Below are 57,671 nucleotides of genomic sequence, written 5' to 3' on the forward strand. Positions count from 1 at the left end.
CATCATATCGTGACGAAGCACTGATAGAGCTCGATGGGACATGAGTGGCCGGTGGGCTCAGGCAGCGCGCCGCGGGGCTGTGGGACACCTCGTGGGGGAGGGGTGTCGGTCGTCGGTCCCGCCCGCCCGACTCATCGGCTGCCGGGGGCCGGTGCCGTACTTCCGCGCTCGATCAGCCCGGGCAGTGGCACCTGGACGGTGCGGGCCGCGCCGCCGTCGAGCAGTGCGGTCAGTTCCCGTGCGGCGATCCGTCCGAACGCGACCGTGTCCCGGGACAGCGCGGTCAGCCAGGGGACCGTCAGCCGGCACAGCGCGGAGTCCTCCCACGACACGACCGAGACGTCGCCGGGAACGGAGCGGCCGAGCCCCGCGACGACCGTGGCTCCGGCCGCGGCCATCACGTCGTTGTCGTAGATGATCGCGGTCGGCGGCGTCGACTGTTCCAGCACTCTGCGGGTGACGGCCGCGCCCTCCGTGTCGGAGTAGTCCGTGGTCACCGAGTGGGCCTCGGCCAGCCCGCGCCGGTCGGCCTCGATGCGCAGGGAGCGGATGCGCCGGTCGGTGTGGGCGAGGGACGGCAGCCCCGCGATGTGCACGATGCGCCGATGGCCCAGCTCGTGCAGCCGGCCGACGATCGCCGCCATGGCGCCCGCGTCGTCCGCGCGTACCTGTGAGAGTCCCGGGTGCGGACCCGTGTCGCTGCCGGGCAACGCGCCGATCACGACTCCCGGCAGTCCGAGTTCGTCCAGCAGGTCGGGGCGGGGGTCGTCCGTACGGGGGTCGACGACGAGCACCCCGTCGACGCGGTGCTCCGCCCACCAACGCCGGTAGACGGCGCATTCGGCCTCCACATCCTCCACCACCTGGAAGAGCAGCCCGAGTTGACGCTCGGCCAGCACCTCCTGGATGCCGGAGATCAGCTGGAGGAAGAACGAGTCCACGCCCAGGCTCGCCGCCGGGCGGGCCACCACCAGCCCCACGGTGGCCGACCCCTCGCCCGACAGTGCGCGGGCGGCGGTGCTCGGCCGCCAGCCCAGCTGCTCGGCGACGCGCCGGATCCGGTCCCGGGTGATCTCCGAGACGCCGGGACGGTCGTTGAGCGCGAAGGACACGGCGCTCTCCGACACTCCGGCGCGCTGGGCTATGTCCTTCATGGTCGGCCGACGCGCGGGTGTGCGCCTGGCCGGCCGGGTCTCCTCGGCCGGCGGCCCCTTCGGTGTCACCCGGTGCCCCTCTTCCTGCGTTCCCCGTTGCTCCTGGGCGGCGCGGTGCTCGCTCGCCCCCGGTGCATCGTAAGCCTTACCGGCGTATCGGTCGACTGAAGTGATCGGTGACTAATGCGCTTGAGTGATGGCGCTCTAAAGCGCATTAGTCATGCACTCTCAATAGCTCCATATACCCTTCTGACCTGCAAATATGTGGAAAGTTGAAGCTAACTTCAAGCGAATGTATTGACTTTGCGCCGTGTGCATTGGAAGGTCTGCTGGGCGTACGCAGCCGGAGCGTCATCGACCTCGGCCCGCCGTCCGCACGCCTGGTCCGAGCAAAGGAGCCGTTCACCGTGCGTATCTCCCGCAGAGCAGTAGCCGCTGCCGCCGTACTCGCCACCGTCCTGCCGCTGAGCGCATGCGGAGGAGGATCCGGCGACAGCTCGTCCGACGCCTCCGGCAAGGTCGAAGGGAAGATCACCTTCCAGACCTGGAACCTGCAGGCGAACTTCAAGGACTACTTCAACGGGGTGATCGCGGATTTCGAGAAGAAGTACCCCGGGACCGAGGTCAAGTGGGTCGACCGGCCGGCCGAGGGCTACGCGGACAAGATCAGCGCCGACGCGGCCGGCGGCACGCTGCCGGACGTCGTCAATGTCTCGCCCGACCTGGTCGCGCCCCTGGCCAAGGCCGGGCTCGCACTGGACCTCGACAAGGCGGCGGCGAAGTACCGCACGGAGTACCTGCCCGGCGCCTGGCAGAGCCATCAAATACCGGGCATGGAAGGGACCTACGCCTTCCCCTGGTACCTCAACACCGGACCGCTCTTCTACAACAAGTCCCTCTTCAAGGACGCCGGACTCGACCCCGAGAAGCCGCCGACCACCTATGACGAACTCTTCGACGAAGGTCTGGAACTGGCCACGAAGAGCAAGGGCAAGGTCGCCACGCTGGCCAACGTGCCCACCATCGAGGACTTCGGCCGCTACGGCGGACAGCTGATGAACAAGGAAGGCACGGGCTTCGCCTTCAACGACGTCAAGGGTGTCGAACTGCTCACCCACTACAAGGAGCTGTACGACGCCAAGGCGCTCGACCCGCAGGCGCTGACCGCGACCCCCGAGTCGTCCGGCCACAAGTTCCTCACCGGGTCGGTGGCGATGAACCCGGGCAGCGCACTGGACCTGGAGAACTTCAAGAAGCAGGCCCCGAGTCTCTACAAGAACATCGGGATCACCGACCAGATCAGCAGCACCGGCAAGGCCAACATGTACGTCATGGGCGTCATGGTGAACGCGCAGACGAAGCAGAAGCCGGCAGCCGTGGCCTTCGCCCACTACGTGACCGACGCGACGCGGCAGATGGACTTCGCGAAGCAGGTCGCCATCTTCCCGAGTACCGCCGGATCCCTCGACGACCCGTACTTCACCGAGGAGGACGGCACCGACGTGACCCGGGTCCGGATCGCCGCCGCCAAGTCCCTCAAGACGGCGGTCAATTACACGCCGGTGCTCTTCAGCGACCAGATGAAGACCGAGCTGCGCAACCAGGTGGCCAAGGCACTGCAGGGCAAGCAGAGTCCCAAGGAAGCCCTTGACAACGCTGTCAAGGCCTGCGACCGGCTGCTGCAGCAGAGCTGAGCCCACCGTGAAGACCCCCCTCGTGAAACCGGCCACGGCAACTGAGCCGATCCGGGCCACCGGCACAGCGGTACCGGCGGCCCGGGGCGCACGTCCCGGCGGCCGCCGGTCCGGCCGGCTCCCCGGCCACCGGATACGCCGCCATCTGCCCTCCAGCCCGTGGCTGTTCGCGGCCCCAGGCCTGATCGTCGTCGGGACCTTCAGCCTGTTCCCGTTCTTCAGCACCCTGGTCAACGCCTTCACGGACCGCCGGACGCTGATGCCGGGGAGGTTCGTCGGCCTGGCGAACTTCCAGGAGCTGATCCACGACGAGATGTTCTGGATCGGGCTGCGGAACAGCACGCTGTACGTGGTCGGCGTGGTGCCCGCCCTCGTTCTCCTGCCGCTGCTCCTGGCGATGCTCGTCCAGCGGAACATCCCCGGCATCACATTCTTCCGCTCCGCCTTCTACACCCCCGTCGTCGCCTCCATCGTCGTCGTGGGGCTGATCTGGGTGTGGATGCTCGACGACCGGGGACTGGTCAACGCCGTACTGGAGGCGGTGGGGATCGGCAGGGTCGGCTTCCTGAGCGACCAGTGGCTGCTGCTGCTCAGCGCGATGACGGTCACGGTCTGGAAGGGCCTCGGCTACTACATGATCATCTATCTGGCCGCGCTGGCCAACGTCCCCAGGGAACTCCACGAGGCGGCCTCCGTGGACGGCGCCGGCGCCGTCCGCAGGTTCTTCACCGTGACGGTTCCCGCCGTCCGCTCCACCATGGTCCTCGTCGGGGCGCTGGCGTCGGTCGCCGCGTTCAAGGCGTTCTCCGAGGTCTATCTGATGGCCGGTCCATCCGGCGGCCCGGCCGGTGAGGACACCACCCTGGTGATGCTCGTCCAGCGTGTCGGCACCGGACTGACCGGGCGGGTCGGTTATGCCTCCGCGATCTCCGTCGTCATCTTCGTCGTGACGGTCGCCCTGATGCTCCTGGTGCTCCGAGCCGACCGCAAGGAGGACGCATGAGCATCCTGACCCTCACCGACGCCGACGGCCGCCGCATCCCAGTCTGGCAGCTCCTGCTGCGCTACCTCCTGCTGCTCGTCGTACTCGTGCTGACCGTAGGACCGTTCCTGTGGCAGCTCTCGACCTCCCTCAAGGGGCCTGGCGAGGACATCTTCAGCTCCCCGCCGAAGTTCTTCCCCGGCCACCCCACCCTGGACAACTACACGCGCGTCGCCGACACCATCCCGGTCTGGGACTACGCGCTGAACTCCGTCAAGGTGGCGACCACCAATGTGGTCACCAACTGCGTCGGCTCCGCACTGGCCGGCTACGCGCTGGCCAGGATGCGGTACCGGGGGCGCAGGGCCGCGACGCTGGCGTTCATCCTCGCCATGCTCGTACCCGTCGAGGGCATCATCATCGCCCAGTTCACCACCATGCGTGAGCTCGGTCTGAACAACACCCTGATCGGTGTGCTGCTGCCGGGATCCGTCGCCGCGATGAACGTCCTGCTGATGCGCAACGCGTTCCTCAACCTTCCGCACGAGGTGGAGGAGGCGGCGTTCGTCGACGGCGCCAACGTCTGGCAGCGGTTCTTCTGGATCGCCCTTCCCTCGGTCAGGGGAACCCTCGCCGTCGTGGCGATCTTCGCCTTCATGGGGGCCTGGGACGACTTCCTGTGGCCGCTGATCGTACTGAGCGACCCGGCGAACTTCACCCTGACCATCGGGCTGAACTATCTGCACGGCACGTTCGCGAACGACGAACGGCTCGTCGCCGCGGGCACGATCATCGCGGTGCTCCCGCTGATCGTGCTCTTCGCCTGCCTGCAGCGCTTCTTCTTCCGGGGCGTCGGCGAAGGCGCCGTCAAGGGCTGACCGTCCCGCCTTCCCCGCCCTTCGCACCACAGAACCAGGACACCCGTACCTTATGTCTCACTCCCCGCTGCGCTTCGGCGTCAACTACACCCCCAGCCAGGGCTGGTTCCACCACTGGCTGGACTTCGACCTCGACGCCGTGCGCGCCGACCTGGACTCGATCGCCGGCCTCGGCCTCGACCACATCCGGGTGTTCCCGCTCTGGCCGCTCTTCCAGCCCAACCGCACCCTGATCCGGCCGCGCGCCGTCGAGCAGCTCGTCCAGCTCGCCGACGCGGCGGCCGAGCGCAGCCTCGACGTCAACGTGGACGGACTGCAGGGCCACCTGTCGAGCTTCGACTTCCTGCCCGCCTGGACGCAGACCTGGCACCGGCGCAACATCTTCACCGACCCGGACGTGGTGGCGGGCCAGGCCGAATACCTGCGGACCCTCGCCGCGGCCCTCGCCGACCGGCCGAACTTCCTCGGTATGACCCTGGGCAACGAGATCAATCAGTTCTCCGGCCCCCCGCACCCCGACCCGGACCCCATCACCCCCAAGCAGGCGGGCCGTTGGCTGCGCACCCTGCTCGATGCCTGCGAGGAGGGAGCGCCGGGCAGGCTCCATCTGCACGCCGAGTACGACGCCGCCTGGTATCAGGACGACCACGCGTTCACCCCCGCCCACGCGGCCCGGATCGGCGCGGTCACCGCCGTGCACTCCTGGGTCTTCAACGGCACCGCCCAACGGCACGGCCGCACCGGAACCGCCACCGAGCACCACGCCGCGTATCTGATCGAACTGTCCAAGGCGTGGGCCACCGACCCGCGCCGGGCCGTCTGGCTGCAGGAGGTCGGCGCCCCGGCTCCGCTCGTTCCCGCCGAGCACGCGGCCGCTTTCACCGAGGCGACCGTAGCGAACGCACTGGACTGCGAGGACGTATGGGGCGTCACCTGGTGGTGCTCCCACGACGTGTCCCGGTCACTGGCCGACTTCCCCGAACTCGAATACAGCCTCGGCCTGTTGACCAACGACCGGCAGGTCAAGCCGGCCGGCGAGGCCATCGCCGGGATCGTCGCGGACCGGCGGGGCACGGACTACCGACCGGCGCCCCGCACCACTGCACTCGTCGTCGACACCGGAGACGACGACACCGCGCCCCGGCGCTCCACATGCGCCCCCGGCGGCGCGTTCTTCGAGGCGTTCGCCCGGCTCACCGCGGACGGGGCCCGGCCCACCGCCGTCCTCGCGAGCCAGGCCGGGAACCAGGAACACCTGGCCGCCCGCGGGATCACCGATGTCCTCACCCCGGACCAGGTCCGCTGACGCACACCGGCCACGCAACCGGACCCGCACCCCAACCCCACGGAGTCACCCTCATGCATGACGACCGCACTCTGGTCGAAGCCCGCCTCAAGCGCGTTCTCGACGAGCGCATCCGGCCCGCCGTCCACCCGGAGTCCGTACCGCTGGACGTCGCCGTCTGGACCGCGCCGGGTGAGCCCGTCCCCGTCGCCCAGGGCCTCGCGGCCCCGGCCGAATCCATCGCGGTCGGCGACCGGTGGGGCGCGCCCTGGGGCACCAGTTGGTTCCGGGTCTCCGGAACCGTCCCGCAGGCATGGGCCGGCCGCACCGTCGAGGCGCTCCTCGACCTGGGCTTCGACGAGAACATGCCCGGCTTCCAGTGCGAGGGTCTGGTCTACCGGCCCGACGGCACGCCGGTGAAGGGCCTCAACCCGCGCAATCAGTGGGTGCGTATCGGTGCCCCCGTCGTGGGCGGCGAGGACGTGCTGCTGCACATCGAGGCCGCCTCCAACCCGGTCGTACTCGACTACCACCCCTTTCTGCCGACACAGCTCGGTGACAAGGAGACCGCGGGCAGCGAACCGCAGTACACCCTCGCCCGGATGGACCTCGCCGTCTTCGACGAGAACGTGTGGAACCTCGTCCAGGACCTGGAAGTGCTCGGCGAACTCATGGCGGAACTTCCGGTCGAGGGTGCCCGCCGCTGGGACGTCCTGCGTGCCGTCGGCCGCGCTCTCGACAGGGTCGACCTGCAGGACGTGAACGGCACCGCGGCCGCAGCCCGCACCGAGCTCGTCACCGTCCTGGCGGCCCCCGCGGAGCCGTCCGCCCACCGGATCAGCGCCGTCGGTCACGCGCACATCGACTCCGCCTGGCTGTGGCCGCTGCGTGAGACGGTCCGCAAGGTCGCGCGTACGACATCCAACATGACGGCCCTCCTGGAGGACGAGCCCGACTTCGTCTTCGCGATGTCGCAGGCCCAGCAGTTCGCCTGGATCAAGGAGCACCGCCCCGAGGTCTACGCCAAGGTCAAGAAGGCCGTGTCGGAAGGACGGTTCGTGCCGTCCGGCGGCATGTGGGTCGAGTCCGACACGAACATGCCGGGCTCCGAGGCGATGGCCCGTCAGTTCGTGCACGGGAAGCGGTTCTTCCTCGACGAGTTCGGTGTCGAGAACGACGAGGCGTGGCTGCCCGACACCTTCGGCTTCGCCGCGGGTCTGCCGCAGATCATCAAGGCCGCAGGCTCCAAGTGGCTGCTCACCCAGAAGATCTCGTGGAGCCAGACCAACAAGTTCCCGCACCACACCTTCCAGTGGGAAGGCATCGACGGCACCCGGATCTTCACCCACTTCCCGCCCGTCGACACCTACAACTGCTCCATGAAGGGCAGCGAGATCGCCCACGCGGCGAAGAACTTCAAGGACAAGGGCGTCGCCCGGCACTCCCTCGCGCCGACCGGGTGGGGCGACGGAGGCGGCGGCACCACGCGCGAGATGGTCGCGAAGGCGGCCAGGATGCGCAGCCTCGAAGGGTCGGCCACCGTGACCTGGGAGACGCCCGCCGAGTTCTTCACCAAGGCGGAGGCGGAGTACCCGAACGCCCCGGTCTGGGTCGGCGAGCTCTACCTGGAGCTGCACCGCGCCACCCTCACCAGCCAGGCGAAGACCAAGCAGGGCAACCGCCGCAGCGAGCACCTGCTGCGCGAGGCCGAGCTGTGGGCCGCCACCGCTGCGGTGCGTACCGGGTTCCCTTACCCGTACGCGGAGTTGGACCGGATCTGGAAGACGGTGCTGCTGCATCAGTTCCACGACATCCTGCCCGGTTCGTCGATCGCCTGGGTGCACCGCGAGGCCGAGAAGACGTACGCGGCCGTTGCCGGTGAACTGAACGGCATCGTCGCCGCCGCGCAGCGAGCCCTGGCGGGCGATCCCGCATCGCGGGAGCTGCTTGTCTTCAACTCCGCGCCGCACACCCGCAGCGGGGTTCCGGCCGGTGGCGCCGGGGCAGTCACGGTGGGCAGCCCGGGCCGGCTCGCAGCGCGCGGGGGCGGCGGCTACGTACTCGACAACGGCCTGCTCCAGGTGGAGATCGACGGCCGCGGTCTGGTGGTGTCGGCGTACGACATCGGTGCCGAGCGCGAGACCGTGGCGCCCGGGCAGGCCGCGAACCTGCTGCAGATCCACCCCGACTTCCCGAACATGTGGGACGCCTGGGACGTCGACGCGTTCTATCGCAACACCGTCACGGATCTGACGGAGCTCGACGAGCTCACCCCCGTCGAGGACGAGGGTGCGGTCGGCGTCCGTGTCGTCCGCAGCTTCGGCGACTCCCAGGTCACCCAGGTACTGACGCTCGCGCCGGGCGTCAAGCGGCTCGACATCGACACCGAGGTCGACTGGCACGAGACGGAGAAGTTCCTGAAGGCCGCGTTCCCGTTGGACATCCACGCCGAGCGGTACGCCTCCGAGACGCAGTTCGGGCACTTCTACCGGGCGACCCACACCAACACCAGCTGGGAGGCCGCCAAGTTCGAGGCCTGCAACCATCGCTTCGTCCACCTGGAGGAGCCGGGCTGGGGTGTCGCGCTCGTCAACGACTCGACGTACGGCCACGACGTGACCCGTACCGTACGCGACTCGACCGCCGGGACGACCACCACCGTCCGGGTCTCGCTGCTGCGCGCCCCGCGCTTCCCCGACCCGGAGACCGACCAGGGCGTGCACCGCTTCCGCCACGCGCTCGCGCCGGGCGCCGCGATCGGCGACGCGGTCCGTGAGGGCTTCAGGATCAACCTGCCGGAGCGCCGGGTCGCCGGCGACCGTGCGGTGGCGCCGCTGGTGACCGTGGACAACGACGCGGTCGTGGTCAGCGCGGTCAAGCTGGCGGACGACGCGAGCGGCGACGTCGTCGTACGGCTCTACGAGTCGACGGGCGGCCGTGCCAGGGTCCGGCTCGGCATCGACTTCGAATTCTCGGACCCGGAGGTGACCGACCTGTTGGAGCGGCCACTCGCCGAGGGGGACGTGCCGGTGCGGGTGGACGGGGGCGTACAGCTGTCGCTCCGCCCGTTCGAGCTGGTCACGGTGCGTCTGACGCGCTGCTGAGCGGGGACCTGACGGGCCGGCGGAAGTGGCCGGGCGTGGCGGTCCCGAGGCCTTAACAGGGCATCGAGGTCAATCCGCCCGGCCGTTCCGCGCTCGACACCCTTCCGTTATCCGATCGTCAGTGAAAACCGTCCGCTATGTGGGAACCCCTCTTGCCCTGCGGACTGTATGCGAAATACGGTCGGCGATATTCCTTGATCATCCTCTGGCAGGAGGTAGGCCCTCGTGCGCCGAAAAGCGGTTGCCCTGGTGGCAGTTGCATTGGTGTCCCTCACCTCGGGCTGCGCGTCATTGCAGTCCTCGGCGACCGAGGTCGGCGGTGTGCGGAAAACCGATGAACGGTCCGTACGCGACGGCGGGACACTGACTGTTGCTCTCAACTCCGACCCGGACAAACTCGACCCCACCCTGGCCCAGACCCTCGTCGGCCGTACGGTCTTCGCGGGCATGTGCGAGAAGCTCTACGACATCGACGAGGACGGCGCGGTCGTACCGCAGCTCGCCGCCGCGCTGCCCGCCACCTCGGCCGACGGGCGCACCGTCACCGTCCGGCTGCGCCACGACCTGAAGTTCAGCGACGGCACGAGGCTCGATGCCGACGCCGTCGTCACCTCGCTGCTGCGCCACCGCGATCTGCCCGGATCCGCGCGCGGCACCGAACTCGCCCCGGTCAAGTCCGTGCGGGCCACCGGTCCGTACACCGTACGGATGGAACTCGACCACCCGTACGTGCCGCTCACCGGTGTGCTCGCCGACCGGGCCGGGATGGTGATGTCACCGACCGCGCTCAAGAAGTACGGGAAGAACTTCACGAACCACCCGTCCTGCGTCGGCCCGTTCCGGTTCGTCGAGCGGGTCGGCGGCGACCGGATCGTGTTGAAGAAGGACCCCAACTACTACGACGCGGACAAGGTCCACCTCGACGGGGTCGTCTACAAGCCGATCCCCGACGGCAACGTCCGGCTCGCCAACCTGCGCTCCGGCGACCTCCAGGTCGGCGACCAGATGGGCCCCATCGACGTCCAGAGCGCGCTGACGGAGCCCAAGCTCCAGCTCTTCAACTCGCCGTCGCTCGGCTACCAGGGCATCGGACTCAACGTCGGCAATGTGCACGGCCTCGGCAAGAAGCCGGGCAAGCTCGACACCCCGATAGCCCGGGACGTCCGGGTCCGTGAGGCGTTCGAGCTCGCCATCGACCGCGAGACACTCAACAAGGTCGTCTTCCAGGGCATGTACGAGCCGGCCTGCAGCCCGATCTCCCCGCAGTCCGCCATCGCCCCCGGCGTCAAGCCCCAGGACTGTCCGAGGCGTGATGTCGCCAAAGCGAAGAAGCTGCTGAAGGAGGCCGGGGTGAAGACCCCGGTGAAGATCGAGCTGAAGACCTCCACCACCCCCGAACAGGGGCGCGTCGGGCAGGTCCTCCAGGCCATGGTCAAGGAGGCCGGCTTCGATCTCTCCCTGCGGCCCACCGAGTACGCCACCATGCTCTCGGAGACCGACGCCGGGCACTACGACGTCTTCACCAGCGGCTGGTCAGGCCGGCTCGACCCGGACGGCAACGTCTCCAACTTCCTCAGGACAGCGGGCGCCATGAACGCCTACGGCCTCGGCGACCCCGAGATCGACCGGCTGATCGACGAGGGCCGCGCCGTCGCCGACCCGGCGCGACGCACCAAGATCTACAACGAGCTGACCCGGCGCGTTCAGGACGCCCACACGATGATCTACCTCTACCGGCAGAAGAACTACGTCGTCGCCACCAAGTCCGTCGCGGGCATCCGCGTCTACGGCGACGGTCTGGTCCGGGTCAAGACTGCGGGGTACACCCGATGACGAAATACCTGCTGACGCGCCTTCGTCAGTCCCTCATCACGCTCTTCCTCGTCTCCATCGTGGTGTTCGCCGGAATCCGGGCCCTGCCCGGCGACCCGGCGCTCGCCCTCGCCGGCGAGGAACGCAGCCCCGAGGCACTCGCCGCGATCCGCGAGGCGTACGGGCTCAACGACAACATCGTCGTGCAGTACGGACGGTTCATCGGGCACGCCCTCACCGGCGACCTCGGCACCTCCTCCCGTACCGGACTCCCGGTCGCCGACGCCATCGGCCAGGCCCTGCCCGTCACCCTGGAACTGGCGGCGCTCTCCCTGCTGCTCGCCGTCGTCCTCGGTATCGGCGCCGGAGTCGTCGCCGCCGTGCGGCGCGGCAAGCCGGAGGAGTGGCTGGCCAACGTCATCGCGCTGATCGGCCTCTCCGTCCCGACCTTCTGGCTCGGCATCGTGCTGGTTCTCGGATTCGCCATCGCCGTCCCGGTGTTCGCCGCATCCGGCTACGTACCGTTCGGCACCGACCCGGTCGACAACTTGCGCCGCATGGTGCTGCCCGCGATCGTCCTCGGCTCCGGACTCGCCGCGGTCGTGATGCGGCAGACCCGGGCCGCGATGCTCGACTCGCTCTCCGCCGACTACGTCCGTACCGCCCGTGCCAAGGGGCTGTCGAAGCGGTCCGTCGTCGGCGGGCACGCCCTGCGCAACTCGCTCGTCACCGTCGTGACCGTCCTGGGTCTCCAGCTCGGCCATCTGATCTCCGGCGCCGTCGTCACCGAGCAGATCTTCGTCCTGCCCGGCTTCGGCAAGCTCACCATCGACGCCGTCTTCACCCGCGACTACGCGACACTCCAGGCTGTGGTGCTCTGCACCTCCGCCGCGTACATCCTCATCAATCTGCTGGTCGACGTGGTCTATTCGGTCATCGACCCGCGCATCCGGCTCGGAGGTGCCCGGTGACCACCGCGACCACAGCGCTCCCCACCACCCCAGAGGCGACCAGGAAGCGGCCGAGCAGCGGCCGGCTCCGCGCTCTGCGCAAGAACCGGCTCGCCCTCACCGGCGGCATCATCGCCGCCGTCTTCGTCCTCACCGCGCTCCTCGCGCCACTGATCGCTCCGTACGACCCCGCCCAGCCGAACTTCGGGAACGTGCTCGCCGAACCCAGCTGGGCCCACTGGCTCGGCACCGACGACCTCGGACGCGACCAGCTCTCCCGCATCGTGTACGGGGCACGTGCCTCCATGCAGGTCGGCCTCGTCGCCGTCGTACTGGCCTTCGTCATCGGCGTACCCCTCGGCCTGGTCGGCGGCTACTACGGCCGGTTCGCGGACAGCACCATCTCCCGGCTCACCGACACCATGCTGGCGTTCCCGTTCCTGGTGCTCGCCGTCGGCCTGGCCGCGATCCTCGGCCCGTCGCTGAGCAACGCCACCATCGCCATCGGTATCTCGCAGATCCCCGCAGTCATCCGCATCACCCGGGCCGAGACCCTGCGGCTCAAGCACGTCGACTACGTCGGCGCGGCCATCGCCAACGGTGGTGGCGACGGCACCGTGCTCTTCCGGCACATCCTGCCCAACGCGACCTCGGCACTCATCGTGCAGGCGACCGTAGGCATCCCCGCCGCGATCATCGGCGAGGCGCTGCTCAGTTTCCTCGGCCTCGGCGTCCAGCCGCCGGCCCCGTCGCTCGGCGTGATGCTCTCCGGCGCCCAGTCCTTCCTGGCGCCCGCGCCCTGGCTCGCCGTCTTCCCCGGCCTGGCGATCGTCGCGGCGACGCTGGCCTTCAACCTGCTCGGCGACGGATTGCGTGACGTCCTCGACCCCCGCGGAGGCACCCGATGACCGAGACCGTCCTCGAACCCGTACGGGAACCGGTGCGTGAGCCGGTCCTGAGCGTCCGCGACCTGTCGGTGTCGTTCCGCTCCGACACCCGGACCGTGCACGCCGTCGACGGTGTCTCCTACGACCTCGCACCCGGCGAAGTCCTCGCCGTGGTGGGGGAGTCGGGGTGCGGAAAGTCCGTCACCTCCATGGCCGTGATGGGCCTGCTCCCGCCCACCGCGCAGGTGGGCGGTTCCATCAGGCTCGGTGGCCGGGAACTGGTCGGCGCCCACGAGAAGGAGCTCCAGAAGGTTCGCGGCAAGGACATCGCGATGATCTTCCAGGAGCCGATGACCTCGCTCAACCCGGTCCTCACCGTCGGCCGGCAGATCGGCGAGGTCCTGCGCAGGCACCAGGGGCTGGGCAGGAAGGACGCCACGGCGAGGGCCGTCGAACTCCTCGAGCTGGTCGGCATCCCGGCCCCGCAGCGCCGTATCGACGAGTACCCCCACCAGCTCTCCGGCGGCATGCGGCAGCGCGTGATGATCGCGATCGCCGTGGCCTGCGACCCGTCCGTACTCATCGCGGACGAGCCGACCACCGCACTCGACGTCACGGTGCAGGCCGGCATCCTCGAAGTGCTCCAGTCGCTGCGCGAACGGCTCGGCACGGCGATCGTCCTGGTCACCCACGACCTCGGCGTGGTGGCGGACGCCGCCGACCGGGTGCTGGTGATGTACGCCGGACGTTCCGTCGAACAGGCGCCGGTCCACGACCTGTTCGCCTCCGCCCGGCACCCGTACACCCGTGGGCTGCTCGGCGCCGTCCTGCGGCCCGGCGGCGAGGGCAAGCGGCGGCTCCCCGAGATCCCCGGCCTGGTGCCGAGCCTCGACAGCCAGCCGGACGCCTGCACCTTCGCCCCGCGGTGCAGCCGCGCCGACGACACCTGCACCGGTGGCCGGCCCGGCTTCAAGGCCATAGACCCGAAGGCGGGCGCGGACGCCCTCCACCGGGCGGCCTGCTGGCACCCCTACGGCGCCGACGCCGCCGTGGACACCACCCCCGCACCCGACACGACCGACACACTCGACCAGGAGGCCGGAGAGTGACCACCGCGCAGACGGTCCCCGCACCCCGCGGCAGCGACGCAGCCGCCGGGCAGAACGTGCCGGTACTCGAAATCACCGCCATGGAACGGCACTTCGATGCCTCCGGCGGTGGCACCGTCCGTGCCGTCGACGGTGTCTCGATCACCATCGGCCGCGGCGAGGTCGTCGGTCTCGTCGGCGAATCCGGCAGCGGCAAGTCGACCGTCGGCCGCTGCGCCGTACGCCTCGACGAACCGACCGCCGGCACCGTCAGCATCAACGGCACCGACGTCACCCACCTCTCGCGCCGCGCCCTGCGCCCCCTGCGCAAGGACTTCCACCTGGTCTTCCAGGACCCGTCGTCCTCGCTCGACCCGCGGATGACCATCGGCCAGATCATCGCCGAACCGATCAAGCTGCACCGCCAGGCGCGGGGCGAGGAGGTGCGCGCCCGGGTCGAGCAGCTTCTCGCCCAGGTCGGCCTGCGTCCCGAGCACGCCGACCGGCATCCGCACGAGCTCTCCGGCGGCCAGCGCCAGCGCATCTCCATCGCCCGTGCGCTCTCCTGCGACCCCGATCTGGTCGTCGCGGACGAACCGACGTCCGCGCTCGACGTCTCCGTACAGGCGTCCGTCCTCAATCTGCTCGCGGACCTGCAGCGTGATCGCGGGTTCGGCTGCCTGTTCATCACCCACGACCTGGCCGCCGTCGAGTTCCTCGCCGACCGGATCGCCGTGATGTACCTCGGGCAGATCGTCGAACAGGCCCCGACCGCGGAACTGTTCGCCTCCCCGAAGCACCCCTACACCCAGGCGCTGCTCTCCGCCGCGCCCGTCCCCGACCCGGTCGAGCAGCGCTCCCGCGAACGCATCGTGCTCCACGGCGAACTGCCCAGCCCGCTCGATCCCCCGGCAGGCTGCCGCTTCCACACCCGCTGCCCGCTCGCCACGGACCGCTGCCGCACCGAGGTGCCGGCCCTGCGCGAGCTGCCCGGCGGACGGCAGGTCTCCTGTCACCTCGTCGAGGAGGACGGGACCGCCCCGGACGCGGCCTCCTGACCTCCCGTACATACGATCCGAACCACACGCAAGTACGTCGCACAGTACGTCGCAGCTAGGAGCCACATCCGTGTTCACCACCCGGCCGACCCTTCAGGGCACCTTCGGCATGGTGTCCTCCACCCACTGGCTCGCCTCGCAGTCCGCGATGGCCGTCCTGGAGGACGGCGGCAACGCCTATGACGCCGCCGTCGCCGCCGGATTCGTCCTGCACGTCGTCGAACCGCACCTCAACGGCCCGGCCGGTGAGGTGCCGATGATCCTGGCGCCGAGCGACGGCGACGTGCAGGTCCTCTGCGGCCAGGGCCCGGCCCCCGCCGGCGCCACCGTCGCCCACTACCGCTCCCTCGGGCTGGACCTCGTCCCCGGCACCGGCCCCCTGGCCGCCGCGGTCCCCGGTGCGTTCGACGCCTGGATGCTGCTGCTGCGCGACCACGGCACCAAGTCCGTCGCCGAGGTGTTGCGGTACGCGATCGGCTACGCGGAGGACGGGCACGCACCCGTCGAGCGGGTAGGCCAGACCGTCGAGACGGTCCGCGAACTCTTCGAGACCGAGTGGCGGTCCTCCGCCGACGTCTATCTCCCCGGCGGTAAGTCCCCCGCGCCGGGCGAGCTCTTCCGCAATCCCGCCCTCGCCGCGACCTGGCGCCGCCTGATCGCCGAGGCCGAGAAGACCGGCGGCGACGACCGCATCGCGCAGATCGACGCCGCACGGAAGATCTGGAGCGAGGGCTTCATCGCCGAAGCGCTGGTCCGCCAGGCCGCCCGCCCCACCATGGACACCAGCGGCAGCCGCCACACCGGCACCCTGACCGCCGCCGACCTGTCCGGCTGGTCCGCGTCGTACGAGGCGCCCGCCACGTACGACTGGAACGGCTGGACGCTCGCCAAGGCCGGCGGCTGGAGCCAGGGCCCCGCCTTCCTCCAGCAGCTCGCCCTGCTCCCCGCCGAGCTCCCGCAGTACGGCTCCGCGGACTACGTGCACCTGCTCATCGAGGGGTGCAAGCTCGCCATGGCCGACCGTGAGGCCTGGTACGGCGACGCCGCCGACGTGCCCCTCGACGTACTGCTCTCGGAGCCCTACAACGCCGAGCGGCGCGCACTGATCACCGACGAGGCGTCGCGCGAGCTGCGCCCCGGCAGCCCCGGCGGCCGCACCCCGGTCCTCAGCGAGCACGCGCACGCCGTCGCCTCCGGCGAGGGCGGGTTCGACGCCATGGGCATCCCGGCGGCCGGCGTCGGAGAGCCGACCGTCGCGAAGGACGGCGCGACGCGTGGCGACACCTGCCACGTCGACATCGTCGACCGGTGGGGCAACATGGTCTCCGCCACCCCCAGCGGTGGCTGGCTGCAGTCCAACCCGGTCGTGCCGGAGCTCGGCTTCCCGCTCGGCACCCGCCTCCAGATGGCCTGGCTCGACGAGGGCCTGCCGAACTCCCTCACCCCCGGCCGCCGCCCCCGCACCACCCTCACCCCGTCCCTCGCCCTGCGCGACGGCGTCCCGGTGATGGCGTTCGGGACGCCCGGAGGCGACCAGCAGGACCAGTGGCAGGTCCACTTCTTCCTCGCCGTCGCGCTGCGCGCCGAGGTCCGGGGCGGACTCGACCTGCAGGGCGCCATCGACGCACCGAACTGGCACAACGACAGCTTCCCCGGCTCGTTCTTCCCGCGCGGCATGCGGCCCGGCAGCGTCACGGTCGAGGAGCGCATGGACCCGGAGGTCGTCGAGGAGCTGCGTCGCCGCGGCCATGACGTCACGGTCGGCGATCCGTGGTCCGAGGGCCGGATGTGCGCGGTCGCCCGTGACCCGGAGACCGGGGTGCTCTCCGCCGCCGCGAATCCGCGCGGCATGCAGGGGTACGCCGTAGGCCGCTGACCGGCCACCTCCACGTCATGACCAGGTCGTTAGGGAACCGGTGGACCGTGCTTAGCTGGGGTCATGATCGATGACTTCCTTGCCGGGGACCTGACCGAGGTCGAGGCGGCGGTCCGCGCAGCGGCCGCCGCCGAGATCATGCCGCGCTACCGGCAGCTCGCCGCTCACGAGATCGTCGAGAAGAGCGGTCCGCACGACCTCGTCACCACCGCCGACCGCCTTGCCGAGGAACACCTCACCGCGTCCCTGACCCGGCTCCTGCCCGGCTCGGTGGTCGTCGGTGAGGAGTCGGTCCACGCCGATCCGAAGGTGTACGACGCCCTGGGCGGCGAGGCACCCGTCTGGATCGTCGACCCGGTCGACGGCACCCGCCAGTTCGTCCGCGGTGAGCCGGGCTTCTGCACGCTCGTCGCCCTCGCCCACCACGGCGAACTCCTCGCCTCGTGGACGTACGCCGCGGCCCTGGACGAGATTGCGGTCGCGGTCCGCGGCCGGGGCGCCACGCTGAATGGCGTCCGCATACATTCCGGATCGCCCGCGCCGGGCGCCGTGCTCAAGGTGGCCATGTCGCACCCCGACTACACCTCCGACGCCCAGAAGCGTGCCCTGCTCGGCCTGCGCACCGAAGGCATCGACGCGCGCCCGTGCGGCTCGGCGGGCCTCGAATACCTGGCCGTCGCCCGCGGCCACCAGGACGCGGTCGCCTTCAACTGGGAGTACGCCTGGGACCACGCGGCGGGCCTGCTGCTGGTCACCGAGGCGGGCGGTGCCCAGGCCACGCTCTCGGGCGCCCCGTTCCGCGTCACCGGCGGCAACGCCCTGCCCTTCACGGCCGCCCGTGACGAGGCGACGGCCGAGCGGATCCTGGAGGCACTGCGCGCCGGAGGATGACCTGGCCCCACGGGGCTCGCGTCGGCCGGCCGTCCACAACGAGCGAGCCGGGCCACCCCCCGCGAAGACCTGGCTACGGCTGCTGCGCCCGGTGCAGGACCAGGCAGAACGGATGCCCCGCCGGATCGGCACAGATCCGCCACGGCCGCTCGGCGCGCTCCGGGTCCGCCTCCCCGGCACCGTCCGCGCTGCCGTCGTCGAGCACGGAAGCGCCGGCCGCGACGACCTCCGCCTGCGCCGCGTCCAGGTCCGGCACACCGAAGTCCAGATGGAACTGCTGGGGCCGCGCGGGGTCCGGCCACTGCGGCGGCCGATGATCCGCAGCCCGCTGGAACGCCAGGACGAGACCGGCGTCCGTGTGCAGCGTCGCCCAGTTCTCGTCGAGCCCCCACCGAGGGTCCGGCTCGTTGACCCGGCCGCCCACGACCGAGCGGTAGAACTCGGCGAGACGTACGGGATCGGGGCAGTCGAGCACCACGCACTGAAGTTCAGCGATCATGACCGGATCCTAAGCCGGAGACGGCCACCCGCGGCTCCGGTCACCGGAGCACCGCCCGCACATCCCGCACCACGGCCCCCGCCGTCTCCACAGCCGCCGCGTCCAGCCCCCGCAGCGCCAGGCCCACCCGCTCGGCGAAGTCCGCCGGAGTCCGCGGCAGCAGCGCGGCCGCCGCCAGCGCGCCCTTCTCGTTCAGGCACCAGGTGCGGTGATGGGCGTGGAGGGACTGGACGAGGATGCCGAACGCCTTCGACAGGCACAGTGCGACATGCAGGGTGTCGCCGGAGGGGGCCGATTTCCGTGCTGCGTCCACCGAGAAGTCCGCCTCCCAGGCGGCCTCGATGAGCGCCTTGCGCAGCGGCTCCGGGTAGCCGCGGGTCTCCCGCTGAAGCTCCGCCAGCTCATTGGAAGGGTCGGCCAGTACGCGGCCGAGCGCCACCTCGCCCGGATAGCAGGGGGACCAGAACCCAAGCGGGTGGCCGGGCTGGACGCCCACCTCGAAGTGGCCCTCACGGCAGTCGGACCAGACCTGCTCGACCCGGTCCAGGTCGCGCAGGATCCAGTCCACCGGAGTGCCGTCGACCCGCAGCCACGCACCGCCGTTGACCCACGGACCCCAGTCGCCGGGACCCGCCACCTCCACCGGGGAGCCCTGCACCTCGCACGCGAGTGCGGTCAGGGCGGCCAGGTCGGGAGCGCCCCGGTAGTAGACGCCGAGGTCCCAGTCGGAGTCCGGGCGGTGCGTGCCACGGGCACGGCTGCCGCCGAGGACGACGGCGCGGACGCCGGGCAATGCGGCCAGCGGCGCCGCCATGTCGTCGATGAGTGATACTTCCAGCGAATCCCTCTTCATCCGCAGGGACGTTACGTTACCCGCGGCCCGGCTGTCGGTGCTGCGGAATATCCTTGAGTCTCTTGGCCGTCGGCTGACAAAGGAGTCCGCAGGTGCCGTCGATGCTCGATGCCGTCGTCGTGGGGGCGGGACCCAACGGACTGACCGCCGCCGCAGAACTGGCCCGCCGTGGTTTCTCGGTGGAGGTGTTCGAGGCGGCCGAGACCATCGGAGGCGGCGCCCGCACCGAGGAGCTCACCCTCCCCGGCTTCCGCCACGACCCGTGTTCCGCCGTGCACCCGCTGGGCATCGGCTCGCCCGCGTTCGCCGCGATGCCGCTGGCCCGGCACGGTCTGGAGTGGATCCAGCCCGAACTGTCGCTCGCCCACCCCTTCCCGGACGGCTCCGCCGCGATTCTCACCGGGTCGGTGGGGGAGAGCGCCATGTCGCTGGGGCCGCAGGACGCGGGAGCGTACCGCAGACTGCTCGCCCCGTACCTCGGCCACTGGGACACGCTCGCCCAGGATTTCCTGCGGACCCCGTGGGACGGGCTGCCGCGCGACCCGTACCACTGGGCACGGTTCGGACTGGACGCGATCCAGCCCGCCACGCTGCTTTCCCGCCGCTTCAAGGGCGCGAAGGCGCGCGGCCTGTTCGCCGGGCTCGCCGCCCACGCCATAGCTCCCACCAGCGGAGTCGCCACCGGCGGCATCGCCCTGCTCTTCGCGCTCGCCGCACACGAGAACGGGTGGCCGGTGCCGCGCGGCGGCTCACAGGCCATCTCGGACGCCCTCGCCTCGTACATACGCGAACTGGGCGGCGCGATCCGAACCGGCACGGAGGTCAAGCGCCTCGACGAGCTCCCGCCCGCGCGCGCCTATGTCTTCGACACCTCGCCGACCGCGCTCGCCCGGATCGCCGGACTGGGTCACGCCTACCGCGGCTACCGGTACGGCGCCTCCTGTTTCAAGATCGACTATGCCCTGTCGGGCCCCGTCCCCTGGACCGCGAAGGAGGCACGGCGGGCCGGCACGGTCCATGTCGGCCCCACGGCCGGTGAGATCGAGGGCGCGCTGCGCGCCGCGGTGACGGGCCGCGACCCGAGCGTGCCGTTCCTGATCACCGCGCAGCCCAGCCTCTTCGACCCGTCGCGCGCGCCGGAGGGCCGCCATGTCTTCTGGGCGTACGGGCATGTCCCGGCGGGCTGGGAGGGCGACGCCACCGAAGTCATCGAGCGGCAGCTGGAGCGGTTCGCGCCCGGCTTCCGCGATCTGGTGCTCGCCCGCGCCGTGGCGGGTCCGCCGCAACTCGCCGTGCGCAACGCCAATTACGTCGGCGGTGACATCGCCTGCGGCGCGTTCGCCGGACTGCAGACGGTGATCCGGCCGAAGCTCGCCCGCGTGCCGTACGCGACGGCGCACCCGGCGGTGTTCCTGTGCTCCTCGGCCACCCCTCCCGGCCCCGGGGTGCACGGGATGCCCGGCCACCATGCGGCGAAGGCGGTCTGGCGAAGGCTCCGGGCGGCCTGAATACCTCGACGCGGTCCGGGGCGCCGAGGCCTCCGGCAGGCGGCGCGGGCCGACACCGGCCACGCCGGCCTGTTCTCGCTGTGCGCCGTGCGCTTGTCGCCCCCTCCTCTTCCCGGGCCGTCTGACGGCCGATTCCCGGGCCACATGACGGCCGCCTTCGTCCTGCCCTCCGCGCCCGGCCGGCCCGGCAGTTCGTGACAGGACCCGGCCGCGCCGGAGGGTGACCCGCGCCTTGATCCGGCTGCGGTGGCCGGGCTCGTCGGCCGTCCGCAGGTGTGCGGCGTCTTGACGTTCCTCCCGTGGTGCGCGGTGTGTACGCGAAGCCGGTGAGTGGGAGCAGGCCGAAGGCGACGTCGGACTACGAGGCGGTGTCGCCGGGGCCCCTTGTAGCGGGCGGCCCGCTGCCGGACAGCACGACGGGGCGCTCGGCGGCCGGAGCCGGCCGATGCGGCCCGGTCGTCCTGACCGACGGAAGGGCTTCGGTGCCCCGCTCCGGCCGGAGCACCGAAAAACCCTCCTCCGGGGCGCCAACCGCCGTCCGGGCGACGGGGACACGGCATCATGGCCACATGCGCACACCTGAGGCCGTCACCGTCACCCTGGTACGTGGTGACATCACCCAGCAGTCCGTCGACGTCGTCGTCAACGCGGCGAATTCCTCGCTGCTCGGCGGCGGTGGAGTCGACGGAGCGATCCACCGGCAGGGCGGTCCGGAGATCCTCGCCGCGTGCCGGGAGCTGCGTGCCTCGCAGTACGGAAAGGGGCTGCCCACCGGCCAGGCGGTCGCCACGACCGCCGGCCGGCTCGACGCCCGATGGGTGGTCCACACGGTGGGGCCGGTCTGGAGCAGTGCCGAGGACCGGTCCGCACTGCTGGCCTCCTGCTACCGCGAATCGCTGCGGGTGGCCGCCGAGCTGGGCGCCCGTACCGTGGCCTTTCCCGCCATCTCGACCGGCATCTACGGCTGGCCCATGGACGACGGCGCGCGCATCGCCGTCCGTACCGTGTTGGCGGAGGCTGCCGCGCCGGTCGAGGAGGTGCGGTTCGTGCTTTTCGACGCACACGCGTTCGTGGAGTTCGAAGAGGTCCTGGCAGCGCAAGGTTGATGTCGGATTCTCGCCAGCCCCCTCGCACCCGGTGACCCATGCTTGAGGCATGTACACCGACACCGAGCGCTGCGTACGGGCCGTCCGGGCCAAGGACGCCCGCTTCGACGGCTGGTTCTTCACGGCGGTCCTGACCACCCGGATCTACTGCCGTCCGAGCTGCCCCGTCGTGCCGCCCAAGGTCGAGAACATGACCTTCTACCCCAGCGCCGCCGCCTGCCAGCAGGCCGGATTCCGCGCCTGCAAGCGGTGCCGGCCCGACACCAGCCCCGGCTCCCCGGAGTGGAACGCCCGCGCCGACTCGGTCGCCCGCGCGATGCGCCTCATCAGGGACGGGGTCGTCGACCGCGAGGGCGTGCCGGGGCTGGCCGCCCGGCTCGGCTACTCCGCCCGCCAGATCGAACGCCAGCTCCTCGCCGAGCTGGGCGCCGGCCCGTTGGCCCTGGCCCGGGCCCAGCGCGCCCAGACCGCCCGGCTGCTCATCGAGACGACCGAACTCCCCATGGCCGACGTGGCGTTCGCAGCCGGGTTCTCATCCGTCCGTACCTTCAACGACAGCGTCCGTGAGGTCTTCGCCCTCGCGCCCGGCGAGCTGCGCACCCGCGCCGCACGGTCGGTGAAGACGCCGGCTACACCAGGCGTGATCGCGCTGAGGCTGCCGTACCGGGCGCCGCTCAACCCGTCCAACCTCTTCGGCCACCTCGCCGCGACAGCGGTACCCGGCGTCGAGGAGTGGCGCGACGGCGCCTACCGCCGCACGCTCACCCTTCCGTACGGGCACGGCATCGTCGCCCTCACTCCGCACCCCGACCACATCGCGTGCCGGCTCTTCCTCACCGATCCCCGCGACCTCACCCGCGCCATCAGCCGCTGCCGCTGGCTGCTCGACCTGGACGCCGACCCGGTCGCCGTCGACGACCAGTTGCGGGCCGATGCGCTGCTCGCGCCGCTGATCGACAAGGCCCCGGGGCGGCGGGTGCCGCGTACCGTCGACGGCGCCGAGTTCGCCGTACGGGCGGTGCTCGGCCAGCAGGTCTCGACGGCCGCCGCCCGCACCCACGCGGCCCGTCTGGTCACCGCACACGGCATCCCTGTGGATGACCCGGAGGGCGGCCTCACCCACCTCTTCCCGACACCCGGGGCGCTGGCATGCCTCGACCCCGAACAGCTCGCCCTGCCCCGCAGCCGCCGCACCACCCTCACCACACTCGTCGGTGCGCTCGCCGACGGCTCGTTGCGGCTCGGCACCGACAGCGACTGGGAGAAGGCCCGGGCCGAACTGACCGCACTGCCCGGCTTCGGGCCGTGGACCGTCGAGGTCATCGCCATGCGGGCGCTCGGTGATCCGGACGCCTTTCTCCCCACCGACCTCGGCATCCGGCGGGCGGCGCTGGAACTCGGCCTCCCGTCCACGCCCGCGGCGCTCACCGCACGCGCGGCGGCCTGGCGCCCCTGGCGGGCGTACGCGGTCCAGTATCTGTGGACCGTCGACGACCACCCCATCAACCACCTGCCCGTATAAGGGAGTTCTCGCATGACTGCGACACATCTCGCGACCCGGCGGCACATGGTCGTCGACAGCCCGTACGGCCCGCTCACCCTCGTCGCCACCGACGGCGTGCTCTCGGGCCTCTATATGACCGAACAGCGGCACCGCCCGCCCGAGGAGACCTTCGGCGACCCCGATCCTCGCCCCTTCCAGGAGACGATCCGACAGTTGGACGCCTACTTCGCGGGCGGACTGCGGGAGTTCGATCTGCCACTGCATCTGGACGGAACGCCGTTCCAGCGCAGCGTGTGGGAGCAGCTCCGGCAGATCCCGTACGGGGAGACCCGTTCGTACGGAGAACTCGCCGACCGCCTGGGCAAGCCGGGCGCCTCACGCGCGGTGGGCCTCGCCAACGGCAGGAACCCCGTGGGGATCATCGTTCCGTGCCACCGGGTCATCGGCGCGGCAGGCAGCCTGACCGGCTACGGCGGCGGTCTCGAACGCAAGCAGCGGCTGCTGGCCTTCGAGAACGGCACAGCGGACGACACCCAGATGCTGTTCTGAGGGCTGTGATCCGGACACGGCGAAGCCCGACGGTCGCACGGGGCGACCGTCGGGCTTCGCCGTGTCCGGCTGCGTGACGGAACCGGCTCAGGCCGTGAAGATCTCGACCACCGACCAGATCGCCAGCCCCAGCATGCACAGCCCGCCGATGCGCTGGACCGTGCCGAGCGGAACCCGCTTCGCGATGAAGCGTCCGGCGAGCAGCGCCAGTGCGGAGACGGACATCAGCGCGGCCAGGGATCCGATGGCCGTGGACCACGTGCCGTTACTGGCGGCCAGGTTGGCCGTGGTGATCTGGGTGAGGTCGCCCCATTCACTGATGAAGACCGCCATGAACGCGGTCGAGTAGACAGGCCAGAAGCCGGTCACGGTCTTGACTTCGCTGTCCTCGTCGCCGTCGTCACCCCCGCCGCGCAGCAGCATGAACGCGCCGAACGCGAAGAGGGCCGCCGAGACGAGCTTGACGATCCAGTCGGGCAGCAGCCCGATCAGACCGCCGGCGCCGACGGCGATCGCGACATGCACGAGGAACGCGGACGAGGTGCCGAACCAGACATAGAGCGGCCGCATGCGTGTGCCCATGGCCAGCGACGCGAACATGGTCTTGTCGGGGAGCTCCGCGAGGAAGATCAGCCCGAAGGCGGTGACGATCGCCAGGGGGTCGAGATGCATTCCGGGTGGCTTTCTGTGAGAGCCGGGCCCCGGGTCTTTCCGCGAAGCGCCACTCGGGCTTTCGGAGGACCACTCGGCCCGGCATGACTGCAGCGCCCACAGGGCGCGGGCGTGTCATACCTGACCGAAGGTCTCGCCCGCCCGTAACGATCTACGAGCCCGGCCACCGGGAACCCGAGGGTTCCAGTGTGTCGACGACCGGTTTGCGGGGCTACTCCCCTTCGCAGCCACCAACTTTACCTCACCCGCCCGCAGCGACCGGCGCCGGAGGGGCTCAAGTGTTCGACATCACTGCGCTCGGTACAGTCCCACGGTGATCATCCGCGCCCGCTCCCTCACCCGCGCCACGACCGGAAGCGTCCCCGTATGAGCCGCCGCACCCGCAAGGCCGCATCCGCTCCGGGCGCACCCCGGCCCACCGTCAGCGTCTGCCGGGGCTGCTGCTGCGGTACGCCGAAGATCCCGGACGTGGACCATGCCGGCCAGCTCGCAGCTCTGCGCCGGTCCATCGGCGAGATCGCCGCGGTGCGTGCCGTGGACTGCCTGGACGCCTGCGAGCAGGCCAATGTCATCGTCGTGCAGCCCTCGGCCGAGGGCAGAAGGGCGGGGGGACGTCCGGTCTGGCTCGGCCTCGTCAACGACCCGGATGCCGTCGCCGACATCATCGCGTGGGTCGAAGCGGGTGGTCCCGGCCTCGCGGACGCCCCCGACATCCTCGACCTCTACACGTTCCGGCCTTCGCGCCGCATACAGCAGGAACTCGGTTCGTCCTGAGGGCGGTTCCGCAATCCCTGGTGGATCAGCGGGCGGCTCAGGGCGTCATCGATGAGCGAAGGCCGGCCGGGCTCGACAGCCCTCAGGCAGGGGCGCCGTCCCTCGCATGTCAGCCGCCCGACCCCGCACGCGCTTCGGCGGTCAGTCGCGCAAGCAGCGACGGCAGCGCGGTTCCGATGGGCTCGCGGATCGTCTCCTCGGCCAGTTCGTCGTACGGGGTCGGCTCGGCGTTCACCACGATCAGCCGCGCACCGTACTCCGCCGCGATCCCGGCCAGCGACGCGGCGGGCTGCACCTGCAGCGTCGTACCGACCGCGATGAACACCTCGCAGGCCTTCGCGATCGACATGGCCTCGCCGAGCACCACCGGATCGAGCCGCTCACCGAACATGACCGTCGCCGACTTCAGGATGCCGCCACACACCGTGCACGCCGGGTCCGCCTCGCCCGCCTCGACCCTGGTCAGCGCCTGAGCCATCGGTGACCGGGCGTGGCATCGGGTGCAGACGACCTCGCGGGCGGTGCCGTGCAGTTCGAGGACCTTGCGGGCGGAGACACCTGCCAGCTGATGCAGCCCGTCGACGTTCTGCGTGATCACCCGCACCGGAACCCCGGCCCCCTCCAGGTCCGCCACGGCCCGGTGGGCGGCGTTCGGCTCGGCGTGCCAGGTGGCGCTGGTGCGGCGCATCTGCCAGGAGCGGCGCCGGATCTCCGGATCGGACATGTAGAAGTCGTACGTGACGAGCTTCTCGGCCTCGGGGTCCTTACGCCAGAGGCCGTTCGGCCCGCGGTAGTCGGGGATGCCTGAGTCCGTGGAGATGCCGGCGCCGCTGAGGATCGCGACGAGAGTCATACGGTGAGCGTACGCAGCGACGGCCACCGCCCGCGAGGGGTTTGTCCCGCGCTGCCGGGGCCCGACGGCGGCCGAAGCCACCGTCGGTCCGGATGCGGCACTCGTGGTGGAAGTCATGGTTCCCGCCGGCGCCGGTGAACGGGACGGTCAGGGGGTGACCGGGCTGCCGTCCTCCAGCTCCACGGCGCCGGTTCCGGAGTCGCGCACCTCAAGTGCCGCCCGCACCCGGTCTCCGAGCGCGCCGAGCAGATACCGGTCGAGCGCGTCCCGCTCCACCAGCTTCCAGGACAAGAGCTCCTCCTCCTGCAGCCGGATCGCCTTCAACTGGACGTCGTCCAGGACTCCGCCGTCGTACAGATACGCGGCGATCGGCGGCCGGGCGGGGCTGCGTGCCCAGTCGACCGCGAGCAGCCGTCCCGGTTCCAGGTCGAGCCCGATCTCCTCGGCAGTCTCACGGCGCGCGGCCCGGCGAGGCGTCTCGCCCTCGTCGGACTCGATCGTTCCGCCGGGCAGCGCCCAACCGTCCCGGTAGTTCGGCTCGACGAGCAGGACCCGTCCTTCCCCGTCCTGGAAGACGGTTGCGGCGGCGGCCAGCACCCTGGGAAGTCCCGCGATGTACGTGGCGTAGTCAGTGGTGGTCACGTGCGCAGCGTAGTGCGGGCGCCGGGCCGGCCACCGGAGCCCGGGTCCAGCGCCCGGACACCCATGGGCAGAGGGCGGAAGCTCCGGATAGGGTCGGGGCGGCGCGACTGCCTGTTCGAAAGCAAGGGATGCAAGGTGACGGACGGAGCAGTGATGGAGACCGCCCGCGTGCTCGTCGCGGCGGACAAGTTCAAGGGCTCGCTGACCGCGGTACAGGTCGCGGAGCGGGTGACAGCCGGGCTGCGGCGCATCGTCCCCGAGGTGCAGGTCGAGACCCTGCCTGTGGCGGACGGCGGCGACGGCACGGTGGCGGCGGCGGTGGCCGCCGGCTTCGAGCGGCGCGAAGCCCGGGTGACCGGGCCGCGCGGGGAGACCGTGACCGCCGCGTACGCGCTGCGGGACACCACCGCGGTGGTGGAGATGGCCGAGGCCTCGGGTCTCCAGCACCTTCCCGCAGGGGTCTTCGCCCCGCTCACGGCCACCACGTACGGCTCGGGTGAGCTGCTTGCCGCGGCTCTGGACGCGGGCGCCCGGACCATTGTGTTCGGGGTCGGCGGCAGCGCGACGACCGACGGCGGTGCGGGCATGCTGGCAGCGCTCGGCGCCCGCTTCCTGGACGCGGACGGCAAGCCCGTCGGTCCCGGTGGTGGCGGCCTCGCGAAGCTGGCCGAGGCGGATCTGTCCGGCCTCGACCCGCGGCTGGCCGACGTGGACCTGATCCTCGCGAGCGATGTGGACAATCCGCTGACCGGTCCGAAGGGCGCCCCGGAGGTCTACGGGCGGCAGAAGGGCGCGACCGAGGACGACATCGCGACCCTGGACGCGGCGCTCGCCCACTACGCATCGATCCTGGGACCGGACCATGCGAAGCTCCCCGGAGCGGGTGCGGCGGGCGGCGTCGGATACGGGGCACTGGTGGCGCTCGGCGCCCGGTTCCGCCCCGGCATCGAGGTCATGCTCGACGTACTGGGCTTCGCTCCGGCGCTGGCCCGCGCCACGCTGGTGATCACGGGCGAGGGCTCCCTCGACGAGCAGACCCTGCACGGCAAGGCTCCTGCGGGCGTCGCGGCGGCGGCCCGCGCGGCGGGGCTGGAGGTGGTGGCGGTCTGCGGCCGCCTGGCACTGCCTCCGGAGGCGCTGGGCAGAGCCGGCATCCGGCGCGCGTACGCCCTCACGGAGCTGGAGCCGGACCCGGCTGTGTGCATGGCACAGGCGGGCCCGCTGCTGGAACGGGTGGCGGAAGGGATCGCCCGCGACTTCCTGTCGTGAGCCGAACCGGGCCGAGTCGTATCGAGCAGGACTGAGCCGGCACGGGTCCTGGCCCGCCCGGAACGCCGACCGGTCACCGGACGGGTCCGGACCCGTCCGGTGACCGGTCGCGCCGTCAGCTGGTGTAGGCCTCCAGTTCCGAGAGCTGACCCGCGGGCCACCCCGTGTTCGCGGTGAAGGTCAGCCGCAGATAGCGGGCCGATGCGCCGGGCAGAGTGACCGTCGCGGTATTGCCGTCGGCTGGGTCGAAGACATAGTCGGCCGACGCCTTGAGCGAGCTGTACGAGGAGTTGTCAGCGCTGCCCGACACGCTCAGCGTCTGCGTGCGGGTCGCCCATGCCGTCGCCGGGGGCAGTTTCAGGACCACGCGTTTGACGGCCCGGGGAGCGCCCAGGTCCACGGTGATGGTCTGCGGGAAAGCGTGGTTGGTGCTCTCCCAGTAGCTGTTCGCATTGCCGTCCACGGCGTTGGCCGCACCGTAGACGTCCGCGTGCCCCGATTCGGTGACCGGCCGGCCCAGCGCCAGGTTGCCGGGATCGGTCGGTGGGTCGGTAGGTGGGTCGGTCGGGTCGGTGCCGCCCCCCGGCACCCCGCCGTTGGTCCACACGGGGTCCGGCCAGGTGCCGGTGCAGGCCGGCGGGTCGGCGTACCAGCCGGAGTTTCCGCTGCCCCGGGTGATCTGGAAGCCACTGCCGACACAGTTGTGGATCGGGTTCGGCTGGACGATGTGCGTGGCGACGACATCGGTGAACGTGGCCGTCCCCGGAGCTTGGATCTGCAGGGCGTAGGTACCCGCGCCGTCGATCCTGACGTTGTCGAAATGCAGCCCGTTGGTCGCCCCCTCGATCAGATGGATCGCGGCGTACGAGCTGTCGAGTATCTCGGTGTCGGTGATGTTGATCGTGGCGTTGATGGGTTCGTTGAGTCCGCTGAACCAGATCGCGCCGACCCCGAACCGCCAGTTGAAGTCGTTGTTCCCGGTACGGATCAGAGTGTTCCGGGCGGCTGTCGTGACGCCGGAGACCGCCGTTCCCTGACCCGAATTCACGCCGGGATAGCGATTGGCGACATGAAGGCCGCCGCCATTGGTGATCGTGTCGGACATGACGTTGTCGGAGATGGTGATGTCCTTGCCGCCGTACGTCACGATGTTGTTCGCGAGGATCGGCAGGATCACGGTGTTGAACGTGAACTTGTTCTTCACGTTCGGTACGTTTTCCGCCCACATCGCCAGGCCGTCGTCACCGGTGTTGCGGACGAACGTGTTGGTGACGGTGGAGTTCGTGACGCCGTAATGGAAATTCACGCCGTCGGCGGTCTGGTCCAGAATTCGGCTGTTCTTGACGGTGAAATTGTCCATCGGCCCGTCCATCCAGGCGCCGCACTTGGTGTGCTGCATCCAGATGTTGTCGACGACCGAATTGGACATCGCCCCGCCGATGGCGTTGACCTGGTCGTTGTCCACCCGTTCACGGATGTCGCCGATGATGGCGAAGTCCTTGAGGGTGACGTTGCTGCTGCCACCGTCCGAGGCGTACTTGCCGTAGACACCGACCGCCTTGCTGCGGTTCGACGGATCGCGCCCGGTCAGCACGCTGTACCAAGGACCGGCCCCGCGCAGTGTCACCTTGTCGACGACGACGTGATCGCGGACCTGGAAGGTGCCCTGCGGGATGTACACCTCCTTGCCCTGGGCACGGCCGGCGTCGACGGCCGCCTGGATCTTGCCGGTGGAGTCGGTGGCGCCCGTCGGGTCGGCGCCGAAGTCGTTCACCACGTCCAACGCCCCGGACGGCCTGCCTACCGGGGTGCCGACCTGCTCGAAGTCGGCCAGGTCGATCGTGAACGTCGGAGATGCGGCAGTGGAGGAGACCTGGAGCCGCACCTTCGTGCCGATGGGGAGCGTCGACCCGAACATGGTCCGGGCCTCGTCGTAGAAGTGGTGCGGGTTGGTGTCGCCCGGATTGTTGTTGAACGGGTAGCCGCCGTAGTACCAGCCGTACTTCGATGTCACCGGGACGCTCTTCGGCGCCCCGCCGCCCACGCGCACGTCGATCGAGGCGTCCCGGCCCGTTCCGTCGGGGCTGTCCGGCAGCGAGTAGCGGAAGGACATCGCGTTCGCCGGGGCGGTGAGGGTGAATTCCACGTACTCGCCGACGGCGTCCAGCGTCACGGCCTGCCGGCCGGAGGCCTCGGAGGGCAACGTGCCGTACAGCCGGTTCGGTCCGATCAGCGTGCCGTTCGTGGCCGCGTACTCGGCTTCCTGTTCCTTGAACGGAACAGTCGCACCGCGGCCGGGGACCGCGAGGGGGGAGGGCGCGGGGACACCCGCGGCCCGGGCGGGCGGGGCACTGGACAGTACGACAGCGGCGGCGGTGCCGAACGCGGCGAGGGCGAGGGACAGGGAGGCGGACAGAGAGCGTCTGAGCAGGAGGCGCTTCGGTGGTGGGGTCACGTGATCGTCGTCCTTGCGGCTCGTGGGGGCTCTTCGGACGCCCACAGGCTAGGAGTCGACCGCAAGGACGTCTATATCGATCGCAAAATATCGTCATGATCACTCAAAATTAAGACTCTTAGCGAGGACTTTTGCGTAGAGCGCCCAGAAAAATAGCAGTACGGACCGGCAAGACTCAAACTGTCGCGTGACATCACTCGACTCCAAGCGCACAGCGGGGCGAACCTCTGACGCAAAATATTCGCACGATGTTGGAAGATGTCGGTCATTGCCCTGCCGGGTCCACCAGGTGCGCTGCAGGGCCGCCGGGGCGCATCCTGACTGTGTGACCTGGTACGGCGCTACCCGGCACAGTCCGCAGGATGAAGGCGGGACGGTGCCCGGGGCGGTGGACGGCTGCCGAGTGCCGGGCGAACTGTCCCTGGTGCTCGCGCAGGCCGCGGTGAGCGCGGTCGAGTCCGTCGGAGGGTACGCCGGCGGCGTGTATGTGCGCTCCGGGAAGCCTGAGCTGCTGCGGCTCGCGGTGCTCGCGGGGTTGCCGGGTCGACTGTTCCGCCCCTGGTGGCGCATGCATGTGAACCGGCCTTTCCCGGTGTGCGAGTCCTATCGCGCGTACCGGTCGATCCTGCTCCCCGACGCCGAGGAGGCCATGCGCCGGTTCCCGCAGCTGATGGCGGGCCTGCCGTTCCCGTTCGGTTCGCTGTTCGTGCCCGTCGGCGGCGGCGACGAGAAGTTCGGGGTCCTGGCGGTGCTGCGCCCGGCCACACCCGGGCAGCCGGTATCGCAGGCTCACCGGCACAGTCTTCAGGAGGTGGCCCGGCAGCTCGGCTCCGATCTCGCGGAACTGGCGGGCGAGGGCACCCAGGTCGTGTGGGACGGCGAGCCGGTGCCCGTCCAGCTGCCCTCGGCCCCCGCGTCACCGGTCAGGATCGGACACTTCGAGTGGGACCTCGACACAGGCGCCGTCGAAGCCGATGCGGAGCTGTGCGCGATCCTCGCCACGGAGCCCGAACGGTTCGGGGGAACCATCGACGCGCTGACGGCGTTGCTGGCCCCGGAGGACGTGTGCGGGCTGTGCGCCGTCGCCCGCGGGGCGGCCGGATCGTCAGGCCCGGTCGTACGCCGGTTGCGGCTGTGCGGCCCCGACGGCCGGACGAACCTCCTCGAACTCTCCAGCCGCGGGCCCCGACCGCCCGGTGACGGCGCGGCCGGTCGTCTCACGGGTTTCCTCGTCGACCTCGGTGCCGGGGCGGTCCTCGCGGAGGCGGCAGACCGACTGCCGCGCGGCATCTTCTCGTTCGACCGGCTCGGACGGATCACCTACGTCAACGATCTCGCGGAGGAACTGCTCGACCGGGCGCGCGCCGACCTGGTGGGCCGCGTCCTGTGGGAGGTCCTGCCGTGGTTCGGACACCCCGCGTACGACGACGATCACCGGGCCGCCCTGCTCTCCCACGATCCGGTGCACTTCCTCGTGCGGCGAGCCGCAGACGACTGGCTGTCCGTGTCCCTGTACCCGGGCCACGACGGAGTGACGGTCACGCTCACCGCCACGGAACCGGCCTACACGCCGGGGTCGGTCGTCACACCGGGCGTGGGGATCGGCTCCCCGGCCGACCGGGCGTCCGCGCTCTACCGGCCGGTCGCCCTCGCCATCGCGCTGACGGAGGCCGTCACGGCACGCCAGGTCTCTGTGGTGGTCACGGAGGAACTGCTGCCGGCGTTCGGCGGCAGGCAACTGGCGATCTACCTGCTGAACGAGCGGCACCTCTACCTGGCCTGGGAGACCGGCTTCCCGAAGGGCTTCCTGGACCGTTTCGACGGCGTGTCCCTCGATGCCCACCTGCCCGGCGTCGAGACACTCACCACCGGCCGCCCGATCTTCTTCGAGTCGATGCAGCACATGGCCGCCGCCTACCCCGGCATCCCCCTGGACGCCGAAGTCGGCGCCCGCGCCTTCCTGCCGCTGATCGCCTCCGGGCAGCACGTCGGCTCCTGCATCCTCGGCTTCGACCACCCGCGCGGCTTCACCCCCGAGGAACGCACGGTCCTCACCGCGCTCGCCGGACTCATCGCCCAGTCCCTCCAGCGGGCCCGGCGATACGACACGGAATCCGCCCTGGCCCGTGGCCTGCAGAACGCCCTGCTGCCGCACCGGCTGCCCGTACTCGAACACGTCGACACCGCCGGGCGGTATCTCGCCGGCACCCAGGGCATGGACGTCGGAGGCGACTGGTACGACGTCATCGAGACGGAGCGCGGGCTGGCCCTGGTCATCGGGGACGTCCAGGGGCACGGAGTCGCCGCAGCCGCGACCATGGGCCAACTGCGCAGCGCGGTAAGGGCCTTCGCCCTCAGCGGGCACGATCCGCAGGAGGTGGTGAGCGGCACCAACCGGCTGCTCATCGACCTCGACCCCGGCCAGATCGCAAGCTGCTGCTACGTCGTCCTCGACCCCGTCACCGGCCGCACCCAGGCGGTCCGGGCCGGGCACCCGCAGCCCCTGCTCCGACATCCCGACCACACGACCGAGGTCCTGGACCTGCCGGGCGGCATCGTGCTCGGTGTCGACCCCCGCGTGTCCTACCCGGTCAGCGACCTCCTCCTGGACCCCGGCGCGATCCTGGCGCTGTTCACCGACGGGCTGGTCGAGCACACAGGGACCGACATCGATCTGGGCATCGAGCGGCTGCGCTCCACCATCGAGCGAGCCGACCCGCCGTCGCTCGCCGACATGGCGGATGTGGTGATCCGGGAGGCGAAGCAGGAGTCCGACCGGCCCGATGACATCGCGCTCCTGCTCGCCGCCCGCTGGGAGGCGTAACGGTCGCCGCACAGATCCGCGGAGCCGGCCGGGAGACAGCACTCCCGACCGGCTCTGTGACGTCGGCGTCCGCTGAACGATGATCGCGAAGACCGCACCGGGAAGGTGCGCCACCACGGCATGCAGGAGGGCCCGGGTGTTGGGGAAGCACCCGGGCCCTCGTACGTCTTGTGCTGTACCGCTAGGGCAGCTGAGCCGCCCGTGCCTCGCGCCGGTTGTCGCGGAAGGTGTTCACCCGCCGCGCCGTCGCGAAGAGCGGGATGACCGCTCCCAGGACCACCTGCAGCGCGCAGCCGGTCTGGAGGAGCAGCTGACCGCCGGGGGCGTCGAACGCCCAGGCGGCGAGCAGTCCCATCGCGCCGACGATCCAGCTGAGCATCGCCACCGCGAGGACACCCCGCGGCTTCGGGTACTCGACCCGGCTGACCATCAGCCACGCCACTCCGACGATCGCGAGCAGCGTCGGAACGAAGGGCAGCTCCAGGAGGACGATCGAGACGACCGTGAGCGCTCCGAAGGGGCTCGGCATGCCCTGGAACATGCCGTCCTTCATGGTCACGCAGGAGAATCTGGCGAGTCTCAGCACCACGGCCAGCAGCACGACGATCGCTGCGAGCGCCGACACCCTCTGGTGTGCGTCGTCCGCGACCATGCCGTACACGAGTACGAAGTAGGCCGGGGCGAGGCCGAAACTGATCAGGTCCGAGAGGTTGTCCAGCTCCGCGCCCATCGGCGAGCTGCGGAGCTTGCGCGCCACCAGCCCGTCGAAGAGGTCGAAGACCGCGGCGAGGAGCATCAGGATCACGGCAGTGGCCGCGGAGTGCCGGGCCATGCCGCTCTCGTCGCTGCCCGTGAGGTGCGGGATGAGGATCCCCGTGGTGGTGAAGTACACCGCCATGAAGCCGCACGTGGCATTACCGAGAGTGAGGGTGTCCGCTATCGACAGCCGCAGAGAGAGCGGCATGTCCTCGACGTCGTCCTCGGACTCGGCCTCCGGCACCCAGCCGGCCTGTGTGTCGGGATCAATCACGGTCAATTCGAGTCACCCCCGCGGTGGTGGCCTGGCCGACCTCGACCGCGACATCGATACCTTCCGGAAGGTAGATGTCGACCCGGGAGCCGAAGCGGATCAGGCCGATGCGCTCGCCCTGCTCCACCTTCGTGCCTTGCGGGATGTACGGGACGATGCGACGGGCAACCGCACCCGCGATCTGCACCATCTCGATGTCACCGAGCTCGGTGTCGAAGTGCCAGACAACGCGCTCGTTGTTCTCGCTCTCCTTGTTGAACGCCGGGACGAACCCGCCGGGGATGTGCTCGACCGATGTCACCGTGCCGGCCAGGGGCGCACGGTTGACGTGGACATTCAACGGGCTCATGAAGATCGCGACGCGGGTGCGCCCGTCCTTCCACGGCATGATGCTCTGCACCACACCGTCGGCCGGAGAGATGACCCGGCCCTGGGCGATCTCTCGCTCGGGGTCGCGGAAGAACCACAGCATGCCCGCCGCGAGCGCGGTGGTGGGCACGGCCACGGCGGCCCAGCGTCCGGACTTGCGGGCCCGGGTGAGGCTGAGTGCCGCGGTGGCGACGGTCGGGAGGAGCCACGGCGAAGCTCCGCGCGCAAGGCGGACTCCGCCGCGTGATGCAGAGGTTTGGCTGTCGGGCATGGATGACCTTCGTAGCGGATGATGCCGCGCTGGCAACGGGGGACGGCGGCTTTTCCGGCGATGCTATCGGTTGCGAGCCGCAACTGGGCAAGCCAGCAGCCGAGTCGGACGGCTGGAAGGCACCGGCTGAGGATGACAGGGTGTGATCTTCTTCGCGGCTAAACCACCTCAAAGGGGACAATCAACCCTGGAACCGGTACTCCTCGAGGAGTCGGCGCCCAATGATCATTTTCTGGATTTCGGCGGTACCTTCACCGATCAGCAGCATCGGGGCCTCCCGGTAGAGGCGCTCGATCTCGTACTCCTTGGAGAAGCCGTAACCGCCGTGGATACGGAAGGCGTCCTCGACGACTTCCTTGCAGTATTCGGAGGCGAGGTACTTCGCCATCCCTGCCTCCAGGTCGTTTCGTTCCCCGGAGTCCTTTTTGCGCGCTGCATTCACCATCATCGCATGCGCCGCTTCGACCTTGGTGGCCATTTCGGCCAGCTTGAACTGGATCGCCTGGTGCTGGGCGATCGGCTTTCCGAAGGTGTGGCGTTGCTGAGCGTAGGAAACGCCCAGCTCGAATGCACGCTGCGCGACGCCGCAGCCACGCGCGGCCACATTCACCCGGCCGACCTCGACGCCGTCCATCATTTGGTAAAACCCTCGACCGGTGGTGCCGCCGAGTACACGATTGGCCGGAATGCGTAGTCCGTCCATGATGAGTTCCGTCGTGTCGACGCCCTTGTAACCCATCTTGTCGATCTTCCCGGGAATGGTGAGCCCCGGACGGACCTCGCCGAAGCCCGGCTCCTTCTCCACCAGGAAGGTCGTCATCGACTTGTGCGGGGCGGTCCCCTCGGGGTGGCCTTCGTCACTTCGGCACAGCACGGCGACGAGCGAGGACGTGCCGCCGTTCGTCAGCCACATCTTCTGGCCGTTCAGGACGTACTCGTCGCCGTCCCTGACGCCCTTGGAGGTGATCGCCGACACGTCGGAGCCCAGCGCCGGCTCGGACATCGAGAATGCGCCCCGGACCTCGCCCAGCGCCATCCGCGGCAGGAACGTGTCCTTCTGTTCCTGGGTGCCGTGCTGCTTGAGCATGTACGCCACGATGAAGTGCGTGTTGATGATTCCCGACACGCTCATCCAGCCGCGTGCGATCTCCTCGACGCAGAGCGCGTATGTGAGAAGCGACTCACCCAGGCCCCCGTACTCCTCGGGGATCATCAGCCCGAACAGGCCCAGTTCCTTGAGCCCCTCGACGATCTCCGTCGGGTACTCGTCGCGGTGCTCCAGCTGGGTCGCGACCGGAATGATCTCCTTGTCGACGAAATCCCGGACCGTGGAGAGGATTTCCTGCTGGATGTCGTTCAGGCCGGCGGTCTGGGCGAGTCGCGTCATGGCTACTTCTCCACGTTCTTCTGCGAAGGCTGGTTCAGCTCCGGGCGGCCGGGCTGCTCGCCGCCGCGCTCCTTGATGTACGTCTCGGTGGGGACCATCACCTTGCGGCGGAACACGCAGACGAGTGTTCCGTCCTGCTTGTAACCCTTGGTCTCCACGTAGACGATTCCGCGGTCACTCTTGGACTTTGACGGAGTCTTGTCGAGGACGGTCGTCTCGCCGTAGATCGTGTCGCCGTGGAAGGTCGGCGCGACGTGCTTCAGCGATTCGACCTCCAGGTTGGCGATCGCCTTCCCGGAGACGTCGGGGACGGACATGCCGAGCAGCAGCGAGTAGATGTAGTTGCCGACTACAACGTTCTTCCCGAAATCGGTCGTCTTCTCCGCGTAGTTGCTGTCCATGTGCAGCGGGTGGTGATTCATGGTGAGCAGACAGAAAAGGTGGTCGTCGTACTCCGTGACCGTCTTTCCGGGCCAGTGCTTGTACACCGCACCGACCTCGAACTCCTCATAGGTGCGTCCGAACTGCATGGTCAGGCCTCCGGAGCTTCGAACTTGGAGGTGCGCTGCATGCCGGCCGCGCGGCCCTTGCCCGCGATGACCAGGGCCATCTTCCGGCTGGCCTCGTCGATCATCTCGTCGCCGAGCATCGCCGAACCCTTCTTGCCGCCCGCCTCCGAGGTGCACCACTCGTACGCGTCGAGGATCAGCTCGGCGTGGTCGTAGTCCTCCTGCGACGGCGAGAACACCTCGTTGGCCGCGTCGACCTGGCCGGGGTGCAGCACCCACTTGCCGTCGAAGCCGAGCGCCGCCGCACGGCCGGCGACCTCGCGGTACGCGTCCACGTCACGGATCTGCAGGAAGGGACCGTCGATCGCCTGGAGGTCGTGCGTACGGGCCGCCATCAGGATGCGCATGAGGATGTAGTGGTAGGCGTCCGCGCCGTATCCGGGCGGCTGCTGACCGACGACCAGGGTCTTCATGTTGATCGACGCCATGAAGTCGGCCGGGCCGAAGATCAGCGTCTCCAGGCGCGGTGAGGCGGCGGCGATGTCGTCGATGTTCACCAGGCCCTTGGCGTTCTCGATCTGCGCCTCGATGCCGATCTTCCCGACCTCGAAGCCCATCGTCTTCTCGATCTGGGTGAGCAGCAGATCGAGGGCGATGACCTGCTGGGCGTCCTGGACCTTCGGCAGCATGATGCAGTCGAGGTTCTGGCCGGCACCCTCGACCACCGTGATCACGTCGCGGTACGTCCAGTGCGTGGTCCAGTCGTTGACGCGCACGACCCGGGTCTTGCCCGTCCAGTCGCCGTCGTTCAGCGCGTCGACGATGTGGTGCCGGGCGCCTTCCTTGGCGAGCGGGGCGCAGGCGTCCTCGAGGTCCAGGAAGACCTGGTCGGCCGGAAGGCCCTGGGCCTTCTCCAGGAACCGCGGGTTCGAGCCCGGCACAGCCAGGCAGGAGCGACGCGGACGCAGACGGTTCACAGGCTGGGTCATGCGGGGACCTCCAGAGGGTCGAGCTTGTTCGCTTTCCGGATCTCGTCGACGATACGGCCGATGATCTCCGTGATGCCGAAGTCCTTCGGGGTGAATACGGCGGCGACACCCGCCTCGATCAGCGCGGTGGCGTCGGCGGGCGGGATGATCCCGCCCGCGATGACGGGTATGTCGTTGGCGCCGGCGTCGCGAAGCCGGTTCAGTACGTCCGGCACCAGCTCGGCGTGCGAGCCGGACAGGATCGACAGACCGACGCAGTGCACGTCCTCGGCCAGCGCGGCCGAGACGATCTGTTCGGGGGTCAGTCTGATCCCCTGGTAGACGACCTCGAATCCGGCGTCACGGGCCCGTACGGCGATCTGCTCGGCGCCGTTGGAGTGCCCGTCCAGGCCCGGCTTGCCGACCAGCAGCCGCAGCCGTCCGGTGCCGAGGTCGCCGGCGGTGCGGGCGACCTTCTCGCGGACCAGGGCGAGCGGCGTGCCCGCCTCCGCGGTCACCGCGACCGGTGCGGACGAGACGCCCGTCGGGGCCCGGAACTCGCCGAACACATCGCGCAGCGCCCACGACCACTCGCCGGTGGTGACACCCGCGCGGGCGCACTCCACGGTCGCTTCCATCATGTTGTCGGTGCCGGCCGCGGCCTTCTTGAGCGCCGCCAGCGCCTCGGACGCACGGGCCTCGTCACGGTTGTCGCGCCACTCGTGGAGCGCCGCGACCACCCTGGCCTCGTTGGCGGGGTCGACCGTCATGATCGCGCCGTCGAGGTCCGAGGTGAGCGGGTTAGGCTCGGTCGTCTCGTAGATGTTGACGCCGACGATCTTCTCCTCGCCGCCCTCGATCCGGGCCCGACGCTGTGCGTGCGAGGAGACCAGCTCCGACTTCAGGTAGCCGGACTCGACGGCCGCCATGGCGCCGCCCATCTGCTGGATCCGGTCGATCTCCGCGAGCGACTCGGTGACCAGGGCGTCCACCTTGGCCTCGATCACATGTGAACCCGCGAAGATGTCCTCGTACTCCAGCAGATCGCTCTCGTGCGCGAGGACCTGCTGGATCCGCAGCGACCACTGCTGGTCCCAGGGGCGCGGGAGCCCCAGCGCCTCGTTCCAGGCGGGCAGCTGGACGGCCCGGGCACGGGCGTCCTTGGAGAGGGTGACCGCCAGCATCTCCAGGACGATGCGCTGGACGTTGTTCTCCGGCTGGGCCTCGGTCAGGCCGAGCGAGTTGACCTGGACGCCGTAGCGGAACCGGCGCTGCTTGGCGTCGGTGATGCCGTACCGCTCGCCGGTGACCTGGTTCCAGATGCGGCCGAAGGCGCGCATCTTGCACATCTCCTCGATGAAGCGGACGCCCGCGTTCACGAAGAAGGAGATACGGGCGACGACATCGCCGAACTTCTCCTCGGGCACCTGCCCGGAGTCACGGACCGCGTCGAGCACGGCGATCGCCGTCGACATGGCGTACGCGATCTCCTGGACCGGAGTGGCCCCCGCCTCCTGCAGGTGATAGCTGCAGATGTTGATCGGGTTCCACTTCGGTATGCGGTTGACCGTGTACGTGATCATGTCGGTGGTCAGCCGCAGCGAGGGACCGGGCGGGAAGACGTGCGTCCCGCGCGAGAGGTACTCCTTGACGATGTCGTTCTGCGTCGTGCCCTGGAGCTTCGTGGCGTCGGCGCCCTGCTCCTCGGCGACCACCTGATAGAGCGCCAGCAGCCACATCGCGGTGGCGTTGATCGTCATCGAGGTGTTCATCTGCTCCAGCGGGATGTCCTGGAACAGCCGCCGCATGTCACCGAGGTGCGAGACGGGCACGCCGACCCGGCCGACCTCGCCGCGGGCGAGGATGTGGTCGGGGTCGTAACCCGTCTGGGTCGGCAGGTCGAAGGCGACCGACAGGCCGGTCTGGCCCTTGGCGAGGTTCCGCCGGTAGAGCTCGTTGGACGCCTCGGCGGTCGAGTGACCGGCGTACGTCCGCATGAGCCACGGGCGGTCCTTCTGACGCCCGCTCATGTCAGACGTCCCGGAAGCGATTGATGGCGTCGATGTGCTGCTCGCGCAGCTCCTCGTTGCGCACACCCAGGCCCTCGCGGGGGGCCAGTGCGAGCACGCCGACCTTGCCCTGGTGGAGGTTGCGGTGCACGTCGTACGCGGCCTGACCGGTCTCCTCCAGGGAGTAGACCTTCGACAGCGTCGGGTGGATCTTGCCCTTGGCGATCAGCCGGTTGGCCTCCCACGCCTCGCGGTAGTTCGCGAAGTGCGAGCCCACGATCTTCTTCAGCGACATCCACAGGTAGCGGTTGTCGTACTCGTGGTTGTAGCCCGACGTGGAGGCACAGGTGACGATGGTGCCGCCCTTGCGGGTCACGTACACGGAGGCGCCGAACGTCTCGCGGCCCGGGTGCTCGAAGACGATGTCCACGTCCTCGCCGCCGGTCAGCTCACGGATGCGCTTGCCGAACCGCTTCCATTCGCGCGGGTCCTGGTTGTGCTCGTCCTTCCAGAACTTGTAGCCCTCAGCGTTGCGGTCGATGATCGCCTCGGCACCCATCTTGCGGCAGATGTCCGCCTTCTGCTCGCTGGAGACGACACAGATCGGGTTGGCGCCACCGGCCAGCGCGAACTGCGTGGCGTATGAACCGAGTCCGCCGCTGGCGCCCCAGATCAGCACGTTGTCGCCCTGCTTCATGCCGGCGCCGTTGCGCGAGACGAGCTGGCGGTACGCGGTGGAGTTGACCAGGCCCGGAGCGGCGGCCTCCTCCCAGCTGAGGTGCTGCGGCTTCGGCATCAGCTGGTTCGACTTGACGAGCGCGATCTCGGCGAGGCCGCCGAAGTTGGTCTCGAAGCCCCAGATCCGCTGCTCGGGGTCGAGCATCGTGTCGTTGTGGCCGTCGGAGGACTCCAGTTCGACCGAGAGGCAGTGTGCGACGACCTCGTCACCGGGGTTCCAGGCGTTGACGCCGGGGCCGGTGCGCAGGACGACGCCCGCCAGGTCGGAACCGATGACGTGGTACGGCAGGTCGTGGCGCTTGGTGAGCTCGCTGAGCCGTCCGTAGCGCTCCAGGAAGCCGAAGGTGGACATCGGCTCGAAGATCGAGGTCCAGACGGAGTTGTAGTTCACCGAGCTGGCCATGACGGCGACCAGCGCCTCACCGGGCCCGAGCTCGGGGACCGGGACCTCGTCGAGGTGCAGCGACTTGCGTGGGTCCTTGTCGCGGGTCTCGAGCCCGGCGAACATCTCCGTCTCGTCCTTGTGCACGGTCATCGCGCGGTACGACTCGGGGATGGACAGGGCCGCAAAATCTGCGGCCGTGCTGTCCTGCGATTGGATCGCGTCCAGGATTTCCTTCACGGTGTGCCTCCGGGATGGTGTCTCCCCTGCTCGACCGGGGCCGAGTGCTCGGGGAATGCGTCGAGGGACGGCTGAGGGTCCCTGCCAACGGGGGGTGCGGTGCGTTGTGGAGGTGCTGCCGTCGGTTCGGCTGGTAAGGCTTCGGCCTGCTCTGGTGGAGCAGAAGGGTTTGCCTGTGACGCAGGCGTCCGGGCGCGCAGGCACATGGCTTGCGGGGACAGCCGGCGTACGTGAGGTCTCTGCACGCCGGCCGCCCGGACAACTTCAACGTATGGCACTCCGTGACACCTGGCAAGGCACTGGGTGCCAACAATTTCTCTCACATGTCATCCGGGCGGCACGAATGAGCAACATGCGAGGTGGTTCGCGCTGATCTGTCCTGCCCGGCATGGTCAGGCCGTGCGCCGGTGGACATACGGCGTGGTGGTGCTCAGCGCGGTGAAACCGAGCCGCTGGAGGATCGGACGGCTCTGGTCGGTCGCGTCCACCTGCAGATATGTGTAGCCACGCTCGGTGGCGATGGCGGCACGGAAGGCCACCAGCGCCCGGTAGATACCCTTCCCGCGCCATGGCTCGACCGTCCCGCCGCCCCAGAGTCCCGCGAAACCGGTGCCCGGGTACAGCTCCATGCGGGCCGAGCTCACCGGCTCGTCGCCCACCATGGCCAGCACCCCGACGAAGCTGTCCGGGGCTTCGGTGAGCCGGGCCAGCACCTGATGCCGCAGCCGCGACCAGTCCGAGCCGAAGGCACGCTCATGGGCCCGGGCCATCAGCTCCACATCGGCCGCGTCGGTCACCGTACGCAGCCGGACGCCCTCGGGGAGCTCCACCGCGGTCGGGAGATCGGCGACCGGGGCGATCAGCAGGGTCTCCGGTTCCTCCGGGACGAAGCCGGCCGCCCGCAGCCGCTGCCCCAGGTCCGCCGGGCGGTCGTGCGCGTACAGCTTCCACTCGAACTCGTCGAGACCGAGTGCGCTGAAGCGCTCCACCTGGGCCGCGATCGCCGCATCCGCCCGGAGGGCGTCCAGGTCCGGCGCCGACCAGACGACGCCGTTCCAGTCGTCGGCCGCGCCGACCTGACGTACGACATCGGCGGTGCGCTCGACACGGACTCCGGGGCCGTCGGGTCGGGCATGTTCGCGCATCTCGTGGTCGAAGAGGGCCAGCAGGGCGTCGTGATCATGAGTCATGCGACCACCACAACACCGGCGGGTCCGGGCCGCAACCAGTTTCGGAGCCGGGGCGCGCCTATGCCGGACGGGCTCGAATTCGAGCCCGTCCGGCATACGGGGGTCGACGGAGCGGTTCGGCCAACAGGCCCCCGCTCAGTGGTCCTTGAGCGCCTGCTGGATCGTGCGCATCACTTCGTCGAGCGGTGCGTCCGTCCGCGCCACCGCGACCAGCACCTCGCCCTCCGTGCTCACCGAAGCGGCGGCCGGCGGGGACGCGGGCTCGGTCCCGGCGATCCGGCCCGCGCCGATCCCGGTCCCGAACGTCTCCCGGACGATCGCGAAGGCGTGGTCGAGCTGTGCCTCCACGTCGCCCTGACCGCCCGCCCGCAGCCAGCGACGCAGCACATGGTTGTGCGCGGTGACGACGGCGGACGCCGCGACCTCCGCCAGCAGCGGATCGTCATTGCCGACATGATGGTCGCGTTCGTCGAAATGGCCCAGGAGATAGCGCGTGAACAGCCGCTCGTAGCGGGCCACCGAGGCGATCTCGGCCTCCCGCAGGGTGGGGACCTCACGAGTCAGCTTGTAGCGGGCCACGGAGACCGCGGGCTTGGCCGCGTACATCTTCATGACTTCCTTGATGCCGCGGCAGACGGTGTCGAGCGGGTGCTCGTGCGCGGGGGCGGCGTTGAGGACGGCCTCGGCCCGGACGAGAGTGTCGTCGTGGTCCGGGAAGATCGCCTCTTCCTTGGAGCGGAAGTGCCGGAAGAAGGTCCGCCGGGCGACGCCCGCGGCGCCCGCGATCTCGTCGACCGTCGTCGCCTCGTACCCCTTCGTGGCGAAGAGCTCCATCGCTGCGGCGGCCAGTTCGCGGCGCATCTTGAGCCGCTGGGCGGCGGCGCGCGTGCCTGCGGCACTCTCCGGGGCGTCGGGTGCGGCGGAGACACGGGGGGACCTGGCAGGCTGGGACATGGTGTGAACGTACTGCATCGGCGCAGGAGAGCGCGCCTGCGGGGGCGGGCCGCCGGGCGGCACCTCCCACGCCGACGGCGGTGGCGGCGGGTCGAGCAGCCCTCCCCAGCCGGCTCCCGGCCCGGGCTCCGGCGGGGGGCCGGCCGAGCGGTCCCGGCCGGCCGAGCGGCCCCGCCCGGCCGGAGACCCGGCCGACCGGGCAGGAGCCCGCCGTCCCTCAGCGCCGGGCATATTCGCGGAAGCCACGCCCCGTCTTGCGGCCGAGGCAGCCGGCGGCCACCAGATGCTCCAACAGCGGCGCCGGGGCCAGGCCCGGGTCGCGGAACTCGCTGTGCAGCACCTTCTCGATGGCGAGCGAGACATCGAGCCCGACGACGTCGAGGAGTTCGAACGGGCCCATCGGGTAACCGCCGCCCAGCTTCATCGCGGCGTCGATGTCGTCGAGGGTCGCGTAGTGCTCACCGACCATCTTGATCGCGTTGTTGAGGTACGGGAACAGCAGCGCGTTGACGATGAAACCGGCCCGGTCCCCGCAGTCCACCGGGTGCTTGCGGATCTTCTCGCACACCTCCCGCACGGTGGCGTGGACGTCGTCGTCCGTGAGCACCGTACGGACCACCTCGACCAGCTTCATCGCGGGCGCCGGGTTGAAGAAGTGCATCCCGATGACGTCCTGCGGACGCGAGGTGGCCCGTGCGCACGCCACGACCGGCAGCGACGACGTGGTGGTGGCGAGCACCGCACCCGGCTTGCAGACCTTGTCCAGCGTGGTGAACAGCTGCTGCTTGACCGCCAGGTCCTCGGCGACCGCCTCGACCGCGAGATCGACGTCGTCGAACGAGTCCAGCGAACCGGCCGCGGTGATGCGGGCGAGGGTCTCGTCCCGCGCCTCGGCCGTCAGCCGCCCCTTGGCGACGGAACGCTCCAGCGACTTGGCGATCCGGCCCTTCGCCGTGTCGGCCTTCTCCTGGCTGCGCGCGGCGAGCACCACGTCGTACCCGGCCTTCGCGAAGACCTCCGCGATACCCGACGCCATCGTCCCGGACCCGGCGACACCCACGGACCGCACGGTGCGCCCGGCCGCCGCTCCGGTGCTCTGCTGCGGCGTCCTCGCGTCCGGCACCACGGTCTGGCTGCCCGGCGCCGCGTACGTGTAGAAGCCGCGGCCCGACTTGCGGCCGGTCAGACCGGCCTCGCTGAGCTGCTTGAGGATCGGGGCAGGGGCGTGCAGCCGGTCGTGCGACTCGGAGTACATCGCCTCCAGGACGGTACGGGCGGTGTCCACCCCGATCAGGTCGAGCAGGGCGAGCGGGCCCATCGGCAGCCCGCAGCCCAGCTTCATGGCCGCGTCGATGTCCTCACGGGAGGCGTAGCTCGCCTCGTACATCGCGGCGGCCTGGTTCAGGTAACCGAACAGCAGCCCGTCGGCGACGAACCCCGGCCGGTCACCCACCGCGACCGGCTCCTTGCCCAGCTCACGGGCGAGCTCGGTGACCGCCTCGACGGCCGGCGGTGCGGTCAGCACCGAGGAGACCACCTCGACCAGCTTCATCGCGGGCGCCGGGTTGAAGAAGTGCAGACCGAGCACGCGCTCGGGGTGCTGCGACTCGGCTGCCAGCCGGGTCACCGACAGGGCGTTGGTGCCGGTCGCCAGGATCGCGGTGGGGGAGGTGATCGCGTCGAGCTCGCGGAAGAGCTGCTGCTTGATCTCGTACGACTCGGGCACGACCTCGATGACGAGCTGCGCGTCCGCGGCGGCCTGCAGGTCGGAGAAGGTGCGGAACCGGGCGAGGGCGTCGTGCCGCTCGCCCTCGGTGATCCGTCCCTTCTGCACGGCGCGGGCGGTGGAGGCTTCGAGGGCGGCGACGGCCTGACGCGCGGCCGCCTCGCTGATGTCGATACCGATGACCTCGCGGCCGGCCCGGGCGAGGACCTCGGCGATGCCGGTGCCCATGGTGCCGAGGCCGACGACGGCGATGGTGGAGAGCGGGATGTCCATCACGGGACTCCAGGGATGAGTGACGACTGTGTGGGCGCACGGCACGCACGGAGCTGGTGGGGCCGAGGGGCCCGACCGGCGCATGGCGTGCGGGAATTGCGTGTCGTGGTGCTCAGGGCCGGGGGTGTACCGAACACACCCGGACCCGGGATGGGGTGACGGACTCTGTCCCGGAGTCACGTCTCGCAAAGCTGCCGAACCGACAAGCACTCCGGGTGGCTGCGTCACCAGGCCACTGGAGTCGGCGGGGAGTGTGTCCCGCTCATATGAGGTTAACCGGCGAGTAACGAGCGCGCCAGTCCCGAGTTGTTGTGTGCCCGCTCACACTCGATGTGCCCGCCGATACGCTGACGTCATGGACGAGGAGTTCCGGTCGCTGGCCGACCGGCTGGGGGACGAGGCGGGGGAGTCGGCGGCGTACCGCAGGCTGCTCGCCACCGAGGACGACGAGGAGCTGGCCCAGGTACTCGTCGAATGCGAACGCCCGCTCTGGGCGCGCGAGATCGCCGCGTTCCGGCTCGGCTGCGGCGGCGACAGACGGGCCTTCGAGGCGCTGGTCCTGCTGCTCAACCACCGCGACCCGGAGCGCTGTGTCTCCGCCGCCCATGCCCTCGTACGCCTCGGCGACCCGCGCACGCCCCGAGCCGCCGCCACCCTCGCGACCAACACCCTGCGCACCGCCTACGCCCTGCACCCGGTACGGCTGCTCACCGCCCTGCGGGCCCCCGAGTCCGTCCCGACGCTGATCAGCACCCTGGAACGGCTGCTGGCACCGGACGAGCCGCACTGGCGGGTCGCACTGGCCTGTGTGGAGGGGCTGGGTCAGCTCGGCGACGCGCAGGCGCGCCCGGTCCTGCAGGCGGCGCTGCCGCACCCGAGGCTCGGCGGCGCGGCCGAGAAGGCGATCAGCCGGCTGCCGGCCGGCTGAGAGGACGTACGTAACGCACCTCGGGCACGAGGACGCCACCGACCTGGAAGGGTTCCTCCGCGCCGTCCGGAGCGAAGCCCGCACGCTCGTAGAAACGGCGGGCCGGTGCGTTCTCCTCGAGGACCCAGAGCGACAGATCGGGGAACCCGTCCGCTGCGGAGCGCGCCAGGATCTCCGTCATCAGGGCGCGACCGACCCCGGTCCCGCGCTGCTCGGGCAGCACATAGATGGCGTACAGCTCGGCGCGGGCGAGCCGCCTGCCGTCCGCGCGGTACGGGCCGTAACAGGCCCAGCCGATCACACCCTGTCCCGGCCGTTCGGCCACCACATTGACGACCGTGTTGCGTTCGCCGAAGAAGCCGCGCCGCCGCTGCGCGTCCTCGGCGATGTCCATCGCGTCCAGATACGCCTGCGGGATCAGCCCGGTGTACGCGGCCTGCCAGCCGCGCACCCGGACCGTCGCGACGGCCTCGCAGTCGTCGACCGTCATCTCTCTGACGGACAGTTCGGGGGCGTACGCGGAGGTGGGCCGTGTCGTCATGCGGACCATGGTGGCGTACGCCCCCGAGGGCGTGCGATCGGGTCACCGGGTCCGGAGTCCGGGCCCCACCCGTCAGCCGCGGAAGCCGAGCATCCCGTGCAGTACGCCGCCCCCGTCTGCCGTCGCGCTCCGCAGCGTCTTCGCCGACGCCCCGGCGGCCGGCGGCTCCGGGTCGGGCGACTTCGGGCAGACCGCGTCGGCGCTGGTGCCGGTGCCGCGCGGGACGATGCCCTTGTCGAGGTAGTCCACCAAGTACCGGTCCAGGCACTTGTTGCCGCTCAGCGTGATGCCGTGGTTGCCGCCGCCCTGTTCGACGACCAGGCTGGAGCCGCGAAGTCTGCGGTGCAGGGTGACCCCGCCCTCGTACGGCGTGGCCGCGTCCTCCGTGGCCTGGAAGAGCAGCACCGGCGGGAGTGCGTCGTTGGAGACCTGCACCGGGTTGAGCGGCTTCACCGGCCAGGATGCGCACGGTGCGTTGTACCAGGTGTTGTTCCAGGTGTAGAAGGGCGCCTTGCCGTGCACCTTCCAGCTCTCGCTGCGCCAGGTGTTCCAGTCGCGTGTCCACGCGGCGTCGTGGCACTGCACGGCCGCGTAGACCGAGTAGCCGTTGTCGCCCTTGTCGTCGACGGCGCCGAGCTTCTTGTACGCGCGGACCAGCGCGTCCTGGTCCTTGTGGTTCACGTAGGAGGCGAACGCATCGGCCAGGTAGGGCCAGTACCCGTTCTGGTAACCGCCCGGCAGGAACGTGTCCTGCAGCTCGCTCATGCCGACCGTCCCGCCCGCGGGTTCCTTCCTGACCGCTTCGCTCATCCCGTACCAGGCGGCCTCGACCTTCGCCGGGTCGCTGCCGAGTCCGTACCTCGAATTGTGCTTCGCGACCCAGGCGGCGAACGCCTTCTGGCGGGCGTCGAACGCGTAGTCCTGACCGATGTTGTCGTCGTACCAGACCCCGTCCGGGTCGACGTTCGAGTCGAGCACCAGACGCCGTACCCGCTCCGGGAACAGCTTGGCGTACACCGCGCCCAGATAGGTGCCGTAGGAGTATCCGAAGTAGTTGATCTGTGGGGAGCCGATGGCCTGCCGGATCACATCGAGATCCTTGGCGGTGCTCACCGTGTCCATGTACGGCAGCAGATCGGGGTACTTCGCGCCGCACGCGGCGGCGAAGGACGCGGCGCGGTCGCGGTTCGCGTGCTCGGTCCGGAGGTCCAGCGGCACCGGGTCGGGGCGCAGCGGCTCGAAGTATTTCGGTACACAGTTCAGGGCCGGGGAGCTCTTCCCGACCCCGCGCGGGTCGAACCCGATCACGTCGTACTGCGCGGCGGTCTCCTTCGGCAGCGAGGCCGCCACGAAGCCGGCCATGGTCAGCCCGCTGCCGCCGGGGCCGCCGGGGTTGACGAGCAGGGGGCCCTGCGAGGTCTTCGCGGTGTGCGGGATCCGTGACAGGGCGAGTCTGATGCTCCTGCCCGACGGATCGTCATGATTGAGCGGGGTGCGCACGGTTGAGCACTGCAGCGTCGGATACGACTTCGTGGCGCAGCCGGTCCATGTGAGCTGCGCGGCAGTCGGCGCGACTCCGTCGGCTGCCGACGGGGACTGAACACCGGTCATCAGACCGGCGACTGTCGCACCGACGGCGAACAGAATTCCTGAACGATTCGTCATATGGCCTCCCGTGGTGGAGGGAACGCGGCTGCGGGTGGTGCAGCCCCCGCCGCATGCTCCCCACATTCGGACACGGAAGGACATGTTCTGATGAGAGTTGACCCATTTGCCCGACCCGGGCTCGGACAGGCCCGCGGCAGCTTCGGCGCGAGGGCCGGAACGGAGCCCGGGCCGAGGTCAGAGCAGGGTCAGCTGGGTGGGGCCGGGACCGTCGAGCGGCGACTGCCGCTCCTGCTGCACAGGGATCCGGCGGGGCTCTCCGCGACGCGCCGGACCGATGCCGTACTCGGCGGCCAGTTCGTGCACCCGGCGGGTGACTGTGCGCTGGTACCACGTGGGCGCGTACGCCCCGTCCGCGTACATCCGCTCGTACCGTCGCACCAGTTGTGGGTGGTGCCGGCCGAGCCACTGCATGAACCACTCGCGGGCGCCCGGCCGCAGATGGAGCACGAGCGGGGTCACCGAGGTCGCCCCGGCGGCGGCGACCGCGCGGACCGTGGCCCGCAGCTGGTCCGGGCGGTCACCGAGGAACGGGATGACGGGCGCCATCAGTACGCCGCAGTCGATGCCGTTCTCGCTCAGCTTGCGCACGACGTCGAGGCGGCGCTCGGGGGAGGGGGTGCCGGGTTCGACGGTGCGCCACAGCTCGGGATCGACGAAGCCGACCGAGACGGAGATGCCGACTTCGGTGACCTCCGCAGCCTGCCTCAGCAGCTCCAGATCGCGCAGGACGATCGTGCCCTTGGTGAGGATCGAGAACGGGTTGGCGTGGTCGCGCAGCGCCTCGATGATGCCGGGCATCAGCCGGTAGCGGCCCTCGGCCCGCTGGTAGCAGTCGACATTGGTGCCCATCGCGATGTGCGCCCCGTGCCAGCGGCTGGAGGAGAGATGGCGGCGGAGCAGCTCCGGAGCGTTGATCTTGACGACGATCTGTGAGTCGAAGCCGAGCCCGGTGTCCAGGTCCAGATAGCTGTGGGTCTTGCGGGCGAAGCAGTAGACGCAGGCATGCGTGCAGCCCCGGTACGGGTTCACGGTCCATTCGAACGGCATCCGGGATGCGCCCGGCACCCGGTTCACGATCGAGCGGGCCCGGATCTCATGGAAGGTGATTCCCCGGAATTCGGGGGTGTCGAAGGTGCGCGTGGTCACCGCGTCCGCGGCGAAGAGCGCGCCGGTCCCGGTCTCCCGGGTGTTCTCGACCAGATTGTCCCAGCGCATGGACGCCTCCTCGGTAGCGCTGGACACAGAATAGAACACTTGTTCCCTTGATCGTTTTCTCCCCTTCGTCCCGGCCCGGATTTTGAGCGGGGTGCCGGAGGTGATTGGCTCAGCACACCCCGAACAACCGAGTGGTGGAGGAGCAGCCATGGCGCAGGTCGAGGCCACGACAGAGCGGATCATCGCGGCGGACGCGGAGACGCTGTTCGACGCGCTGGCCGACTACAAGGAGGTCCGGGGCAAGGTGCTGCCCGGCCAGTTCAGCGAGTACGAGGTGCGCGAGGGCGGTGACGGTGAGGGCACCCTCGTCCACTGGAAGCTGCAGGCCACCAGCAAGCGGATCCGCGACTGCCTGCTGGAGGTCAGCGAGCCGACCGAAGGTCAGCTCGTCGAGAAGGACCGCAACTCGTCGATGGTCACCACCTGGATCGTCACTCCGGCCGGCGAGGGCAAGTCCAAGGCCGTCGTGTCGACCGTCTGGAACGGTGCGGGCGGCATCGGTGGGTTCTTCGAGAAGACCTTTGCGCCCAAGGGACTTGGGCGCATCTACGACGAGCTGCTGAAGAACCTCGCGACCGAGGTCGAGAAGTAGTACAGACATCCCTGACCGGCCTCACCGGTTCGGGTGGTTTTCCCGGCCCGCCGGTTGCGCGCCGTAGTGGCTCCCACCGGGGCATAAGCCCCCCGAGTGCGCCGTCAGCGCCCCCCGTCGCGTTTGCCTCTCTATGTCGCGCAATGCGAGAAATGGGCGGCGCAGATGCGACGAGGGGAGCGGCACGTGGTGGGCGGTATCACTCTGGTGAAGGACGAACCGGACGGTGCGGGCGGCGCCGGGGAGCAGACAGCCGCCCCTCCCGGTGCGGCAACCGCGGCGCCGTCCGTATCGGCTTCCACGGATCCCACCGCCCCGCATCCCCCCTCCGCGGATGCCGTCGCCGAGGAGCTCAGCGCCCGAGGGATCCGGCTGGTCTTCCTCGGGCTGATGCTCACCCTCCTGCTCGCGGCGCTCGACCAGATGATCGTCGCCACCGCGCTGCCCAAGATCGTCGGTGAGCTGCACGGCCTGGAGAAGATGTCCTGGGCGGTCACCGCCTATCTCCTCGCCTCCACCATCGGACTGCCGATCTACGGCAAGCTCGGGGATCTCTTCGGCCGCAAGAGCGTCTTCCAGTTCGCGATCGTCGTCTTCGTCGTCGGCTCCGCGCTGGCCGGCTGGTCCCGCACCATGGACGAGCTGATCGCCTTCCGTGCCATCCAGGGCGTCGGCGGCGGCGGACTCATGATCGGGGTCCAGGCGATCATCGCGGACGTCGTACCGCCTCGCGAGCGCGGCCGCTTCATGGGGCTGATCGGTGCCGCGTTCGGTCTCGCGTCGGTCGCGGGCCCGCTGCTCGGCGGCTTCTTCACCGACCACGCCTCGTGGCGCTGGTGCTTCTACATCAACGTCCCGTTCGGCCTCGTCACCCTCGCCGTCATCACCGTCGTACTGAAGCTCCCCAAGCCCACGGTCCGGCCCCGCCTCGATGTGCTCGGCGCCCTGCTGCTGGCCGCCGCCTCCACCTGCGTGGTGCTGCTGACCAGTTGGGGAGGCACGGAGTACGCCTGGGGATCTCGCACCATCCTCGGGCTGGCCGCCGGAGCTGTCGTGACGACACTGCTCTTCCTCGTGGTCGAACGCCACGCACCCGAACCCGTCATCCCGCTGCGGTTGTTCCGCGACTCGATCTTCAATGTCACCGCGCTCGTCGGCGCGGTCGTCGGTGTCGCCCTGTTCGGCGCCGCCAGCTATCTGCCGACGTTCCTGCAGATGGTCGACGGTGCCACCGCCACCGAGTCGGGGCTGCTGATGCTCCCCATGATGGGCGGCATCGTCGCGGCGTCCGTCGTCTCCGGCCAGCTGATCTCCCGTACCGGCCGCTACCGCATGTACCCGATCCTCGGCAGCGCGATCTCGGTGGTCGGCATGTGGCTGCTCTCGCGCCTCGAAACCGACACTCCGCGCTTCGAGTACAGCATCGCGCAGGCCGTGCTCGGCGTCGGGATCGGCCTGATCATGCCGGTGCTCGTCCTGGCTGTGCAGAACTCCGTGCCGCCCGCCGACCTCGGCACCGCCACCAGTGCGAACAACTACTTCCGGCAGATCGGCGGCAGCGTCGGCGCCGCCGTGTTCGGGACGCTGTTCGCGGGCCGTCTCGCGGACGCTCTCGCCGTCCGCCTCCCCTCCGGAGCCGACCTCCCCGACCCCGAGTCGATCACCCCGCAACTGGTCCACGCCATGGACCCCGCGCTCCGCGACAGCTACATCCAGGCGTACGCCGACGCGATGCCCCGGATCTTCCTCTACCTCGTGCCGGTGCTCGCGCTCGGCCTCGTCATCGCCTTCTTCCTCAAGGAGAAACCGCTGGTGTCCCACCACAGCCCCGATTCAGCTGCCGAGTCCGCCTCGATTCCCGGCGCACGTGCCACCGCCGCCCCGCCGCCGCCCGTCCACCTCTCGGGAGTGCCGGTGTGCGGCAGCGTCCAGCACGCCGACGGCTCGAAGGTCCCGCGCGCCGCCCTCACCCTCATCGACGTCCAGGGGCAGCAGGTCGGAAGGGGCGCGAGCGGTGACGACGGGCGGTACGCGCTGAGCGTGCCCGGCTCCGGCAGCTACGTCCTGATCGCGGCGGCCGGCGGACACCAGCCGCAGGCCGTCAGCGTCACCGTCGGCGAACGGCCCGTCGAGCTCGATGTGGTGCTCGGCGGTGCGGGCAGACTGGCCGGGACCGTCGTCACGGCCGACGGGATCCCGGTGCGGGACGCCGCCGTCACCCTCACCGATGTGCGCGGTGAGGTCGTCGCGTCCACCCGCAGCGGCCGCGAGGGCGGCTATGTGATCTCCGAGTTGGTGGCCGGCGAGTACACCCTCGCCGCCAGCGCCCCCGCCTTCCGGCCCGCAGCGCTGCCGGTCAGCGTGCAGGCGGCCAGAGAGACCCGGCAGGACATCGAACTGGCCGGTGGCGCTGTGCTGCGCGGCATCGTACGGGCGAGTGGTGGGCGGCCCGTCGAGGACGCCCGGGTCACGCTCCTCGACGCGGCCGGCAATGTCGTCGACACCCTGACCACCGGCCCCGACGGGGCGTTCCGCTTCGTGGATCTGTCGACCGGCGAGTACACGGTGATCGCGGCCGGGTATCCGCCGGTGGCGACCGTCCTCCAGGTCGCGGGTGGCGGACGCACCGAACGCGACCTCCAGCTCGGGCACGCGGACTGACGCCGGGGGCCATGGTCGGAGCCGTAGGGGGCAGGCTCCAGTGGCAGGACGCGGTTCCGGTCGCCCCTGGGGCCTCTCGTCCGGATCATGTCGGGCTCGCAGGGTCTGCGCTCCAGCCTGATCCGAACGAACGTCCCCAGTGCCTTCCCCGCCCGATTGTGCGCGGTGGGGCGCGCGGGGCGCACCACCCCTGGGGCTGATTCCGCCGATGACCGGCGGGGCCGGACACGGAGCCGTACCGTGGAGTCACAAGCCGCAGAGCTTTGCGGTGGGGAAGGAGCCTTCCACCCATGGACCTTGGTGTACCGCCGCAGAGGGCACCACAGCCGCGCGACACCACTGCCGGACGGGTGCCGCTCGCCGTGGTCGTCGTCGACGCGGCCGGACTCGTGTCGCACTGGTCCACCGGGGCCAGGCGGCTCTTCGGGGTCGCCAGGGAGGACGCCATCGGCTGTCCGGCCGGTGAACTCCTGCCGGTCTCCGGGGCGTTGCGGCAGGACGGGGAGCCCGGCCCGGACGGTACCTCCTCCGGGTTCGGCCACGGACTCGACAGCTCACTCAGCGGGAGCGTCGCCTATCCGGCGGCGGGACGGGCCCGTGTCGACGAGCCACGGCGCGGCCGGATCGACGTCCTGTGGTGGGCCTACCCGCTGGTCGGCCCCGGTCCCGAACGGCTCCTCGTCCTTGCCGCGGACGCCGGGCAGTTGCGCGACGCCGAGGCGAACGGCCACCGGGACAACGAGACGATCGCCCCCGCCTTCGCGCTCCACACCGACTTCCCCGGCTATCAGGACCTGGCCGGGCGGCTCCCCGAGATCCTGCCCAACATGAGCGTCCACCAGGCGTCCCGGATCGTCTCGCAGGTCCTCGAACTGGGCTACCCGATCCTGGAGTTCAGCCACCGCGAACGGGTCCCGGTCACTCCCGACTGGGGTGTGCCGCGGCGGACGCCGCGCCGGCCGGCCGAGGACCCGGAGGCCACCGCCGGAGGTTCGCCCGCACTCCGCGCCGTGCCGCGCCCCGAACTCGACCTCGAGTACGGCGCGGTCCGCGAACGGCTGGAGTTCCTCAACGAGGTCAGCGGCCGCATCGGCACCTCCCTCGATCTCGAACGCACCATCCGCGAGGTCACCAGCGCCGCCGTCCCGCGCTTCACCGACTTCGCCGGTACGCATCTGCGTGCCGCGGTCCTCGCCGGTGAGGGCTTCCCGGACGGGCCGCCCGATGTCACCACCGTCTGGCACCGGGTGTGGGTCGAGCACAACGACGAGCCCGGCCGCTGGGACGACACCGTCCCGGTCGGCGAGTCCATCGCCTTCCCCGAGCACACACCGTTCTTCCAGTGCATGGTCACCGGTGAGCCGGTCCTCATCCCGTACGTCAGCGAGGAGATGAGCAACCGGATCTCGGGCGAGTTCGAGAAGCGCGACCTGCGCCCCCTGATCACCCACCGGTCGCTGCTCATCGTGCCGCTCAAGGCCCGTGACGTGGTGCTCGGCTTCATGGTCCTGATGCGCCGGCCCGGCCGTGAGCCCTTCGACGACATGGACCGCACCACGGGCGCCGAACTCGCGGCCCGCGCCGGGCTCGTACTCGACAACGCCCGCATGTACACGTACCAGGAGAATGTCGCCGACACCCTCCAGGACAGCATGCTGCCCCAGGTCGAACCGCGCATGGCGGGCTGCGACATCGCCACCCGCTATCTGCCCGGCGCCCGGCTCGGCCGGATCGGCGGTGACTGGTTCGACTCGGTGAAACTGCCCGGCTCCCGGACCGCGCTCGTCGTGGGCGACGTCATGGGGCACGGACTCAACTCGGCCGCGATGATGGGTCAGTTGCGCACCGCCGTACTGACGATGGCCACCATGGAGATGCCGCCCGCCCAGCTGCTGCGCAACCTCGACGACCTGGCACAGCGCCTCGGCGAGCAGTATCTGGCGACCTGCCTCTACGCCGTCTACGACCCGATCCACTCCGAGCTCCAGATCGCCAACGCCGGGCACATCCCGCCCGTACTGGTACGCGCCGAGGACGGCCGGGCGGAGCTCCTCGACCTGCCGACCGGTGCGCCCATCGGCGTCGGCGGTGTCGCCTTCGAGACCGCGACCGTGCGGGTGCGGCCCGGTGACCGGCTGGTCCTGTGCACCGACGGTCTGGTCGAGGTGCGCGGCCAGGACATCGGCGCGGGACTCGCCGCACTCTGCGCCTCCGCCGCGCACCCCGCCGCCTCGATGGACGACGCCTGCGACACGATCATCCGCGCCCTGAACCCGAAGGGCGGCCGCAAGGACGACGTGGCACTGCTGATGGCCCGGCTGAACGGCATCCCGGATGGCGACGTCGCCGAGTGGCAACTCGCCCTGGACCCACGCGAAGTGGCCCGCGCCCGCCGGCTGGTCCGCGGCAAGCTCCTCGACTGGGAGCTGCCGGAGGCGGTGGAGTCGGCCGAGCTGATGGTCAGCGAACTCGTCACCAACGCCGTGAAGCACGGGCGCACCCACCACATCGGGCTGCGTCTCGTCCGGACCGGCGCCCTGCTCTGCGAGGTCAGCGACGACGAACCGGCCCCGGCCGCGCTCCTCAACGCCTGCGCCCACGACGAGTTCGGCCGCGGCCTGCTGGTGGTGAGCGGCCTCGCCCGCGAGTGGGGGACGAGCACCACGGCACGGGGCAAGACCGTCTGGTTCGAACAAACACTCACCCGCTTCCCGCGTCCGCGGTCGAACATCAGGTGAAAGACGCCGTCCTGTACGACGGATGATGCGCACCCCCTTGCCCCGGGGCGCTCCGGGGCGGTAGTCCGTTGCTGAGCAGACAGCGGTGGATACATCGGATCCGGGAGTGCGTATGGACGTGTCGCAGGGCTACCGCGAGTCGTGGGAAGGCTTCTGGTCGGCCACTTCCGACGCGCCCGGCGAGGCGATCTGGGACTCTGACCCGTCCCTCACCTCCGTACCCGACAGCAAGCTGCTGCTTCCGTACGCCGACGCCTCGCTGCCCGTCGTCGACCTCGGCTGCGGCAACGGCACGCAGACCCGCTACCTCGCCACCTGCTTCGCCCGCGCCATCGGAGTGGACCTCTCGCACGCGGCGATCGAGCACGCACGCCGCGCGGACACCGCAGGTGTCGCGGAGTTCACCCAGCTCAACCTCGTCGACGGTGACGCGGTGCGGGCTCTGCACGAGCGGATCGGCGACACCAACGTCTATATGCGGGCGGTGATCCACCAGAGCGAGCCGCCGGCCCGGCCGGTGGTCGCCGCAGCCGTCGCGACGCTGATCGGGGAGCGTGGCCGGGCCTTCGTTGCCGAGCTGACCCCCGCCTCCAAGACCGTGCTCCAGCAGGCCGCCCAGGCGCCGGGTGGACCGCCCGAGAAGCTGCGGCGGGTCTTCGAGTACGGGCTCAAGCCGGCCGGTGCCACCGAGGAGGAGGTTCCGGAACTGCTGCGGGCGGCAGGGCTGAAGACGCTGGCCACCGGGGACACCGCACTCGCCCAGACCGAGTACCTCCCCGACGGCACCCGCATCGACCTGCCGGCCCGCTGGTTCGTCCTCGCCGGCGGCTGACACCGGGATCACGGCAGCAGCCGTGGCCCCCGTTTCGCTGCGATGTCCTCGACCCATCCGAACAGGGCCACGGCCGCCGCGATCAGCACCCAGGCGATGGTGAACTGGAACCACATGCTGTCCAGCGGCAGATCCCGTTCGAACGCGGGAACGTTCCACATCAGATCGATCAGCGGGACGCTCGCCATCAGCGCGACCTCGTGCCACAGATAGATCGTCACGGCACGGGCATTGAAGACCTTCACGATCCGGTCGGCCACGCGGTGCCGGGCGAGGCCGCCGAAGTCGGGCCGGAAACGGAGCAGCAACAGGACGAATCCCGCTGACCACAGCGCCTGGGCGAGCGGGATGTCGTCGAGATCGTAGGAACCGTCGACCCGGTGGTGGAGGGCCCACCAGGCGCCCGCCGCCAGCAGGGCCGGTGCCACGGTGACGACGAGTGCGGGGCGCATCCGGTCGAGCACACCGTCGCGGTGGGCGAAGCCGAGCAGCCAGCAGAACAGGAAGACCGACAGGTCGCTGAGGGCACTGCCGAGGCGCCCGTCCGGCACACTCCCCACCGTCTCCAGGGCCACGACCGGCACGAGCGACAGTGCGAGCACGGGCAGCGGGGCCAGTCGGAAGGCGCGCAGCAGCAACGGCGACAGCAGCACGAACCACAGATATGTGCGCAGGTACCAGAGCACCGCCCACGCCTGCTCGCCCCACGCGTTGCCGGGGGGATCGCCGACCGGCAGCACCCAGTACAGGACATCGGGTCCCGGCAGCCAGCCGTGCAGCAGCATCGCCGTACCGATGACCAGCGCGAACACCCAGAGGGGGATCAGCAGTCTGCGCAGCCGGCCGCGGATGACGCGCACCGCGGGCCGCTCCAGCGAACGAGCCATGAGCGATCCGGCGAGTGCGAACATCACGCCCATGGACGGGAAGACCAGCCCCAGCCAGGGCCATTCGAACGTGTGATAGGTGATGACGCGGACCAGCGCGAAGGCCCGCAACGCGTCGAAGTAGCGGTCGCGGCCGCCCTTCGGGGCAGCCGGCACCACGGACTCGGCCGTCACCTCTTCCGTATGGACCGCGACCTGCGGTCCACCCCTGCGGTGTGCGCCTCCCATCAGCGCACCCCCGTGCCCGGGGCCGGTGTACCGACCTCACCGGTGCGCTTCAGCTTCTGCCAGCGCAGCCGGCCGCCGGTCGCGGCGGTGACGCACGAGTGGATCAGCACCAGATACATCAGCTGCCGGTACGCGATCTGCTGCAACGGCAGCATGAGCAGATACCGG

Annotated in this window: 46 protein-coding genes (1 of these 46 only partly in view); 24 read left to right on the forward strand and 22 right to left on the reverse strand. The window is 70.1% G+C overall.

Features of this window, described 5'->3' with window-relative positions:
• Positions 1 to 131: 131 nt before the first annotated feature.
• Positions 132 to 1,154, reverse strand: coding sequence for a LacI family DNA-binding transcriptional regulator (locus tag ACFYP5_RS18620; RefSeq protein ID WP_389037087.1), 1,023 nt, complete (start codon positions 1,152 to 1,154; stop codon positions 132 to 134).
• 407 nt (positions 1,155 to 1,561) lie between these two features.
• On the opposite strand from ACFYP5_RS18620, the gene ACFYP5_RS18625 reads away from it, so the two are divergent.
• The 12 genes from ACFYP5_RS18625 to ACFYP5_RS18680 all read left to right on the forward strand — a co-directional run bounded on the left by ACFYP5_RS18625 (position 1,562) and on the right by ACFYP5_RS18680 (position 17,659).
• Positions 1,562 to 2,848: an ABC transporter substrate-binding protein gene (locus tag ACFYP5_RS18625; RefSeq protein ID WP_389036866.1), complete on the forward strand. Its 1,287-nt coding sequence runs from the start codon at positions 1,562 to 1,564 to the stop codon at positions 2,846 to 2,848.
• A gap of 133 nt (positions 2,849 to 2,981) precedes the next feature.
• Positions 2,982 to 3,851, forward strand: a complete 870-nt coding sequence (locus ACFYP5_RS18630; protein ID WP_389037090.1) for a carbohydrate ABC transporter permease — start codon at positions 2,982 to 2,984, stop codon at positions 3,849 to 3,851.
• Positions 3,848 to 4,708 (forward strand): carbohydrate ABC transporter permease, encoded by an 861-nt coding sequence (locus tag ACFYP5_RS18635; protein WP_389036870.1) that lies wholly within the window; start codon positions 3,848 to 3,850, stop codon positions 4,706 to 4,708. Before ACFYP5_RS18630 ends, ACFYP5_RS18635 begins: the two co-directional genes overlap by 4 nt.
• A gap of 52 nt (positions 4,709 to 4,760) precedes the next feature.
• Complete coding sequence (locus ACFYP5_RS18640) at positions 4,761 to 6,014, forward strand: glycosyl hydrolase (protein WP_389036872.1); 1,254 nt, start codon at positions 4,761 to 4,763, stop codon at positions 6,012 to 6,014.
• Positions 6,015 to 6,067: 53 nt separating this feature from the next.
• On the forward strand, positions 6,068 to 9,097 hold the full coding sequence (locus ACFYP5_RS18645; RefSeq protein ID WP_389036875.1) for an alpha-mannosidase: 3,030 nt from the start codon (positions 6,068 to 6,070) through the stop codon (positions 9,095 to 9,097).
• A 249-nt stretch (positions 9,098 to 9,346) separates the two neighbouring features.
• Positions 9,347 to 10,930 (forward strand): ABC transporter substrate-binding protein, encoded by a 1,584-nt coding sequence (locus ACFYP5_RS18650; RefSeq protein ID WP_389036878.1) that lies wholly within the window; start codon positions 9,347 to 9,349, stop codon positions 10,928 to 10,930.
• Positions 10,927 to 11,880: an ABC transporter permease gene (locus tag ACFYP5_RS18655; RefSeq protein ID WP_330247100.1), complete on the forward strand. Its 954-nt coding sequence runs from the start codon at positions 10,927 to 10,929 to the stop codon at positions 11,878 to 11,880. The genes ACFYP5_RS18650 and ACFYP5_RS18655 overlap by 4 nt, the downstream gene beginning before the upstream one ends.
• On the forward strand, positions 11,877 to 12,767 hold the full coding sequence (locus ACFYP5_RS18660; RefSeq protein WP_389036881.1) for an ABC transporter permease: 891 nt from the start codon (positions 11,877 to 11,879) through the stop codon (positions 12,765 to 12,767). Before ACFYP5_RS18655 ends, ACFYP5_RS18660 begins: the two co-directional genes overlap by 4 nt.
• Positions 12,764 to 13,855, forward strand: coding sequence for an ABC transporter ATP-binding protein (locus tag ACFYP5_RS18665; protein ID WP_389036884.1), 1,092 nt, complete (start codon positions 12,764 to 12,766; stop codon positions 13,853 to 13,855). The genes ACFYP5_RS18660 and ACFYP5_RS18665 overlap by 4 nt, the downstream gene beginning before the upstream one ends.
• A gap of 80 nt (positions 13,856 to 13,935) precedes the next feature.
• Positions 13,936 to 14,892, forward strand: a complete 957-nt coding sequence (locus ACFYP5_RS18670) for an ABC transporter ATP-binding protein (RefSeq protein ID WP_389037092.1) — start codon at positions 13,936 to 13,938, stop codon at positions 14,890 to 14,892.
• A gap of 70 nt (positions 14,893 to 14,962) precedes the next feature.
• On the forward strand, positions 14,963 to 16,768 hold the full coding sequence (locus tag ACFYP5_RS18675) for a gamma-glutamyltransferase family protein (RefSeq protein WP_389036887.1): 1,806 nt from the start codon (positions 14,963 to 14,965) through the stop codon (positions 16,766 to 16,768).
• A gap of 63 nt (positions 16,769 to 16,831) precedes the next feature.
• Positions 16,832 to 17,659: an inositol monophosphatase family protein gene (locus ACFYP5_RS18680; protein WP_389036890.1), complete on the forward strand. Its 828-nt coding sequence runs from the start codon at positions 16,832 to 16,834 to the stop codon at positions 17,657 to 17,659.
• A 73-nt stretch (positions 17,660 to 17,732) separates the two neighbouring features.
• Here the strand turns inward: ACFYP5_RS18680 and ACFYP5_RS18685 are convergent, their stop codons facing one another.
• Both ACFYP5_RS18685 and ACFYP5_RS18690 read right to left on the reverse strand, forming a co-directional pair.
• Positions 17,733 to 18,158, reverse strand: coding sequence for a VOC family protein (locus ACFYP5_RS18685; protein WP_389036893.1), 426 nt, complete (start codon positions 18,156 to 18,158; stop codon positions 17,733 to 17,735).
• Positions 18,159 to 18,198: 40 nt separating this feature from the next.
• Complete coding sequence (locus ACFYP5_RS18690) at positions 18,199 to 19,011, reverse strand: nucleotidyltransferase family protein (RefSeq protein WP_389036896.1); 813 nt, start codon at positions 19,009 to 19,011, stop codon at positions 18,199 to 18,201.
• Positions 19,012 to 19,103: 92 nt separating this feature from the next.
• Between ACFYP5_RS18690 and ACFYP5_RS18695 the strand changes: the two genes are divergently transcribed.
• From ACFYP5_RS18695 to ACFYP5_RS18710, 4 genes are all read left to right on the forward strand, one after another.
• Complete coding sequence (locus tag ACFYP5_RS18695; protein WP_389036899.1) at positions 19,104 to 20,519, forward strand: phytoene desaturase family protein; 1,416 nt, start codon at positions 19,104 to 19,106, stop codon at positions 20,517 to 20,519.
• A 569-nt stretch (positions 20,520 to 21,088) separates the two neighbouring features.
• The gene (locus ACFYP5_RS18700) at positions 21,089 to 21,625 is read left to right on the forward strand and encodes an O-acetyl-ADP-ribose deacetylase (protein WP_327127517.1); all 537 of its coding nucleotides are present in this window, start codon (positions 21,089 to 21,091) and stop codon (positions 21,623 to 21,625) included.
• Positions 21,626 to 21,674: 49 nt separating this feature from the next.
• Positions 21,675 to 23,147 carry an AlkA N-terminal domain-containing protein gene (locus ACFYP5_RS18705; protein ID WP_389036902.1) on the forward strand — a complete coding sequence of 491 codons (1,473 nt, stop codon included), beginning with the start codon at positions 21,675 to 21,677 and terminating at the stop codon, positions 23,145 to 23,147.
• A 12-nt stretch (positions 23,148 to 23,159) separates the two neighbouring features.
• The gene (locus ACFYP5_RS18710) at positions 23,160 to 23,678 is read left to right on the forward strand and encodes a methylated-DNA--[protein]-cysteine S-methyltransferase (RefSeq protein WP_389036905.1); all 519 of its coding nucleotides are present in this window, start codon (positions 23,160 to 23,162) and stop codon (positions 23,676 to 23,678) included.
• Positions 23,679 to 23,765: 87 nt separating this feature from the next.
• Here the strand turns inward: ACFYP5_RS18710 and ACFYP5_RS18715 are convergent, their stop codons facing one another.
• Positions 23,766 to 24,350, reverse strand: coding sequence for a TMEM165/GDT1 family protein (locus ACFYP5_RS18715; RefSeq protein WP_389036907.1), 585 nt, complete (start codon positions 24,348 to 24,350; stop codon positions 23,766 to 23,768).
• 366 nt (positions 24,351 to 24,716) lie between these two features.
• Between ACFYP5_RS18715 and ACFYP5_RS18720 the strand changes: the two genes are divergently transcribed.
• A complete protein-coding gene (locus ACFYP5_RS18720; RefSeq protein WP_389036910.1) occupies positions 24,717 to 25,124 on the forward strand; it encodes a (2Fe-2S) ferredoxin domain-containing protein in 408 nt (135 codons plus the stop codon).
• Positions 25,125 to 25,233: 109 nt separating this feature from the next.
• On the opposite strand, the gene ACFYP5_RS18725 is transcribed toward ACFYP5_RS18720, so the two are convergent.
• Positions 25,234 to 25,977: an NAD-dependent deacetylase gene (locus ACFYP5_RS18725; protein WP_389036913.1), complete on the reverse strand. Its 744-nt coding sequence runs from the start codon at positions 25,975 to 25,977 to the stop codon at positions 25,234 to 25,236.
• A 147-nt stretch (positions 25,978 to 26,124) separates the two neighbouring features.
• Positions 26,125 to 26,619, reverse strand: coding sequence for an NUDIX domain-containing protein (locus tag ACFYP5_RS18730; RefSeq protein ID WP_389036916.1), 495 nt, complete (start codon positions 26,617 to 26,619; stop codon positions 26,125 to 26,127).
• Positions 26,620 to 26,772: 153 nt separating this feature from the next.
• Here ACFYP5_RS18730 and ACFYP5_RS18735 point away from each other — a divergent pair, with 153 nt between their 5' ends.
• The gene (locus tag ACFYP5_RS18735; RefSeq protein WP_389037094.1) at positions 26,773 to 27,888 is read left to right on the forward strand and encodes a glycerate kinase; all 1,116 of its coding nucleotides are present in this window, start codon (positions 26,773 to 26,775) and stop codon (positions 27,886 to 27,888) included.
• A gap of 115 nt (positions 27,889 to 28,003) precedes the next feature.
• Here the strand turns inward: ACFYP5_RS18735 and ACFYP5_RS18740 are convergent, their stop codons facing one another.
• On the reverse strand, positions 28,004 to 30,343 hold the full coding sequence (locus tag ACFYP5_RS18740) for a discoidin domain-containing protein (protein WP_389036919.1): 2,340 nt from the start codon (positions 30,341 to 30,343) through the stop codon (positions 28,004 to 28,006).
• 325 nt (positions 30,344 to 30,668) lie between these two features.
• On the opposite strand from ACFYP5_RS18740, the gene ACFYP5_RS18745 reads away from it, so the two are divergent.
• Positions 30,669 to 33,167, forward strand: coding sequence for a SpoIIE family protein phosphatase (locus tag ACFYP5_RS18745; protein WP_389036922.1), 2,499 nt, complete (start codon positions 30,669 to 30,671; stop codon positions 33,165 to 33,167).
• Positions 33,168 to 33,348: 181 nt separating this feature from the next.
• On the opposite strand, the gene pssA is transcribed toward ACFYP5_RS18745, so the two are convergent.
• The 10 genes from pssA to ACFYP5_RS18795 all read right to left on the reverse strand — a co-directional run bounded on the left by pssA (position 33,349) and on the right by ACFYP5_RS18795 (position 45,213).
• A complete protein-coding gene (gene pssA, locus ACFYP5_RS18750; RefSeq protein WP_176902275.1) occupies positions 33,349 to 34,167 on the reverse strand; it encodes a CDP-diacylglycerol--serine O-phosphatidyltransferase in 819 nt (272 codons plus the stop codon).
• Between the two features lie 22 nt (positions 34,168 to 34,189).
• A complete protein-coding gene (locus ACFYP5_RS18755; protein ID WP_389036925.1) occupies positions 34,190 to 34,837 on the reverse strand; it encodes a phosphatidylserine decarboxylase in 648 nt (215 codons plus the stop codon).
• A 181-nt stretch (positions 34,838 to 35,018) separates the two neighbouring features.
• Positions 35,019 to 36,224 (reverse strand): acyl-CoA dehydrogenase family protein, encoded by a 1,206-nt coding sequence (locus ACFYP5_RS18760; protein WP_030916553.1) that lies wholly within the window; start codon positions 36,222 to 36,224, stop codon positions 35,019 to 35,021.
• 2 nt (positions 36,225 to 36,226) lie between these two features.
• The gene (locus ACFYP5_RS18765; RefSeq protein ID WP_030916550.1) at positions 36,227 to 36,754 is read right to left on the reverse strand and encodes a MaoC family dehydratase; all 528 of its coding nucleotides are present in this window, start codon (positions 36,752 to 36,754) and stop codon (positions 36,227 to 36,229) included.
• Between the two features lie 2 nt (positions 36,755 to 36,756).
• Positions 36,757 to 37,722: an HpcH/HpaI aldolase/citrate lyase family protein gene (locus ACFYP5_RS18770; RefSeq protein WP_389036928.1), complete on the reverse strand. Its 966-nt coding sequence runs from the start codon at positions 37,720 to 37,722 to the stop codon at positions 36,757 to 36,759.
• On the reverse strand, positions 37,719 to 39,731 hold the full coding sequence (locus tag ACFYP5_RS18775; RefSeq protein WP_389036931.1) for a protein meaA: 2,013 nt from the start codon (positions 39,729 to 39,731) through the stop codon (positions 37,719 to 37,721). The genes ACFYP5_RS18770 and ACFYP5_RS18775 overlap by 4 nt, the downstream gene beginning before the upstream one ends.
• 1 nt (position 39,732) lies before the next feature.
• Positions 39,733 to 41,070 carry a crotonyl-CoA carboxylase/reductase gene (gene ccrA, locus ACFYP5_RS18780; RefSeq protein WP_389036934.1) on the reverse strand — a complete coding sequence of 446 codons (1,338 nt, stop codon included), beginning with the start codon at positions 41,068 to 41,070 and terminating at the stop codon, positions 39,733 to 39,735.
• A 392-nt stretch (positions 41,071 to 41,462) separates the two neighbouring features.
• Positions 41,463 to 42,260 (reverse strand): GNAT family N-acetyltransferase, encoded by a 798-nt coding sequence (locus ACFYP5_RS18785; RefSeq protein WP_389036937.1) that lies wholly within the window; start codon positions 42,258 to 42,260, stop codon positions 41,463 to 41,465.
• A gap of 135 nt (positions 42,261 to 42,395) precedes the next feature.
• Positions 42,396 to 43,214 carry a TetR family transcriptional regulator gene (locus tag ACFYP5_RS18790; RefSeq protein WP_352267334.1) on the reverse strand — a complete coding sequence of 273 codons (819 nt, stop codon included), beginning with the start codon at positions 43,212 to 43,214 and terminating at the stop codon, positions 42,396 to 42,398.
• Positions 43,215 to 43,431: 217 nt separating this feature from the next.
• Positions 43,432 to 45,213, reverse strand: coding sequence for a 3-hydroxyacyl-CoA dehydrogenase family protein (locus tag ACFYP5_RS18795; protein WP_389036940.1), 1,782 nt, complete (start codon positions 45,211 to 45,213; stop codon positions 43,432 to 43,434).
• A gap of 355 nt (positions 45,214 to 45,568) precedes the next feature.
• Between ACFYP5_RS18795 and ACFYP5_RS18800 the strand changes: the two genes are divergently transcribed.
• The gene (locus ACFYP5_RS18800) at positions 45,569 to 46,141 is read left to right on the forward strand and encodes an adenylosuccinate lyase (RefSeq protein ID WP_389036943.1); all 573 of its coding nucleotides are present in this window, start codon (positions 45,569 to 45,571) and stop codon (positions 46,139 to 46,141) included.
• Here ACFYP5_RS18800 and ACFYP5_RS18805 read toward each other — a convergent pair.
• From ACFYP5_RS18805 to ACFYP5_RS18815, 3 genes are all read right to left on the reverse strand, one after another.
• Positions 46,119 to 46,682: a GNAT family N-acetyltransferase gene (locus ACFYP5_RS18805; protein WP_389036946.1), complete on the reverse strand. Its 564-nt coding sequence runs from the start codon at positions 46,680 to 46,682 to the stop codon at positions 46,119 to 46,121. The two genes, ACFYP5_RS18800 and ACFYP5_RS18805, sit on opposite strands and share 23 nt — an antisense overlap.
• A 72-nt stretch (positions 46,683 to 46,754) precedes the next feature.
• Positions 46,755 to 48,347, reverse strand: a complete 1,593-nt coding sequence (locus ACFYP5_RS18810; protein ID WP_389036949.1) for an alpha/beta hydrolase — start codon at positions 48,345 to 48,347, stop codon at positions 46,755 to 46,757.
• A 177-nt stretch (positions 48,348 to 48,524) separates the two neighbouring features.
• A complete protein-coding gene (locus ACFYP5_RS18815) occupies positions 48,525 to 49,565 on the reverse strand; it encodes an Rv2578c family radical SAM protein (RefSeq protein ID WP_389036952.1) in 1,041 nt (346 codons plus the stop codon).
• A gap of 148 nt (positions 49,566 to 49,713) precedes the next feature.
• Between ACFYP5_RS18815 and ACFYP5_RS18820 the strand changes: the two genes are divergently transcribed.
• The 4 genes from ACFYP5_RS18820 to ACFYP5_RS18835 all read left to right on the forward strand — a co-directional run bounded on the left by ACFYP5_RS18820 (position 49,714) and on the right by ACFYP5_RS18835 (position 56,388).
• Entirely contained in the window at positions 49,714 to 50,157 is a 444-nt protein-coding gene (locus tag ACFYP5_RS18820) for an SRPBCC family protein (protein WP_389036959.1), read from the forward strand.
• 186 nt (positions 50,158 to 50,343) lie between these two features.
• Positions 50,344 to 52,818 carry an MFS transporter gene (locus ACFYP5_RS18825; RefSeq protein ID WP_389036961.1) on the forward strand — a complete coding sequence of 825 codons (2,475 nt, stop codon included), beginning with the start codon at positions 50,344 to 50,346 and terminating at the stop codon, positions 52,816 to 52,818.
• A 290-nt stretch (positions 52,819 to 53,108) separates the two neighbouring features.
• Positions 53,109 to 55,556 carry a SpoIIE family protein phosphatase gene (locus ACFYP5_RS18830; protein WP_389036964.1) on the forward strand — a complete coding sequence of 816 codons (2,448 nt, stop codon included), beginning with the start codon at positions 53,109 to 53,111 and terminating at the stop codon, positions 55,554 to 55,556.
• A 112-nt stretch (positions 55,557 to 55,668) separates the two neighbouring features.
• Positions 55,669 to 56,388, forward strand: coding sequence for a class I SAM-dependent methyltransferase (locus ACFYP5_RS18835; protein WP_389036967.1), 720 nt, complete (start codon positions 55,669 to 55,671; stop codon positions 56,386 to 56,388).
• Positions 56,389 to 56,396: 8 nt separating this feature from the next.
• Here the strand turns inward: ACFYP5_RS18835 and ACFYP5_RS18840 are convergent, their stop codons facing one another.
• Positions 56,397 to 57,503, reverse strand: a complete 1,107-nt coding sequence (locus ACFYP5_RS18840; RefSeq protein ID WP_389036970.1) for an acyltransferase — start codon at positions 57,501 to 57,503, stop codon at positions 56,397 to 56,399.
• Positions 57,503 to 57,671 carry the end of a bifunctional polysaccharide deacetylase/glycosyltransferase family 2 protein gene (locus ACFYP5_RS18845; RefSeq protein ID WP_389036973.1) on the reverse strand. It continues 2,111 nt past the right edge of the window, so only the last 169 of its 2,280 coding nucleotides appear in the window; the start codon falls outside the window, past its right edge; it ends in the stop codon at positions 57,503 to 57,505. The genes ACFYP5_RS18840 and ACFYP5_RS18845 overlap by 1 nt, the downstream gene beginning before the upstream one ends.

Source organism: Streptomyces sp. NPDC005262 (assembly GCF_042872425.1).
Taxonomy (GTDB): Bacteria; Actinomycetota; Actinomycetes; order Streptomycetales; family Streptomycetaceae; genus Streptomyces.

Bases quoted from the DNA above. Each gene is read 5' to 3' on its own strand.
- ACFYP5_RS18800 (WP_389036943.1), top strand. From the start codon at position 45,569: ATGGACGAGGAGTTCCGGTCGCTGGCCGACCGGCTGGGGGACGAGGCG.
- ACFYP5_RS18620 (WP_389037087.1), bottom strand. From the start codon at position 1,154: ATGAAGGACATAGCCCAGCGCGCCGGAGTGTCGGAGAGCGCCGTGTCC.
- ACFYP5_RS18665 (WP_389036884.1), top strand. From the start codon at position 12,764: ATGACCGAGACCGTCCTCGAACCCGTACGGGAACCGGTGCGTGAGCCG.
- ACFYP5_RS18680 (WP_389036890.1), top strand. From the start codon at position 16,832: ATGATCGATGACTTCCTTGCCGGGGACCTGACCGAGGTCGAGGCGGCG.
- ACFYP5_RS18770 (WP_389036928.1), bottom strand. From the start codon at position 37,722: ATGACCCAGCCTGTGAACCGTCTGCGTCCGCGTCGCTCCTGCCTGGCT.
- ACFYP5_RS18775 (WP_389036931.1), bottom strand. From the start codon at position 39,731: ATGAGCGGGCGTCAGAAGGACCGCCCGTGGCTCATGCGGACGTACGCC.
- ACFYP5_RS18640 (WP_389036872.1), top strand. From the start codon at position 4,761: ATGTCTCACTCCCCGCTGCGCTTCGGCGTCAACTACACCCCCAGCCAG.
- ACFYP5_RS18755 (WP_389036925.1), bottom strand. From the start codon at position 34,837: ATGCCCGACAGCCAAACCTCTGCATCACGCGGCGGAGTCCGCCTTGCG.
- ACFYP5_RS18725 (WP_389036913.1), bottom strand. From the start codon at position 25,977: ATGACTCTCGTCGCGATCCTCAGCGGCGCCGGCATCTCCACGGACTCA.
- ACFYP5_RS18785 (WP_389036937.1), bottom strand. From the start codon at position 42,260: ATGACTCATGATCACGACGCCCTGCTGGCCCTCTTCGACCACGAGATG.
- ACFYP5_RS18815 (WP_389036952.1), bottom strand. From the start codon at position 49,565: ATGCGCTGGGACAATCTGGTCGAGAACACCCGGGAGACCGGGACCGGC.
- ACFYP5_RS18645 (WP_389036875.1), top strand. From the start codon at position 6,068: ATGCATGACGACCGCACTCTGGTCGAAGCCCGCCTCAAGCGCGTTCTC.
- ACFYP5_RS18635 (WP_389036870.1), top strand. From the start codon at position 3,848: ATGAGCATCCTGACCCTCACCGACGCCGACGGCCGCCGCATCCCAGTC.
- ACFYP5_RS18840 (WP_389036970.1), bottom strand. From the start codon at position 57,503: ATGGGAGGCGCACACCGCAGGGGTGGACCGCAGGTCGCGGTCCATACG.
- ACFYP5_RS18700 (WP_327127517.1), top strand. From the start codon at position 21,089: ATGCGCACACCTGAGGCCGTCACCGTCACCCTGGTACGTGGTGACATC.
- ACFYP5_RS18685 (WP_389036893.1), bottom strand. From the start codon at position 18,158: ATGATCGCTGAACTTCAGTGCGTGGTGCTCGACTGCCCCGATCCCGTA.
- ACFYP5_RS18760 (WP_030916553.1), bottom strand. From the start codon at position 36,224: ATGACGCGACTCGCCCAGACCGCCGGCCTGAACGACATCCAGCAGGAA.
- ACFYP5_RS18705 (WP_389036902.1), top strand. From the start codon at position 21,675: ATGTACACCGACACCGAGCGCTGCGTACGGGCCGTCCGGGCCAAGGAC.
- ACFYP5_RS18805 (WP_389036946.1), bottom strand. From the start codon at position 46,682: ATGACGACACGGCCCACCTCCGCGTACGCCCCCGAACTGTCCGTCAGA.
- ACFYP5_RS18795 (WP_389036940.1), bottom strand. From the start codon at position 45,213: ATGGACATCCCGCTCTCCACCATCGCCGTCGTCGGCCTCGGCACCATG.
- ACFYP5_RS18715 (WP_389036907.1), bottom strand. From the start codon at position 24,350: ATGCATCTCGACCCCCTGGCGATCGTCACCGCCTTCGGGCTGATCTTC.
- ACFYP5_RS18790 (WP_352267334.1), bottom strand. From the start codon at position 43,214: ATGTCCCAGCCTGCCAGGTCCCCCCGTGTCTCCGCCGCACCCGACGCC.
- ACFYP5_RS18810 (WP_389036949.1), bottom strand. From the start codon at position 48,347: ATGACGAATCGTTCAGGAATTCTGTTCGCCGTCGGTGCGACAGTCGCC.
- ACFYP5_RS18670 (WP_389037092.1), top strand. From the start codon at position 13,936: ATGGAACGGCACTTCGATGCCTCCGGCGGTGGCACCGTCCGTGCCGTC.
- ACFYP5_RS18820 (WP_389036959.1), top strand. From the start codon at position 49,714: ATGGCGCAGGTCGAGGCCACGACAGAGCGGATCATCGCGGCGGACGCG.
- ACFYP5_RS18720 (WP_389036910.1), top strand. From the start codon at position 24,717: ATGAGCCGCCGCACCCGCAAGGCCGCATCCGCTCCGGGCGCACCCCGG.
- ACFYP5_RS18655 (WP_330247100.1), top strand. From the start codon at position 10,927: ATGACGAAATACCTGCTGACGCGCCTTCGTCAGTCCCTCATCACGCTC.
- ACFYP5_RS18710 (WP_389036905.1), top strand. From the start codon at position 23,160: ATGACTGCGACACATCTCGCGACCCGGCGGCACATGGTCGTCGACAGC.
- ACFYP5_RS18765 (WP_030916550.1), bottom strand. From the start codon at position 36,754: ATGCAGTTCGGACGCACCTATGAGGAGTTCGAGGTCGGTGCGGTGTAC.
- ACFYP5_RS18690 (WP_389036896.1), bottom strand. From the start codon at position 19,011: ATGAAGAGGGATTCGCTGGAAGTATCACTCATCGACGACATGGCGGCG.
- ACFYP5_RS18835 (WP_389036967.1), top strand. From the start codon at position 55,669: ATGGACGTGTCGCAGGGCTACCGCGAGTCGTGGGAAGGCTTCTGGTCG.
- ACFYP5_RS18830 (WP_389036964.1), top strand. From the start codon at position 53,109: ATGGACCTTGGTGTACCGCCGCAGAGGGCACCACAGCCGCGCGACACC.
- ACFYP5_RS18735 (WP_389037094.1), top strand. From the start codon at position 26,773: ATGGAGACCGCCCGCGTGCTCGTCGCGGCGGACAAGTTCAAGGGCTCG.